The following is a 57,671-nucleotide window of genomic DNA, read 5'->3' as shown; positions in this document are numbered from 1 at the left end:
AGCTACAAGCGCTTTAGCCCCTGCCTCTAGAAGCTCTTTCTTTGTACGAAAACCCCATAACACACCTATACTTGGAAGCTCAGCACGTGCTGCCGTTTCTATATCTACATTCGAATCTCCTATGTAAACACACTGATTTTTGGGAATCTTTAAATATTCAATACAGTCTAAAACTCCTGTAGGATCTGGTTTAGTAGGAATGCCTTGTCTTTGACCATAGGTACAGGCTATAAGGTCACCAAATACATCGTTTACCAATTCCACAGCATAAGCATGAGGTTTATTGGTAATCACAGCACAACTCACCTCATTCTCCTTTAACTTCTTAAGAAGTGGTAGGATTCCTTCATAGGGCTTAGTCTTATCTTGACTATGTATACCATAATAAGCATCAAAGCTGGCCTTTACCTTTAAAATTATTTCTTCTTGTCTACTTTCTGGTGGCAAGGCTCTTTCGACGAGTTTATAGACTCCATTTCCCACATAAGTCTTATAGGCTTCTATAGGATGCTCCTTAAAGCCATGCTCTCTCAAAGCTACATTGGTAGCATCTGCTAAATCTTCTAATGTATTAAGAAGTGTACCATCTAAATCAAATAATGCTAATGTATACATATCCTTTCTCCTTTCCTTTAGCCTCACACATCGTCTAATATGACTTTTATCGGTTTCCCTAAACTAAGACTTGTAGGCTCTACTTTACAGTCATACGCAAGTATTTTTACCCCTAACGCCTCAGCCTCTTTTAAACAAGCTGCAAATTCAGGATGTCTTGCTGTATGAGGTGTAAAATAGGCTACCTCACTCATTTGAATAACAAATAGAATATAGCATTTATAACCTACCCTATAAGCATCCATAAGCTCACGTATATGTTTAACGCCTCTTTCAGTAGGTGCATCAGGAAACAGTACATGATTCTCTTCTTCTAGTGTGACACCCTTAACTTCTATAAAAGCCTTTTCACTTTGTGTCTCTAAATAAAAATCAAAGCGTGAGGTACCATAGACCTTCTCTCTTTTAATCACTTTTAAAATCTTCTCTAAATCAGGTAAATATACTCTTCCAGCATTTAATGCTTCATAAACAACTTGATTAGGGGCTTGTGAGTCCATATTAATAAGCCTTCTGCCTTTTTGTACAGCAATAAGGGTATACTTTGTTTTACGCTGAGGATTCATACTTTCCTCTAAATAAACTTTAGCTCCTGGAACTAATAATTCTTTACAGCGCCCAGTATTTTTGACATGAACCTTTTCTCTTTTACCCTCTATCTCGCAAAAGGCAATAAAACGATTGGGGCGCTCTAAAAAAATGGCTTCTCTCACCTTTTCATATTTCATGTCTTTTCCTCACCTTTAACTTACTCTTTTTAATGGCTGTATACTTCTCTTTTAAGAACCCCTACAAAAGGTAAATTTCTATACTTTTCTGCATAGTCAATGCCATATCCTACAATAAACTCATCGGGTACTTCAAAACCACAATAATCAATTTGTATGGATTGCTTACGTCCTGCTGGTTTATCTAGTAAGGTGCAAATTTTTACACTGGCTGGTTTACGACTTTGTAGTACATCCTTTAAGTAATTCAAGGTTAAACCGCTATCTACAATGTCTTCTACAATTAGAAGATGTTTCCCCTCTGCACTTTGCTCCAAATCTTTTAAAATACGCACAACACCTGATGAAGATGCTGCATTCCCATAACTTGATACCACCATGAAATCCATATTTAAAGGTAAATTAATCTTTCTCACAAGATCACTCGTGAAAATATTAGATCCCTTTAAAATCCCTATAACAAGGAGCTCTTTTCCTTGATAATCCTTTGTAATTTGTTGACCTAGCTCATTTAGTCTTGCTTCTAATTGTTCCTCTGAGAATAATATTTTTTCAATGTCACGTTTCATTTTTCTGCTCCTTTTCTTGATTTACTGCGTTTTTTTATAATAGTGAATAATGGCTTCTGCTACTTCAATACCATCTACAGCAGCAGATGTAATTCCTCCTGCATAACCTGCACCTTCTCCTGCTGGATACAGTCCTCTAATGTTACTTTGATAAAGTTTATCCCTTAAGAGACGTACTGGTGAGGAGCTACGGGTTTCAAAACCTGTAAGAACGGCATCAGGATGGTCAAAGTTTTTAATTTTCTTACCAAATTCTACAAGGGCTTCCTCAAGAGCTTCCCCCATAAAATCAGGTAGTTCACTTCTCAAATTGGTAAAGGCTACTCCCGGCTTATAACTTGGCTGCACCAAGCCAAACTCAGTTGTGGGACGTCCTTTTAAAAAATCACCTACACGCTGAACGGGTGCTTGATAATTTTTTCCTCCTAAACGATACGCTAGATTCTCAAAATAACGTTGCAACTTTATACCTGCCAGAGGATGGTCATCTTCGTAATCTTTAGGTACTACATTAACCAGAATACCACTATTCGCATTTATACCATCCCTTGCGTGTTCACTCATTCCATTCGTTACTACCCCACCTTCTTCAGAAGCTGATGCAATAACATACCCACCTGGACACATACAAAAACTATAAACTGTACGTCCATTTTCACAATGATGAACCAGTTTATATTCAGCTGCTCCTAACTTTGGATGCTCCTTTACCTTACCATATTGAGCTTCATTTATCCATTCTTGCAAATGCTCAATACGCATGCCTATGGAAAAGGGTTTTTGTTCCATGTATAAATGAGCATTATAAAGCATTTCAAAAGTATCCCTTGCACTATGCCCAATGGCTATCACACATACCTGTGTTTTCACTTCTTCATCATTTAAATAAATAGCCTCCAACTGATTGTCTTTTACCTTTACTCCAGTAAGCGTTGTTTCAAATCGAAACTCTCCCCCTAATTCAATAATACGCTCTCTGAGGTTTTTGACAACCCCTCTAAGTACATCTGTCCCTACATGAGGTTTACTTTTATAGAGAATATCTGATGGCGCACCACTTTCTACAAGTTCTTCTAATACTTTTCGACATCTTTTATTTTTAATTTGAGTAGTGAGCTTACCATCTGAAAAGGTACCTGCTCCTCCTTCTCCAAACTGGACATTGGAGTTAGGCTGAAGGATACCTTCTTGCCAAAAGTGGGCAATATCCTTTACTCTATCTTCTACCTTTTTACCTCTCTCAACAACAAGAGGTTTATAACCACATTGAGCAAGAAGTAATGCTGCAAATAAACCACAGGGACCACTTCCCACAACTACTGGCCGGTGCACTAACTCCTTTTCTCCACTTTCTGGATAAACATATCCCTCATAAGCAACTTGAATTTGTGGATATTTTTTTAAGAGCTGAGCCTCTCTAGGTGTTTCAATATCCACTGTATAAACAAGACGTATCTCTTCTTTCTTTCTTGCATCAATCGCTTCTTTAAAGAGGGTATAACTCTTAATATCACTTGGTTTTATTTTTAACTTTTTAGCTACTTTTAGAGAAATATCCTTGCTATCTTCCTCTAAGGTCAGTTTAATATCTTGTACACGTATCATGCCTTACTCCTCATTTTTTCTACTGGCACTTAATCCGGCTAGATAACCCGAAGACCATGCCCATTGTAAATTAAAACCACCACAATCTCCATCTATATCTAAAACCTCTCCTGCCAAATAAAGTCCTTTTGCTTTTTTAGAGGCCATGGTCTCAAGGTCAATTTCATCAATAGAAATACCTCCTGCTGTAGCTTGGGCATGCTTGAAACTACGCGTGCCTTGAATCTTAAAGCAAAATGCTTTCATTCCTTCTACCAAACGCATAATTTCCTCATATTCCAACCCCTCACAAGAACGATGTATGGAGGTTATCTCTGCATATTTCATTAAAGCTAATACCAAACGTTTATGCAGAAAACCAATAAAAAGCTCTTCTATAGAACGCTCCGGATGCCTAGCAATGCGTTCATAAATTTTACTTACTAAGTCCTCTAATGGTTCCTCTGGAAATAAGTCTAGTTTCACCTCGCAACTTTGCTTCTTAAGACTTGCTTCTCCTGCTAAACGACTCAGCTGAAAAATAGGTGGACCGGAAAGGCCATCTTCTGTGAAAAGTACTTCTCCATACTCCTTTCTTCTTTCTTTATCTGCTATCCAAATAGCTGCTTTTGCCTTAATTTTTGTTCCTTTTAACATTTTGCAATAAGGTGCATTAGAAACAAGATGAACAAGTGTAGGAAAAGGCTTAATCACACTATGCCCAACTGGTTTTAAAAGCATATAGCCTTCCTCACTACATCCAAAGCTTAACCCACCTGCTAAACCACCTGTTGCCCAAATGACTTTTGGTGCTTTATATGTAGCTCCATCTTCCGCCGTAAGTTCCCACACTTCCTCCTTTTGCTTTAAACGAATTACATGCGTATCTGTTTGCTCCTTCACACCCTGATGTTTCATCTCCATACGTAAAACATCTAATACACTGGAAGCTTGTTCAGAAAGAGGATATACCTTTTTTCCTTCTATAAGTGGGACAATACCAAGTTCTTCAAAAAAAATCCTTGTCCTAGTTGCATCTAAATCATTAAGAGGATAGGAAAAATCAGCTTTTCCACTGGTATGGTACCATCTTTTTTCAATTTCTATATTGGTTAAATTACAACGTCCATTACCCGTAACAAGTAACTTCTTACCCACACGATTTAAGCGTTCTAGAAGTAATACTTCAGCTCCTTGCCTAGCTGCTACAATGCTAGCAATCATGCCTGCTGCTCCACCACCTACTACAATAATATCTACCATCTTTTCATCCTTTCCATTTATTTCTACGGGAATAAGGCTGCCTTTTTAGGCAGCCTTATTCTCCTTCATAAGATTGTAAAATTGTTTCTATATAAGTTGCATTCTTAAGTAGCTTTTCTCTTTCTTGGGATGTGATATGAATTTCCTCTTTTAAGAGAGCACTATAGGTTTGCCTTGAAAATTGATTGACATCTATTCCTAATTTGATAAATTGATTGGCTTCTCCTCTTTCAATAATACAGAGTACACCATCTTGAATACCTAACGTATAATGAGGTTCTACACTAGAACCTTTTACTACTTTTTGAAGGACAACTTTTTCTTCTGTAAATTTTATAATCTCACAAGGATTAAACTTTTGCTTTAATGTTTTTTCATCATAGCTTATAAGTGTTAGTGGATCTAAACTTTGAGTTTCGACAAGTCTCCCCGTTTCATCTATAAGCATTAGCTCAATAGAAGTCATAGACTTAATGGTTATCTGTTTTATATCTGGCAATACAGCCTGTTCTTTTATCCCCTGTTCCTTAATGTTCTGACTTCCCACCTCTCTAGCTACTTGTCCTAGTCCTTGAGGTGCTCCATATTCTGGTTCAGGTGTTACTTTTCTCATTATAAAGTACGTCACAAAAAAGACGATAAAAAACACTCCTATGCCAATCCCTAACAGCATAAAGTACTCCTTTTTCTTAAACATAATTCACTTCCTTAAATGGAATATAATCTCTTTATTAGAATTATGTCTAAATGTTCAATTTTTTATACATTTTCACATATCTTTTTCTACTACTTTATTTATTCTTTATTTAAAAAATGAATAAGCTTCTTTCCTCCAGGTAAATAAAGTAAATCTTGTTTTGTAATAGTACCTGTCTTTAAACCTACAATAAAATACGTAAGCATTGCTACTGGAATAACAAAAAGCATGCTCCATTTAGAGCCATCTAAAATCTTCTCTACCAAGACGTAAACAAGCATTGAAATAATCCCCATCACTATACTGCTACCCAATGGCTTTAAAAGCAACTTTCTCCAATTGAAACGAAGGTGTAAAAGCTTACTTAAATAGCGTATGTTCAGAAGTGCATAAATAAAATAACAAAGTGCTGTACTATGAATAAAGCCGTAAATATTTAAAATAGGAATAGAAAGGGCTATGCTATTTAAAACTACCTTTATAAAACATGCAATTAATGCATTAAAAGTAGCCACTTGTGGCCTACCCATTCCTTGTAAAATCCCCGCACTTAATTGGGCTAAAGTGATGAAAATAAGTCCGATACCTCCTGCTGCTAATAGCTTTCCTCCTGTAGGATTGCTAAGAATAAGTGCAATAATCGGTTCTCCAAAAAGTAAGAAAGCAATGCTACAAGGAGTTGCTACTAATAAACCTATTTTAAAGATCAGTTTTGTCTTATGACGCACCTCTTTATAATTTCCCACCGACATAGCAGCTGCTATAGCAGGTACGGCAGCTGCCGCCAACTGTAAAACCAAGCTAATAGGAATATTGATAAAGGTCGTATATTGAAAGCCAAACTGTCCCAAAAGCTTTGCTACAATCTCATTTGTTTCTAGATTAGACGCCTGAGCTATAGGAATATAATCTGCCATACCCCTTGCTTTTAAGCTATCAATTGACTGAGGTAGGAATTTTGTGATCATACTTTGATCAATAGTGGTCATAACTGAAAATACCGATGTAGTTATGACCATAGGTACCATAATAACCATAAGCTTTTTTAAAATGATCCAGGTGCTTTCATAGGTAGTGTTCTGGCTACGACCTATTTGCTGTTTTAAAGCGGGTCTTTGCTTATAATAAATAAATAAAAGAACGATAAAACCAGCTAGCGCACCTATGCCTGTTCCCAAAGTACTCCCTGTAGCTCCTGCTGTTAAAGAAATACCTACCATCATGTATGCTAGAGCAACACTAAAAATAACATTAAAAATTTGTTCTATAACCTGTGAAATAGCTGTAGGCGTCATATGATTACGTCCCTGAAAGTACCCTCGCATAATAGCAATTACGGTGGCAATCACAACTGTTGGTGCAAGAGCTTGTATAGGCATCACTACATCTTGCTCTGGGAAAAAGGTACGTGCAATCCAAGGTGCTCCTACTGCCATTAAAAAGGCTAGTAAGCCTGCTAATAAAGTAAAATACCTTAGCGTAATCTGATAGACACGATGGGCATCACGATAAGCACCAATAGCTTCTCTTTCAGCTACTAACTTTGAAAGCGCTCCTGGCATAGCAATAGCTGTTAAAGCTAATATATTTGCATAAATAGAATAGGCTACATTATATAGGGCATTCCCTTCATCTCCAATGATGTTTGTAATGGGAATTCGATACAATAAACCTATGATTCGACTAACAAAAATACCTATACTTAAAATCATAGCACCTTTCATAAGGCTTTGTGAACTTTTTTTCTCTTCCATAACTTCCTCTATTTTTTTTATAATTATTAACAATTTTTATGTACTTAACACATTTTAGCACATTTCCTGTGGGAATACATCTTAATTTTTGTTAACAAAAAAAGAATAGCCAGGACTATTCTTTAAAGACGCTCATTTTCAGGAAGAGGTGGTAGGAGTTGATTTTTAATATTTTTTTTAAGAAGGATATGGTAACGCTCTGTAACCTCAGGATATTGACGGTTAAAAAGCATAAATTTTTCGATATTTTCTAACGTCTCATAAGATAAATATTGTTCCATGGCTTCTTTTTCTGTTTCTTTATTAATCTGAACTTGTAAGAAATCTAAAAATTCTTCAATTAATTGACCTCTTGCAATAAGATACTTAGCCATTTCTTTACCTTGATCTGTTATTTTAAGTGGTTGATAGGGAGAATAAACAATATATTTTTGGTAATGCATACGTTGCAAAGCTTGAATGGTTTTTTGAAGTGGCTGATTCATTTGCTTTGCAATATCTGTACTTTTTAATTCTTTATCCGCCTCCATCATTCTATAAAGGCACATGAGATATTTTTCTAAACTTGAAGATAGCATCTATGTTCCCCCTTCTAATCATCACTACAGTAAATATATGCAAAACAATTCTTCAAAAGAACTGCTTCTATTTGAAAATAAGTTTTATTTTATGAATTGACAGTCTCTAGTAATGCATATTAATATGGGGAGGAGGACAATTTAATAAAAGGAGGTGAATGTATGTCTGAAATTGTACTACTAAGTGATAGTTCCTGTGACCTTCCTGAGCTTCTCGTTAAGGAATATAATGTTCAAATTATTCCTTTTTATGTGTCTTTTGACCAGACGACTTATTATAAAGAAATAACAGAGTTAACTATACCTGATTTTTACGCCAAGCTTCGCAAAGAGAAAATCTTTCCTAAAACATCTCTACCTGCTATTAATGATTATGTAGAAACTTTTAAGCCTCTAGTAGCAGCTGGTAAAAGTATTATTTGTGTCAACTTATCTGCTCATTTTAGTGGTTCTCATAATGCCGCTTTAAATGCTCGTGAACTTATTTTAGAAAATTATCCCAATGCGCAAATTGCAATTATTAATTCATTAAATGCTACGGCAGGCCAAGGCTTATTGGTCCAAGAAATTGGACGGATGATTGCTGATGGCTTACCTTTTGACACAATTGTACAAACAGCTGAAAAACTTAGAGAAAGCGCACGTATTTTCTTCTTTGTTGAGTCACTGGATTATCTAGAACATGGTGGACGCATCGGCAAGGCTGCTGCACTACTTGGCAGCATGCTCAATGTTAAACCACTTATCTACTTACAAGATGGGCTTTTATTTCCAGGTGGCAAAGTACGCGGTATTAAAAAAGCCATGGCTAAACTCATCGAAGATACTGCTAAGTATATAGCAGGGCAACCTGAAGCCTTTCATATTGCTTTTGCTCATGCTGATAACCTGAAGTATGCAGAGCAACTTGCCAAAGACCTTTCTTCTGCTCTTGGTGTCACTTTTAACAATCCTTATACCTTAATCGGAACTACTATTGGGGTTAATACAGGACCAGATGTAGGAGGAATCTGCCTTATTAAAAAATATGAACAATATCTTTAAAAAATTTTATCTATTAACATAATAAAAATAAGTGTTACTCCATCTTAAAGGATAAGTAGCACTTATTTTTATGTTTTAAACAATCTAATGTCTTCCTAAATCTTTTCACTAAAACCACTAAATCCGTATAACACAGCTAAAAATCCTAAGACTTCACTGACTGTAAAAGGTGCAAAAGTATGTAATAGAGGTAAATAGTAAGTTAGCCCATCAAGTAGCAGGATTAACTGCGCTAAAATAAGTATAAAAAGCTTCACTCTTATTTCGATATGCTTATGCCTTAGCATCCCTAATACACATAGTAAAATAGCAACTCCAACAAAGATACTTTGAACACTAGCTAACCAAGCCTCATAAGGTGGCAAAAGTTGTAATATATATCCATAATATTTTCCTTGTATAATGCGTGTTGGTTGCTTTACAATAAGCCATAAATAAAATAGTATCCATGGAATAAAGAAGGCTAAGTACTTCCCGTAATGCCATCTTTCACGATAAAAAGGTGTCACATACCATATTGCTGAAGCTGTTGTCATTGTAAGTCCTATACTCGTAGCAAAATAAAATATTCTTAAATGAACAAGTTGTTCGTAGCTTGGACTATCTCCATAAACAATTAATGTAAAATAGCGTAGCAAGGAAAAGGTAAATAACCCAAAACATATGCTCCTTAAAAGCTTATATGGATTTTTAAGTATATTCTTCATATTGCAAAGCACCACACCTATTGCTAGGATACAAGTTCCAATTAACAAGACATACCCCTGCACCATTTCATCATCCCCTTTTTTATTAATTTATGGGGCATGCCTTCCTTTTAGAACATCTCTTCTCTTATTTTAAAAAATACCTTTGCAGAGCTGACAGGCTGTTGGCGTAGCAGCCACACCTCCCATAGCTGTCTCACGTAGTTCACTTGGCATACTTTTACCTACCTTGTACATAGCTTCTACTGTTTCATCAAAAGGAATCAGGTGACGAATACCACTTAAAGTCATTTCTGCACTAATTAAAGCATTAGACGCCCCCATGGCATTACGTTTTTGACAGGGTGCTTCTACAAGCCCAGCAATGGGATCACAAACTAAGCCTAAAATATTCGTAAGTGCTGTAGAAGCTGCATCTAAGCATTCCCTTGGACTACCTCCCATTAATTCACATAGAGCTGCTGCTGCCATAGCCGAAGCTGCACCTACCTCTGCCTGACACCCGCCTTCAGCTCCAGATACCGTAGCATTTAATGTAATCAAATACCCTACTGCTCCTGCATTAAAAAGTGCCTGAACCATAACCTCGTCTTCTAAGGCATATTCTTCTTGTATGGCCAAAAGTACACCTGGAATAACGCCAGAAGACCCAGCTGTTGGAGCTGCTACAATAAGTCCCATTGAACTATTCACTTCCAAAACGCCCACTGCATAGCTAATAGCTTTCGCCATTAAACTGCCGCATACAGTTTTACCCTCTTCATAGCGTTTATAGAGTCTTTTTGCTTCTCCTCCTAAAAGCCCCCCCATTGACTTTAAGTCTTTTTCAAGAGGTAAATGCGTTGCCCTTTTCATGATCGCATAGGCATGCTTCATCCTCTCCCATACCTTTTCTTGAGAGAGATGAAATAATGTCATCTCTCTTTCAAGCATTGCTTCAGATAAACTTTTATTTTTCACTTCACAGTATTCAAGCAATTCTACTGCATTTCTAAAGTCCATGTTGGTCTCCTTCTTAACTTTCGATCTTCTACAAATGAATAAGCTTCGCATTATATATAGCAGGGTTTGCTTCAATAGCTTTTAGTACTTCCTTTGTTAATGGTTCGTCTGCTTCAATAATAGTTGATGCTATCGTTCCTTTTTGCTCTCTATAAAGACGCATATAAGCAATATTAATCTCATATTTACTAAGACACTGGCTTATATGTGCTACCACCCCTGGTTTATCTTGATGTATGATAAAAAGTGTATAATATTCTCCTGTAAAGAAAACTTCTATGCCATTTACTTTATCTACACGAATGGCTCCTCCTCCAATTGAAGCTCCTGTTAAACTAATATGCTCTCCTTTACCTCCTTTTACAATAATTTCTACAGTATTAGGATGCTTATAGTGCTTACTGTCATTGATCTCAAAACGATAATAAAGTCCCGCCTCCCTTGCATAGTTAAAAGCTTCCTTGATTCGTTCATCTTCCTCTTCCATACCTAATAGCCCTGCAACTAAAGCTTTATCCGTTCCATGTCCTTTATATGTTTTAGCAAAAGATCCATAAAGTACAAAGGTGACTTCTTTAATAGGCTGTGGTGCCAGTTTATACATCACTCGAGCTAGTCTTAACGCACCTGCTGTATGAGAACTCGAGGGTCCTATCATATTAGGACCAATAATGTCAAATACACTCATTACTTTCATTGTCGTTCCTCATTCTTTTTTTAATCTATTTCTTTCTAGTATGCCCTATTCTAACTTGAAATCATTCATCAAAAAAAGGAGAAAGCACAAGGCTTCTCCCATCTTTTCTACTACTTTTCTTATTATTTTAATCCTTTAGCTCGCTTTAACTTCTCTGGCATTTGAGGCTCATAAGACCACCAAAAGGATTTAGAACCACTTGCCCCTTCTACTGCTTTATCTGCCATCTTTACAACACCTTTAAGAACTTTTTCTTTCCATGTATTCATCTAAATACCTCCTCTGTAAAAGTTCTATCACCATTAAAAGAGTGATAAAAAATAAAGTGTAGGCAATAGCAAAGTAATATACACCATAAGCTTCGCTATTACTTAAAATAAAAAGTCCTGCAAGCCCTGCATTAAAACTAATGAGTAAACGTACTTTCCTTTTACGTTTTTTCATTTCCTCTAATGTCTTAGGATTTTTAAAGCTATTAATAGAACCTACATAGCCTAATACCACTAAAGCTATTATCAAAAAGACAAGACTCGCCCCCAGTTTTAAAGCAACCTGCAATCTCATGCTTAGAACAATACCTACTAAACATCCTAAACTCGTCACCAGAAAACACCGATTATAGCTGTTGGCATGATAACCTCCAGAGTATCCGCGCACCGTTACCATGATGAGCATAAACAACAAGGTGAATGCTAGCTGATTAAAGATGATTCCTAGGAAAATAAGGAATAGTGTTGTTACTAAACCTGTAAGAAGGAGTTCTATGCCATAGATATAAACTTCTCGATCTTCTTCAGAAATCAAACGATTTCTTACTAAAATAAAAGAAAAATCTTCACTTATCATTTTTAGCATACCTCTCACCTCTTGAAAGTATTCTACATTATATTTTTACTCTTATGTGAAAATATGTACGAATGGTATGTTTTTATGTACGAATGGTTAAACATTTACAACTTTTAGCATCATAGAAAGATTAAAGTATTTATTTTCACAAGTATATTTTAAATACCCCTCATATTTTTCTACAACAGATTTCATACTGAGCATACCTATCCCATGTCTATTTTTATCTTCTTTAGAAGTTTTAAGATTTTTTACATTAACTTCCTCAGCTACTGCATTCCTCACTTGAATCATTAAGTAATCTTTATACGGTTTAATTTGTAAATAAATACTTCTGTCTTTTTCTTCCTCAATCTTTAAACTAGCTTCAATGGCATTATCTAATGCATTACTTAGTAAAGCGCATAAATCCACAGCTTCAATAGGTATTTTTTCATCTAAGCTTCCTTCTACCTGAAATGCAATGCCTTGTTTATGGGCTAATTGATATTTTTGATTCACCACTGCTTCTGCAATTTCATTTCCTAGTCGAATAAGCATTTTATTTTCATTCGTTGATACTAGCATATTTTGTATATACTTTCGTGCCTTTTCTATATTATTCATTTGCAGAAGCATATCAATACAACTAAGATGGTTATTAAAATCATGATGCATTTTACGTGCTTCTTTTTGATACTCTTCATTTTCTTTCACAGCACGCGTCAACATCTGATTCTGATACTCAACTAATTCATATTCCTTACTTTTAATAAAATAATCACATACTTCTTCAAAAGAAAAAAATACTACAATATTACAAATAAAAATGCTTAATGCAATAATAACTAAACTGAAATTCTCTTCTACATTTTTAGAAGCACACATAATAATTTCACTAATAACAAGCAAACTGATTATACCTGTTATAAATATAAAAAAAATTAATCGCCAAATATTTTGTGGAATAAGGGAAACTTTTTTCCCTTTAGGTCTATAAACACTTTTTATAAGAATAAACAAAACAAGCTTTGTTAAAATACATACAACTATACGATATGCCGTATCTTGCATTAAAACTTCCTTGTAATCTACCTTTAAAAAAATGGTAGTTAATTGAAATACAGTAATATCGATAATGGCTACGGAAAGTAAAAAGAGTACAGAATAAATAAACTTAATTTTCAATCCACCTTCATATAATAAATGACTGAAAATAATGTATACTAGAATAACTACTACAACTTTTAAAGAAAAAGCAGCTATACTATTAAATTTTAAATTTACTATTGCTATAAGAATAATTCCTAACCAATCCCAATAATTTGGTATTTTCTTTTTGTGGCTTAAAAAATTTTCTAAGAATACATTAAATAGATAAACTTCCATCAAAGTAATGGCTATTTCAAATAAACTCCAAATATACTCATTCCCCATCTTATCCCCTACCTTGCATAATTTGTAAATGCTTCAAATACTTCATTATATTTATGTCGGCTAATAGAAAGTCTTTGATTATTGTCTAACACAATGTACAACTTATTAATTGCCTTTATATGTCTTACATTCACCATACTACTCCTATGAATACACACAAAACCCTTGTTATTAAATTGTTCAATAACCTCCTTAAATACCATAGATACCGAATAGTAATGTGCATTTAAAGTATACACCTCTAAGCGACGGTTAAAGTAATAAAAATACATAATCTCCCCAATAGGTAGACGTATAGTCCCTTCTTGTGATTTAAAGGTAAATAAATCTTGATTTTCATTAAAGTAATTTATAGCACCTTCCAGACATTCCTTTAATTCCATACCTACAGTTTTTTTTCTTATAAACCGAAAAGGATAAACTCTAAATGTTTCATAGACTCTTTCCTCTATCCCTGATAAAAAAACAAGGAGTACCTTTTGATTTTGCTCTCTAATTTTTTGTGCAACTTGGAGACCATCTATACTTGGCATATCTATATCTAAAAAAATAAGATCCAGCTGAAATTTCTCCTTTCTTAAATCTTGCAATAATGCTTCTCCCTTTTCATAAGTAAATATTTCAGCCGAATGATTAATAGCTTTTAAATATTCCTTTATAAGCCTTTGTGTCTCATTTAAAAAAATACTACAATCATCACACATTCCTATTCGAAGCATCATCTACAGCCTCCCTTATGATACATATAAACTCATTATATTACATTTTTCCTAATATAATCCAGTATTTTGTGACATTATTTTAATTTTTTAAAATGTTTATATTATTTATTCTTGTTTTTACTTATTAGGACATGTTGACAAATGTCTGGCTCCATGCTATCATAATAAAGCATTAGAAAGTTAAGTATTTGCTGGCATAGCACAGTCGGTAGTGCGCAACATTGGTAGTGTTGAGGTCACGGGTTCGATTCCCGTTGCTAGCTGAACTAAAAGAGGCATAATCTCTTAAGAGATTATGCCTCTTTTAATTTTATTTCCTGTTGATTAAACTTCTTTTTCTTACTAACACTAATTCATTTTTACTGGAACAAGATCGGGTGTAATAGCATCTGATGTGTATTGATTTTCTTCCATCCATCTTAAAAATAATTTCATCGTTTGTATAACTTGTTTGATGTCATGGAAAAGAACAACCTTTGGTTCATGTTGGGTAGTTTTAATCATTTTAATGGTTGCGTAAAAAGTTCGCTCTGCATTACGGTAAGCCCAATCTCTTGAATCAATATTCCAATCCCAAATACGATAATCATGGCTGCAAAGAGCCATATATTGATTTTTAGTTAAATAGGGTGAACTTCCATACGGTGTCCTTACAATGCACGTCTTAAAACCTACAATACTCTCTAAAGTTTGATTTGCTTTTTCCATTTCTTTAAGGGGACCATTATTACCACAGTAAAAGATATCTTTTTCATGGCTGACGCCATGTAATCCTACACCATGCCCTTCTTCCACAATTCGTTTGACGATTGCTTCATTTTGTTTCATCTCTGCATCTAACATAAAAAATGTTGCTTTCATATTATATTCTTTCAATAAATCCAATAATTCTGCTGTATAAGGACTCGGTCCATCATCAAAAGTTAAGTACATAACTTTTTTGGGTATTTCCTTCTTGTGGGATGTTTCTTCTTGCTTTTTCTGATTTAAACTCAAATCTGGTACTTGCTTTAAAAGTTTTCCATCTATCATTGAAATAATGGGTCCTTTGGGCTCAAAGTTAATTTGATAACCTAAATATTCCCCTACAAGGCGCAAGGGTAGAAGGATGTCTGCTCGTTTATTAATAATAGCGTGACTCTGCGGTGTAACCCCATCTAAGGTTAGCGTATTCTGATTTAAATCTAAAAGTATTTGCTTTTCATTTTTTGTAAGCTTCACTTGTTGCAGATCTTCTTCCCATTCAATCTGCATCTGCAAGGCTGGCTTTAAAAAACGAAAGGAAATATAAGCTGTTCCATCAATTACTTCTACTTGTCCTTTCTCCCTTGAAATAGGCTCATTATCTATCTCTAACGTTATAAATGGGGTACTACTATAGGTTAATGTTTGACTTAAAACTAAACTCATTAAAATCACTATGCTAAACACCCTCATATGTTTCACTTGATCATCCCCTAAAGTTATTCTTTGTTCTTTTTATTATAAGCAAATTTTAAGTTCTCATACTTTATTTAAAACAAAAAAAGCGCATAATGCGCTGTTTTTAAAAACAAATTTGACATGCCTTTCGTTTTCCTACTTCTTTAATAGTTGCCTCTATAGGTGCTTTCATATTGGAACAGGTTGGTGTACTATGATATTTTTTGCTGGTTGAAGTAAAATATACCTTTCCTAAGGCTTCATTTTTTATAGTGGATTCGATTGGTGTAGGAGTCTCATTCATTTGTCCCTCTACTACACTCTGATTAGTTGAACCATTTAAATAACTATGTGGTTCTTGCAAAGCCTTTATCCCTTTACCTGTGGATTCAAAAACTAATGTACCACCTTCATCGGTACGATAAACAGGAATATTAAGTGTTTTAAGATGTTCCATTATTTCTTTATGAGGATGTCCATATTTATTACCACTCCCTACTGTTAAAACAGCTTTTTGAGGGGTAACTTGCTTTAAAAAAGCTAAACTACTTGAAGAAGAAGACCCATGATGCCCTAATTTGATCAAATCTACCGGTCCACACTCTAAATTCTTTTCAACTTCTGTCCCTGCATCCCCCATAAACAACATCTTATCTTTACCATAAGTATATAAAAGTACAATAGAGCGCTCATTAGGATCTTTTACATCTGCTGCACTTAATACTTTAAATTCCCCTTTACCAAAAGAAAATGTACTGCCTACAAGAGGAACACTGGGTGAAAGTCCTTTATCTATCAGTGCAGATATAAAATCTCTATAGGTTTTTGTATCCGCATCTCCATTACTTACTAATACACGTTCCACTTTTATATTCCTTACAACTCCATCCAACCCTCCAATGTGATCTGCATCAGGATGTGTTGCTATCACATAATTTAACTTTTCTATACCCTGAGCTTTTATATAATTAGGCACAAACTCTTCATCATCATTATCTCCTCCATCAATTAGTACACCTATCTTACCATCTTGTATAAGAATGGCATCTGAATTGCCTGTATCTATAAAATGAAGCTTGATAGTTTCTTGAATAGAAGGTGTAGTGATTTCTTTATTTGAATGACACCCTCCTAAGAAACTAATAAGAAGAATGAATACTCCTAGTATTGGTAGTGTATAAAAAGTTGTCTTTTTTTTTGTCCTCATGCTGTCCTAACTCCTTTATTTTCTAACATTGCATTTTAAAATTCTTATCTTTGAAGTTGCTTAATAAAGGCAAATAGAAGCATATGCATAGGATACACGCTATATAACCATTTATTAGCTGATTTAAAGTACGTATCTTCTACAAATAAAACAAGTAAAAAGCCTAAGACTCCACCACCTAATTGCATAGCAACAAGAAAACTTCCTCCTGTTGCAAAAAGCATTAACGTAGCTCCAAAAATGAGTACCAAAGTTAAAAGGATGTTTTTTTGGCATACATATCCTTCATAAAAAGCTACAACAAGTAAAATACCATAAGCTCCATAGTCACATTGGAATAGTTCCACAAAACCCACTAAAAGCATAATACTTATCAAATAACCACTGCTTTTTAAAAAATTTTCCTGTATCTTCCTCTTAGTATGCCAGAATGTCTTTAATCCTTTATAGCTACTTAACACTCCGAGTGCTGCCCAAAAGGTAAACCCTATATTAAATTTCCAAAAACTTTCTTGCGTCTGATAGACAGCTACGTTCATCAAACCATAAGGAATCTGTGATATAAAAGCAAACAAAAGAATTCTTTCCTTATATTTTTTTAAACTTCGCGTTTTTTGAAAACCCCTAGCAAGTCCATAGGCAAAAAGTGGCATTGAAAGCCTTCCAATCATCCGAAAGCCAATAACTTCTGGGAAGAAAACCATTCCAAAGTGATCAACAAGCATCAAGCATAGAGCAATTAACTTTAACATCTGTTTCTCCTTTATCTTTTTTCAATAAAAAAGCTATACCTTATCAGTATAGCATATTTTACCTTTTTCGTCCTAAATGCCTTTTTAAAGACGTTTTTTTATATAATTAAGAGTTTTTTTAAGCTGCTTATTTCCTTCAAAACTATCTAGCGCTCCCTTAGATGTAATAATTTCCATTAATTCGTTTCTAACTCTCTCATCTACATAATCTAAGTCTACTTGTATATCCCCTAATACAATATATAAAATTACCCGTTCATCTTGCTCTAGCATGTCTTCATATTGTGCTAAAATCTGAGTAGTGGCATCTTCAATGCTACACCCAGCTTCCATATAGCTATCCCACTCCTCCTCTATATATTCCAAAAACTCAAATTCTATACTACCTAACTCAACCATTTAAACTCCCCCTCATTTGCTTTATTTACCCTATATGTATTAATTAGTATTCAGAAATATAACAATAAATAAAAAATTAGTTACCCATTGCTTTTTGTTCCTTTCTATATTATAATTTAAATTATCTAAGAATAATTATCATCTGGAGGTGATTTATGTTAGAATTAACACAAATTCTCAAAGAGCATAAACTTAAAGTCACACCTCAACGTCTTTGTATCTTTAAAATTTTATGTGAAACCACTGAACATCCTACTGCAGAAGCCATTTATAATTCTTTAAAAAATGAATTTCCTACAATGAGTTTAGCAACTGTCTATAAAACTTTAGACACACTTGTTCAGCATGGACTTATTCAACAACTTAATGTTGGTGAAGATAGTTTTAGATACGATGCCACTGTCCTTTCACACCCTCATGTGAAATGCGTGAAGTGTGGCCAGGTCATGGATATTCATAATATGCAAACAATAAAAGGACTTCGTGAAGAAGTAAAAGCTCTCACGCATTTTGATTTAATGCATGAGCAGCTCTATTTCTTCGGCACTTGTCCTACTTGTCAAAAGAATTAATTTAAAAGGGATTGGAACATCTACTATGGTAGTTCCAATCCCTTTTATGCATTTAGCTTATCTTATAAACCTCTTTCTTTACTTAAAGCGCTCTATAAACTTCTCAATACGTTCTAAAGCTTCCTTTAGCTCCGCTATAGAATAAGCGTAGGAACATCTTACAAAACCTTCTCCTGAATCACCAAAGGCTGTTCCTGGCACTACTGCTACTTTTTGGTCTAAAAGAAGTTTTTCGCAAAATGTTTCACTTGTTAACCCTGTCATCTGAATAGAAGGAAATACATAAAAAGCTCCTTCAGGTTCAAAGCAAGATAACCCCATTTTTCTAAAGTTTTCTACCATAAAGCGTCGTCTTTGATTATATGCATCACGCATCATCACAATATCTTCATCTCCATTACGCATTGCCTCAATCGCTGCATATTGACTAGTAGTAGGCGCACACATAATGGTAAACTGATGCATTTTAGTCATCATTTGAATAATCGGAGCAGGTCCTAAAGCATAGCCCAATCGCCAACCTGTCATGGCATAAGCTTTAGAAAAACCACTTAGTAAAATCGTACGTTCATACATATTCCCAATACTTGCAATGGATACGTGCTCTTTACCATATGTAAGCTCAGCATAAATTTCATCTGAAATAACTAAGATATCTTTATCCTTTAATACTTCTACAATTTTCTCTAAGTCTTCTTTTTCCATAATAGCTCCTGTTGGATTATTAGGATAGGGAAGAACTAATGCTTTCGTACGAGGCGTAATAGCCTTTTCTAATTCCTCTGGCAAAAGCTTAAAGTTATCTTCTTCACGAGTTGGAATCGCTACTGGTACACCCCCTGCAAAAATAACACATGGTCTGTAAGAAACAAAACAAGGCTCTGGTATAAGCACTTCATCTCCTCTTTCAAGAATTGTTCGAAGAGCAATATCAATCCCTTCACTTCCACCTACTGTAACAAGTGCTTGCTTAGTGGGTGAATATTCAAGATTAAATCTCCTTTCCATATAACGACATATTTCTTGACGAAGTTCCAATAAACCTGCATTAGCACTATAGATCGTTTTCCCTTTTTCTAAAGAATAGATCCCTTCTTCACGGATATGCCAAGGTGTATCAAAGTCTGGCTCTCCTACTCCTAATGAAATGGCATCACCCATCTCATTGGCAATGTCAAAAAATTTACGAATTCCTGAAGGTGGTACTTCTCTTACATGTTTAGCTATCATATTTTCTATTATCATGGTGAAACAATCATCCTTTCATCCTTTTTGCTTTCCTCAAAGATAACGCCATGGTCTTTGTACTTTTTAAGTACGAAATGAGTTCCTGTACTAAGTACAGATTCAAGAGGTGCCAATTTCTGACCCACAAATAGGGCCACTTCCTTTAAGCTTTTCCCTTCGATAATTACAGTAAAATCAAATCCTCCTGACATTAAGTAAACAGCCTTTACTTCTTTGAACTTATAAATTCGTTCTGCTACACGGTCGAAACCTTCTCCACGTTGAGGAGTTACTTTTACTTCAATAAGAGCTGTTACCATATCCTTGCGGTCTGTTTTATCCCAGTTAATAAGGGTATTATACCCACAAATAATTTGGTCTTTTTCCATTTCCGCGACTGCTTTTTCTACTGCTTCTATTTCTAATCCTAACATAGTGGCTATGTCACTGGCCGTATATTTACTATTTTGTTGAAGTAACTTTAAAATTTCATTTTTCATACTATCCACTCCTTTTTACGATATAACTCTTATTATAAAGAACATTACTTTATTACGCTAGTAAATTTTATTAATAACTTAATATTTCATCTATTTCTACTCACTTATGTAAAAAATTGCTTAAATTGTCCTTTTTATTTTAGGAAATTGTATCCTTCTCATTTTAAAAGACTTATAAGCAATTTTTTTTATACATTCATCTATTTACTTAAATGTTTCCTAAAAACCTAATCCATTAAAATCTATTTTTTAAGATTTGCTTTTAGGATTAGAAAACATAGCTGCTAAATATCCAAAAACAATGGCTGCTGTGATACCTGCAGCTGTAGCTTTAATTCCACCTGTAAAAGCTCCCATAATCCCACTTGCTGCTACTTCATCCATTGCACCCTTGGCTAATGCATACCCAAAGCCAGAAATAGGAACTGTTGCTCCTGCTCCCGCAAACTCTACAAGTGGTTGATATAGGCCTATAGCTGTAAGTACTGCTCCAGCAATAAGAAAGGTCACCATAATAACACCATTTGTTAGCTTGACTCGATCTAACAAAATTTGTCCAACCACACAAATCAGCCCACCTACTACAAAAGCTTTCATATATTCCATTAACATTTCCATCTTGCTTCCTCCTATTTCATAACAATACTTACGGCGTGTGCAATACCTGGTATTGTATTTCCCTGAAAACCACTAGTTGGGCTCATAAGAGCTCCTGTAGGAACTAGCAAAATCCTTTTTAGCTTGCCCTCCAAAAGTTGTTTATACAAATATCCTGTAAAAACAGATGCACTACACCCACACCCACTCCCTCCGCTATGGGTATCTTGCTTTTCATTATCAAAAATCATTTTTCCACAATCATTTAAAATTCCCTTTAAATCATACCCTAATTTATGCGCTAGGGTTATTGCAATATCTACTCCACAATTTCCTAAGTCTCCCGTAATAATGGCATCAAAATCACAAGGACGCCTTCCTGTATCTTCTAAATGTGTCACAATTGTATCAATTGCAGCAGGTGCCATAGCTGCACCCATATTAAAAGTATCCGAAATGCCTAGGTCTACAATCTTACCTGGTGTAATAGCTTCAACCTGTGGCCCCTTTCCACCATGTGTTACTAAAACATACCCACTACCTGTAACAGTCCATTGTTGAGTAAGTGTCCGTTGGCCTGCATATTCTAGAGGATAACGGAATTGCTTTTCTGCTGCACAATAATGACTACTTGTTCCTGCAATAACTGTCTGTGCCATACCTCCACCTATTGCCATACTTGCTAGACATAAGGACTCTCCCATTGTTGAACACGCACCGTAAAGCCCAAAATAAGGAATATTAAAGCTACTTACGCCAAAGGTACTAGCTACAATCTGATTTTCCAGGTCCCCTGCAAAAATGAATTCAATATCTGTTGGATTTTTCCCCGAACGGGTAAGTAATCCTTGAATAGTGTTTTCAATCAGTTTACTTTCTGCTTTTTCCCATGTATCTTGCCCCAAAAGCTCATCTTCATAGGAGTGATCAAAATAAGTACTTAAAGGTCCTGCTGCTTCCTTAGGTCCTACACTAGAGTAAGCGCAACTTATCACTGGAGGATTTTTAAATACTATTGTTTGTTTGCCTACGCGTCCCATAAAATTGCCTCCTATACAAAGTAATAAATAATGCCTACAACAACACTGGCAATGGTTCCAAATACAATAACAGGACCTGCTATAGAAAAGAGTTTTGCCCCTAAACCATAAATATAACCTTCTTTTTTATATTCCATTGCAGAGCTTACCATGGAATTTGCAAAGCCCGTAATAGGAATGAGTGCCCCTGCTCCTCCGAATTTCCCTATATTATCATAGACATTAAAAGCTGTACAAACCATACTTGCTAAGATCAGTGTAATCGTAGAGAGCATACTTGACTCATCAAAAGATAGCCCCCAGTACATATAGAGATAGACTAATCCTTGTCCCAAGGTGCAGATAATACCACCTACTAAAAAGGCCTTCATGGAATTTGCCCATACTTTATTTTTAGGCGAATGGGCATCTACAATTTGCTGATACTCATTCTTAAACTGCTTCATATTTGCCATGTTTTTTACTCCTTTATATGATTTCTAAAAAGATAGGATAAAAATAATAACATAAGGAACCTACAAGTTTACCTAAAGCTATCGCAAATACAACAAAATAAATACCCTTTTTAAGTTGTATAATCCGATTAGTAATAGGAAATACATCTAAAACTTCTGCAAGTGCAATAATAAGAACACCTAAAAAAATACCATACCCAAAAGCCAAAATACTTATTATCATCTTTCCAAGAGGTACATAAGGTTCCCAGATTGCAAAAATACTTCCAAGTACTGCTCCTATCATAATAGCTGTTTCGTAATAAAACATATAGTGTTTTGTCCCTGTACGATGTGCCATGATAGGTACAATTCCAATAATTGAAATAAATGCTACAACTCCTCCCGAAATAAAGAGACCTGTTCCAAAACCTAATAGGATGCGAAGTATAAGTATAAAGCCTTCTTTCATTAAGGCTCCCCCCTCTTCTTATCTGTTAAACTGTCTATCACACTTTCTTCAACCTGTTTCTCATATTGATTCATCTCTACTTGCATTGGACTTGGATCATCTGAAAGCTTTTTTCTTCCTATATGATTAAAGAAAACAATAACTCCACAAGCAATGCCGAAGGAATAAGGAACAGTGATATATATTGGATTTTTTACTTCTTCTCCTGTAAACATACGGTTTAAAATAATAAAGGTTTCTGGTAAAGATGTATCTGTATTATAAGTCATAATCGCCACAGTTGCTCCTACAAATACAATAAGGCTAACCACACTTACCTTAAGCCATTCTAACAGAGGTTTTTGCTCTGTTACCTTAGGTGAATAGTCAATCATTGTATCCATTTCCCCAACACTTTGCAATATAATCTGTGGGTACTTAGCAGTAATAACTGCAATTATTTGAATGATAGATAGTACATAGTGCCCCTTTTTATCAACTTTGGGTATATTAAAAACAGATAAATTTTCTAATACCACTCTTAATTGAGGTGCTGCATAAATCTCTGATATATCCTTCATATATACTTGTTTTTTAGCCTCTAAGGTTACTTTTCTATAAAGGCGTATATAAGCTATTTCATTAGACATAACTTACATTCACTTCCCTTATCACAAATAAACCATTTTTGTAATGTTCTCCTACTTCATATCCCTTATATTTGTACGTTGTGATTAAACCTCCTACTAGTAACGCAAGTACAAAAACAAAGCCAAAAAGTATTTTTTTCATGTCCTGCTCTCCCCTTTATTTCTTTATTCTTTTTTAGTTTTACCTAATGCAACTAAATTATTCTTCAAACTATTTTTTGACTTTTATTATATTTCTGCTTAAAAATTTCTAATATCTAAGTTGTCACCACTTGTCTATTCTTTTAATATAATAAACTATTCATACTTATTTAAATCCTTTTAAGGAATGGGTGATTTTTATGAAATGTTGTTCTCCTAGTATAAAACAAGAAGTTTCTCTTCCCTATCCCCTCTATCAATCTGAAAAAGGAAACTATTTTATTGGCCAAACACCTCTTTTAACTGGACTTGTTCATGAACGTGCTTTAGTTACTCTTAAAAACCCCTGTAATTCCCATGTAAATATTTATCTAAATGCTATAACTGTTACTAATATTTCATCATCTCCTGTATCTGCCGAAATCTACCTTCATACTCCTTTTGTAAATAGTAAAAAAAGTCATTTAGTAAGCTGTACTAACACAGCTATCACGCCTACTCCAAAAGGCGAAATCCACTATGTAACAACTACATCACAGCCACCTACTTCTGGCATCCCTATTTTTAGTCGCATTGTGCCTTCCCTTACTACTCTTGTCATTGATGGCAGCCAAATTATTATTGCCCCCCACCAAGTACTTACTATCTATCTAGGTGGCTACCTTCCTCTTAAAACAGATAGCGCTATTGTTGCCTTAGGTTGGTGGGAAGAAGAAGGACTTTTCTCTTAATAACTATAAGAAAGCACCTTAATGGTCTTCATAAACCATCAAGGTGCTTTCTTACTTATTCTTTATCACAAAATCGCATGAAACCTTCTCGTTTTCTCTCAATCATTTCATCTATTCGTTCAATATAGTCTTCTAAATTTTTGACATTTGGCACACGATCTAAACGTTCACCCTTTTGATAGACTAATTTACTAATTGCACCGGCACCCAAAGCAATAATACTTTGCTTTTCTTCCATGATTTCAATATTATAAATACATTCTGTACCAGGCTTTGCATAACCTACATTTTCAAAATTACCAAGCATGTTTTTTTGACGATACATATAGTATGGCCTAAGTCCTATGTGATACATTTCTTTTTCACATAAGTTAAGCATTTTCTCTATTGTTTCAGTAGAAGTTAATACATAGTCCTCTTGTTCTTCTCTAAGACGTGATGCACGCTTAATAGCCATGGTGTGTATTGTAATATTTTCTGGATCAAGCTTCTTAAGCTCTTCTAAGGTATGCTTTACCTCCTCTATCCCTTCACCTGGTAAGCCTATAATCATATCCATGTTGATTGTATTATGCCCAAGTGCTCTGGCTTCTGCAAACACCTGTTTAATAGCTTCTACACTATGCTTTCTTCCTATAATATCTAATGTTTTTTGATTCATCGTTTGAGGATTAATAGAAATACGATTTACACCATATAACTTCATAATCTTCAATTTTTCTTTAGTAATAGTATCTGGTCTACCAGCTTCTATTGTATATTCTTCTAATTCACTAAGATTGAGACGGTTTGCTATATGACTAAGAAGCTTTTGGAGCTGAGAAGCTGTCAAGCTAGTAGGTGTTCCCCCACCTATATAAAGTGAGCGGATGCGATTAGTTTTTTTAGCTTCTGCTACAAAATCAATTTCCTTGCAAAGCGCCTCTAAATACCTATCTACAAGTCCTCCTTTTTTTTCTAAAGAAAAGGCTGTAAAGGAACAATAGACGCAACGTGTCGGACAAAAAGGAATACCTATATATAAACTCATCTCATCTTTTTGATTACTTTCAAGGATTGCTACTTCATGTCTTGCTACCTCTACAAGGAGCTTGGCTTTAGCTGGATTTAAATAATATTCCGCCTCAAAAAGACGCCTAATATTTTGGTCACTTCTACCTTCATGAATATATTCATGGGCAATCTTAGTGGGACGAATCCCTGTTAATATTCCCCAAGGCATTTGCTTCCCCGTAAGGTCTACTAACACATCATAGATTGCTTTCTTAAGGGCCTGCTTAGTATTTTTATGATCTCCATCTGTCTTGCCCGTTTCAATAAAAACATGTTCTTTGCTTATAAGACATGTATCCTCTTTATACAAACGGCCTATAACTTTACAAGGAGTATAGATAGCTTCTAATTTATACTCTTCTTTCACATAAGGCTCATACAAATTAATAATATTTTGAAGCTCATAGCTGATACTATGATCTATACATTTTAAATGAATCATTACTCTACTCCTTCAAGGGGAAGTTTAGTCAAAATTAAAAAAAGGATTGGTTTCTTTTTCCTTACCAATAGTTGTTGTATCACCATGACCTGGATAAACTACTGTGTTTTCTGGCAAAGTAAAAAGCTGGGCGCGGATGGCACTCATTAAGCGCTGCATATTGCCTCCTGGTAAATCACTACGACCAATAGCTCCCGCAAATAAAATATCTCCCACAAAAGCTACCCCTTCCTCTTCACAGTAAAAAGCAATCCCATCTAAAGTATGCCCTGGTGCATGAATCACACGAAGAGTCATTTTATCATTTGCCTCTAGCCTAATAAAATCACCATGCTTAACATAACTATCTGCCTCACAGATAAAATGTTCCCCTAAAGCTCCTGACATATTCCAGGCAGGGTCACTTAAATAAGCTTTTCCCTCTTCATGACATACGATTGGACAATGTAATTCTTGCTTTAAAAAGTCTGCTGCCCCCATATGATCAAAATGACCGTGGGTTAAAAGAATTTTTTCAATCACCCAACCTTTTTCCTTAATATAGTCTAAAAGACGTTTTCCTTCCGCCCCAGGATCTATAACAAAACCATGTTTTGTTTTTTCATCTATAAAGAAATATGTATGCTCTTGGAGCATACCTACTGTCACTCTTTGTATCATAATGACCTCCTAATAAACATATTTTATTTGCACTGCCTATTATAGACCTCCTCCTAAAAGATGTAAAGATAAGGTCTTTTTAAACAAATAAAAAGAGTAGTTGTGCCAGAAAAATTTGCACATACTCTACTCCTTCATCTTACCTTTAACTCTAAAATAATTTATCACTATCTATCACTAGAGTAATGGGACCATCATTCACGAGGCTCACCTGCATATTGGCTTGAAAAACACCTTGCTCAAAATTAATACCTGTCTGAGTTAACTTTTCAATAAAGCAATCATATTTTTTTCTTGCCTCTTGTACACTTCCTGAAGCAATAAAGCTTGGACGCATTCCCTTGATAACACTCCCATAAACAGTAAAATTAGGTACAATTAAAAGCTGTCCACCTACTTCACTAAAGGATAGATTCATCTTGCCCTCTGTATCTTCAAAAACCCTCAGTCCAATCAGTTTATTAATGAGATAATCTATATCCTTTTCTGTATCTTCGGCTCTTACTGCAACAAGGGCTAAAAGACCTTTTTGAATCTTCCCTACAACTTGATTTTCAATAGCTACAGAAGCCTCACTTACTCTTTGTACAACTGCTCGCATAACTTCTCCTCTTTGTTTTCATATGAGCTCTATGAAGAAACACGTATAATTTCTTCCACATCTTTTACTTGTTCTAGCTTACGTGTTAATTCTTCTAATTGATAAATGTTTGTAATTTCAATTTTTACATTAAATACCGCATGACTTTTAGTTGTTTTTGCATTAAAAGATTTAACAGGTAATTTCATATCCGTCAAAATCTTAGAAATATCTACAATAATACCTAAGCGATCAAAGCAAGTGATTTGAATTTCTGTTACATAGGTACGTTTTACAATCTCTTGTTCCATCCAGGTTGCTTCAATCAAACGATCCTTTTCATCATCTGGTAAATGCTGCATATTAACACAGTCCTTACGATGAATAGATACACCACGTCCTCTTGTTATATACCCTACAATATCATCACCAGGAAGTGGTCCACAACACTTAGAAAAACGTACTGCAATATCACCTACGCCTTTTACCACGATACCGCTAGAGTGTTTCTTTACCTTATGAGGTGTGGTTATATTTTCAGGTGTATTATGAGCTTGTAATATCTGCTCAGGTGTTACCAGTTCTTTCTTCACTTTAAGGGTTTCATCAATTAATTTTTGAATAATTTGACGTTCTTTCATGCTTCCATAACCAATAGCTGCGTAAATCGAGTTCCAATCCTTCATGCCATAGCGTTTATAAATCGCCTCTACTACTGCACTATCTGTTAAATAGGATAAGTTATAACCTCTTTGCTTCGCTGCTATTTCAAGAAGTTCCTTCCCCTTTAGGATATCCTCTTCTTTAAATTGTTTACGGAACCATTGATTAATCTTTGTACGTGCCTGAGTACTCTTAACAATATTAAGCCAGTCTCGACTAGGGCCTTTCGCCCCTTGGGAAGTAAGAATTTCTATACGATCTCCATTTTTAATAACATAATCAAAAGTTACAATTTTGCCATTTACTTTTGCACCTATCATCTTATTGCCTACACCGCTATGGATGCTATAAGCAAAATCAATAGGCGTAGAACCTTTAGGAAGTGTTAAAAGTTCTCCCTTAGGTGTAAAGACATATACTTGGTCACCATATACATCTAAGTCACCTTTAAGAGCCGACATAAACTCCCTATTGTCACTCATATCCCTTTGCCATTCTAGAATTTGTCTTAGCCAAGTTAACTTTTCTTCTGATTGGTCACGTATCGTTCCATCAATTTTACCTTCTTTATACTTCCAGTGAGCTGCAATCCCATACTCTGCTGTACGATGCATCTCTTCCGTACGAATTTGGAGTTCAAAGGGTGTCCCTTCAGATCCCATTAGTGTTGTATGCAAGGATTGGTACATATTCGTCTTTGGCATAGCAATATAGTCCTTAAAACGACCTGGAATCGGCGTATAAAGTTCATGTACAATTCCTAAAACACCATAGCAATCCTTTACACTTTTCACAATAGCACGCAGAGCAAAAAGATCATAAATCTGGTCAAGCGTCTTATTTTTATTGACTATCTTTTTATAAATACTAAAAAAATGTTTAGGACGACCTTCGATGACAGCATCAATACCCGCCTCCTCTACTTTTTCTTTGATTTGGGCTACAATCTGTTCAATGTACTGGGTGCGTTCTACCCTTTTCTTAGCTATCTTATGGGCAAGATCATAGTAAACTTCTGGTTCAATATAGCGAAGTGATAAATCCTCAAGATCTGCTTTGATTTTACAAATTCCCAAACGATGGGCAATAGGTGCATAAATACTGAGAGTTTCTTCTGCTTTCTCCCGTTGCTTTCCTGATGGCATATATTTAAGTGTTTGCATATTATGCAGCCTATCTGCTAGCTTAATAAGTACGACCCGAATATCTTGTGCCATTGCCAAAAACATCTTACGGTAATTTTCCGCTTGTATCTCTTCTTTTTGAAGCTGTCTATTCTGAGAAGAAAACTGGATTTTACCTAATTTTGTTACGCCATCTACAAGTAAAGCAACTTCTTTATTAAAGAGTTGCTCAATATCTTCTAACGTGTAGTCTGTATCCTCTACAACATCGTGCAAAAGGCCTGCCACAATGGATTCAATATCCAGTTCTAAATCTGCAAGAATACATGCTACCTCCAAAGGATGGATAATATAAGGCTCACCTGATTTCCTAAATTGCCCTTCATGGGCCTTTTTTGCTATCTGATAAGCCTTTTCTACCATCATCAAGTTATCTGAAGGGTGATAGGAACGTATTCTTTTTATTAGTTTGTCATAAATTTCATCCGACATCGTTTACCCCCTTGTGTAGTCCACTCTTGCTCCTCTAACTTCATACTTACTTTATAAGTTATCTTATATTATAGACCAAATCCTTATTAAAATTCAATGCTATTATACATAATCTTATTATATGCGCTCTTTTTTCACATTTTTTTAACCTAAAGTTTCTTTTTTATCTTTAACTTTCATAAAATTAAACCAACTTTTAATGAAGCACAAAAAACCTTAGGCTAAAAACCTAAGGTTCACTTAATAAACAAAAATAATTTTCGATACTAGTAGTGCAATAAAGATTCTACTTCATATCCTTCAAGTACAGATCGGCCATTTAAACTGTCAAGTTCAATCACAAATACAATTTTAGCCACCTCTCCACCTACTTTTTCAATAAGGTTAACCATTGCACGAGTTGTTCCACCTGTTGCTAAAAGATCATCTACAATAACTACCTTTTGGCCAGGCTTAATCGCATCAATATGCATTTCAATTGTGGAAGTGCCATACTCTAATGCATAGGTTTCAGAAATATGCTCATAAGGTAATTTCCCTGGTTTACGAACAGGTACAAAACCTTTTCCTAATTTGTAAGCTGTCGGCACTCCAAATATAAAACCTCTTGATTCAGGTCCTACCACAAGGTCAAACTCTACCCCCTCTAATTTTTCTGCAATTTGATCAATAGAAGCTCTTAAACCTTCTCTGTCTTGAAGAAGAGGTGTAATATCTTTAAATAGGATGCCTTCTGTTGGAAAATCTTTTACATCACGAATGAGAGAATATAAATTCATCACAATTCCTCCTTAGAAATGAGTTTCTTTAAGTTGTAAAATGGTACTCGAAAATTTGTGCATCGTTCGATAGAGAGTAGAATGTTCTAAATTAGTTTTTGCTGTAGAAATAACTTGATAGTCTATCTTTTCATTTTTTATTTCATATACTAATAAACCAAGTTCTTTAAAAATCATTAAAATATGAAATAATTTATATTCTGTCATGTTGCTCGCCTGCAGACTAGTGATAAGTTTATGACAAACAATAGTACCTGAACTATTGTTTTTAAGAACTCTATAAACTGCTAGGCAATCTTCACGACTTGGAATCATCTTAACTAATTGCTTTTTATGAAAAACTAAATGCGGATTACATACTTCATAGCTATCTAATTGAGACTTAAAGTCCCATTCATAATCCACACTTCCACTCACTCTTTTTAGTGGGTTGACACAAATAAGTATTACTGCATTTTTTGAACAGACTTCATTATAACATACTTTAAAATCGAAGTTAACAGCTTTTCCTTTATTTCTAAGTTTTTTATAAACCTCTAATAAGCCTTCTTCTGTATAGACATGCACAACTCCTTTATTTTCTAAAGTTAACGAAGACTGCTTGAAAAAAATAGTGTTTTTTTCCAGTGGTGCAGGTCTCTCTAGATAATTCATTAAAGAACGATAATAAAAACTTCTGAGTCTCTCCTCTTCAGGTGATTGAATATCCTTGATTCGTAATTGTATACTTACTCGATTATTCCATGTGTTTTTAAGAATCTCACAAGCAACTAATATTTCTTCTCCTTCACTTAGATAATCGACAAGTTCACCTTTATCAAAACCGATACCCGAAAAAAGTTGCTCACCTACTCGTAAAGTCAGACGTAAATGTCTTTCATTTTGTCCTATTTTTTGAGCATATTGTACCTTTCCTCTTACACAAAAGATAGGAGAGGGATTTGCTGCTCCAAAAGGTTCTAACTGCTCAATTTCTTCACATGCATGAAGATTAATTGTTTTCTCATCTAGTGTTAAATCAATATTTAAAGTAGGAATCAGCAGCTCCTCATCAATAAATTGTTCACTATAAGCCTCTAGTTTCTGTTTAAAAGCTTCTAATCGCCCGACCTCTAGCGAAAGTCCTGCTGCCATTTCATGTCCACCAAAACGAAGAAGCTCTTCTTTTGCACTATTAACAGCCTCAAAAATATTAAAACCCTCTATACTTCTAGCTGAACCAGAAAGAATTCCTTCTTCTTCTGTTAAAACAATAGTAGGACGATAATATTTCGTCATTAATTTAGATGCCACTATACCTATAACACCATGATGCCAGCCTTTTCCTACTACAATAATAAACTTCTCTTTATCAGCATGAATATATTGCGCCATGTATTCTTCAGCTTGTAAAAGGATTTCTGCTTCCATTTCTTGACGTCTACGATTTTCTTCATCTAAGGTTTTCGCTAATATCTGAGCTCTTTCTTTATCAGTAGTGGTTAATAGTTCTACCCCTATTTTAGCATCACTTAATCTTCCTGCTGCATTAATCCTTGGACCAATTTGATAAGCAACCTTATTAGAAGTCATTTTCTCTTCTTTGTTTCCATCCCCTACTAGTGTTAAAAGTGCCTCTAAACCAACATGCGTTGTTCCTTGCATTTGCTTAAAACCCAAAGAAGTAATAATACGATTTTCTCCTACTAAAGGCACTACATCAGCTACTGTCCCTAATGCAACAATATCTATGTATTTCCAGGCTAACTCTTCTCTTTCAATTTTCATGCCTAAAGCTTGAATAAGCTTAAAGGTTACTCCTACACCTGCTAAGGCATCAAAAGGATAGTTACTATCTTTTCTTTTAGGATTAATAATACAATAGGCGTCTGGCAGAACCTCTTGACATTCATGATGGTCTGTAATGATTAGATCCATTCCTATCGATTTAGCAAAATCTGCTTCCCTATTAGCAGCAATACCTGTATCAACAGTAATAACTAGCTGGGCATAAGTATTAATCTTTGCCAAGGCTTCTTTATTTAAACCATATCCTTCCACCTGACGGTTTGGGATATAATAGGAAACCTTATAACCTATTTCCTTTAAAAATAAATATAAAATAGAAGTGCTTGTGATGCCATCTACATCATAATCACCATATACAACAACTTGCTCTTTTTTTTCTTTGGCATGTATCAGCCTTTCTACAGCCTTTTCCATGTCCTTTAAAAGATAAGGGGAATATAAGCTTTCTTTGGTAGGAGCTAAAAAGTTGGCAATCTCCTCCTTATCTTGTAATCCTCTTCTATAGAGAATCTCTTCAACTAATGACCCTTTTGGGTCTGATATTTTATATTGCCATTTATAACGACTTGGTAGCATACATTCCACCTCCTTCATTCTGCTTTCACGTCAACCTTCATTATAGCATATTTTTTATTTCTATTATTAATGAATTATTTTTCAAATTACTATACATGTTAGGAAAAACTATGGTATACTATAGGCGTTATCTATTATAATAGGAGTGTTGTCATGTCGGAAAAATTTCAAGTAGGCCAAATCATTGAAGGGACTGTAACAGGCATCAAACCATTCGGAGCATTTATTTCACTGGATGGCACAACTCAAGGTCTTGTTCATATCTCACACATTACTCAAGGTTATCTAAGCAATATTAATGATGCTATTAAAGTGGGGGATCAGGTAAAAGTAAAAATCTTATCTATTGACAGTGAGAAAGGTAAAATTTCTCTTTCTATTAAAGAAGCCAATAGAGAAAATAGACCGACTTCAAAGCCACAAAAAAAAGAAAGCCCACAAGAAAGTTTTGAAAATCTAATGAAAGATTTCCTAAAACTCTCTAATGACCGTCAAACTGATCTTAATAAACGTTTAAATCGATAGTTTAAAAGGCACCTTGCGTAGGGTGCCTTTTTATTATTTAGTGGTATAACCAATAAGATCCTTAATGACTTCACCTGCAATAATAAGTCCCGCTACAGATGGTACAAAAGAGATAGAACCTGGTGTCTGCCTTTTCTCAACCTTAGCTACACCTTTACCTTCACAACTACAATTTTCTGGACAGCTTCCTTCTAAATGTAAAGGCTTAAGAGGCTGTTCGGTAGAGTAAACTACCTTTAACTTTTTTATGCCTCTTTTTTTTAATTCACTACGCATTACTTTAGCCAATGGACACATACTTGTTTTATAAATATCCGTTACCTTTAAGACTGTAGGATCTAGTTTATTAGCTGCTCCCATAGCGCTTATAATAGGCACGCCTAGTGCTTTACAACGTTCTACTAAATGCAATTTAGAAGATACCATATCAATAGCATCTACAACATAATCATATTCTGCCTTTAACTGCTCCTCAGCTGTTTCAGGCGTATAAAATGCCTTGAAGATTGTCACCTCACACGCTGGGTTAATCACTTTTATACGTTCTTTCATTAACTCAACTTTTGCCTTACCAATGGTTTCATAGGTTGCATGAAGCTGACGATTAATGTTTGTTAGACAAACCTCATCATAATCAATTAAAACCAATTTCCCTATACCACTTCGCGCTAATGCTTCAACGGTATAAGAACCTACACCCCCTACACCAAATATGGCTATTGTACTTTTCTTTAGTTTTTCTAAAGCTTCTGTACCAATTAACATTTCTGTTCGTGAAAAAGCATGTAACATAATAAACTCCTTTATCTGTGTTTATAACCTTAGTATTTATCTTTAAGCCTTATTCTAAACCATTTTTTAAAAGCTTTCTTTTCTATCTTACAGGAAGCCTACCTAAGCCGCAATCCTTCCTTTACAAAAAAATGAAATAAACATATTTTCTACATGTGTTTTTTCTATAATAAACACATGAAGAAGACATAATATTCTTCTTTTCTCCCCATTTTATATATTATATTGCAAGAAAAAAGACTACTCTCCCCAGTGGTCTTTTTTCTTGTTTCCTTTAAAAATTTGTAGAAATACATTTTATTTAGTTGACAAAAAGCAATTCTGTGTTATAATATTTTTTGTGAAAAAGAATTATTTTCCTTTATTTAGTAAATGGGTCATTAGCTTAGTTGGTAGAGCATCAGACTCTTAATCTGAGGGTCCTGGGTTCGAGTCCCAGATGGCTCACTTTAAAAATAAGGTATAGGTTTTTATATTTAAAACCTATACCTTATTTTTATATTTCTTACTAAATTCTTCTCCTTATACCTAGTTTCTAAAAATACTACAGGTTCAAAGTAATTTGTTACTTGAGCCTGTAGTTTACTCTTCATTTTCAGGGTATACAGTAATACTTACCTCCAGCACCCGTCTCTCTTCCATTTTCAAAACAACTACCTTAAGATTTTTGTACTGAAAGCTATCACCTTCTTCAGGTATAGCTGAAAATTCATTAAATACCCACCCATTTATAGACATAGCATCCATTTCTTCATCCCTATTAAGCTCTCTAAACACCTTCTCTACATTGGCAGAACCTAATACTTTATATTCATTTTCAGAAACTTGAATGATTTCACTTACTACCTCATCATGTTCATCCCAAATTTCTCCCACTAATTCTTCAATAATATCCTCTAATGTTACAATCCCCTTTGTTCCCCCATATTCATCCACAATGATAGCAATGTGGGACTGTTTTTGTTGTAAAAGCTTCATAAGATGAGAAATCTTAATAGTTGGTGCAACAAAAATAGGTGGTGCAATAATACTATCTAATACTTCATTTAAGTCAACTACTTTATTATAAAAATCTTTCTCATTAATAATGCCTATAATATTATCAATATCCCCTCTATAGACAGGCAATCTCGAATAACCACTTTCCATAAAAGCTTTTTTTACTTCTTCTCGTGTGGCTGTTTCTTCTACGGCTACTACATCTACTCTAGGTGTAAATACGTCAACTGCATCTAAATCATTAAACTCAATAGCGCTTCTAATAAGCTCGCCTTCTTCTTTATTAATGCCACCATCACTTTGTGCCTCTTCTACCAAAGTAAGTATTTCTTCCTCAGTAATCCCTCTATCCTCTTTGGAGTTAAGCAACTTATTTATAAGCTTTTTAAGTCCTTTAAATAAAAAGTTTAGAGGAGTAAGGAGGTAGCAAATCACATTCAAAATAGGTGCAGATAAAATCGCAAAGCGCTCTGGCATATCTTTTGCAATACTTTTAGGACAAATCTCACCAAAAATAAGAACTACAACGGTTGTAATAATGGTGGATAAAGTAACAGCTGCATCCCCCCAAGTCTTCGTAAAAAATACTGTTGCAATAGAGGCTGAAGCAATATTTACAATATTATTTCCAATCAAAATACTAGAAAGTACTTGATCATAATCTTCTGAAAGCTTTAATGCAAGAGCTGCACGCTTATTACCTTTGCCAGCCATGTTCTTAAGCCTAATTCTATTTAAAGATGAAAAAGCTGTTTCTGTTGCCGAAAAATATGCAGACATTAAAATTAATATACTTAATAATCCCAACGTTCCTATATCACTACTACTCATATATTTATCCCTTCTTAATACATCCTATACTATTATATATACCCTATTTTTATATTCTCTATCTATACTTTATACACAAAACGCTCTTTCTCCCCCTCTCTTAATATCCTAAAAATAAGCAAAAAAACATAACCTACATTTTTAGCATCTTAATTTATATGCACATGAAGGCTATGTTCATTCTCTCTTTTTATATTCTATTTTCATTTTTTTATATGTATCTAAAGTTACGCAAAATAAGGCTCTGTAGCTACAGAAACATTCCGCCTCGTCACCTTCATCGCTAGATTCCATAAATTGAATACTCTCCTTTTTAACTCATTTATTTAAATTAAAATCTATTTTACACTAAGAACGGTTGCCTGTCAATTCATCCTTCTTTATGAACAATCCGATAAGAATAAAAAAGCATACTTCAGACTGAAGATGCTTTTTCTATTCTTATCGCTTATACTTAGCTAATTTTTTATCAATAGTTAGAACTTGCTCATTGAGCTCATTGGCAGAGGTCTTTAATTCTTCCATAACTGTCATTTGAGTTTGAGCTGTACTTGCTACTTCTTCTGTATAAGCTGCTGTGGTTTGTGTAACAGCTGAAATAGCTTCTATAGCAGAAACAACTCCTTCTTTATCATGATTAACTTTTGTAATAGAGACTGCTGCTGTATCAATTTTTTCAATGATAAACTGAATACCTGTAGTAATTTCTTTAAATGCTGTATCTGTTTGAGCAACAGCCCTTTCTTCTTCTTCTGTCGCACGATTCACCAGTTGCATTACACGAGTTGCTTCATCTGCTTCTGCATAAATGCCTTCCACAAGATTCTTAATTTCATCTGTAGATTGTCTACTTTGGTCTGCTAATGTTCGAATTTCTTCTGCCACTACTCCAAAGCCCCTTCCCGCTTCTCCTGCACGAGCAGCTTCTATTGCTGCATTTAGAGCAAGAAGATTCGTTTGAGAAGCGATATTCTCAATAGAGTCTACGAAAGTCGCAATATGCTTAAGTTTTTCATTTAAATTTTTAATAGCTACAGAAATACTTTCTATGGAATCAGCTGTTTCACCTGTTTTATTACGAAGGACAGAGAGAGACTGACTTCCTTCATCACTTAAAACTGTAATTCTTTGAGTGGCTTCTAACATGCTTTTACAGCTTTTATTAGTGCTTTCAATCTCTGTTGATAAAGCTTCCATCATAGCTTGGCAACTTTGACTTTGTGAAGCTTGCTTAGTTGCACCTACTGCAATGTCTTGTAAGGTGTCACATATCGCTTCCATAGCTGTTACTGTTTCATCTGCTACCTTATGCACCTTTTTACTAGAACCAACAATAGATTGCATCATATAAAAGGTTGAATCAATAAGTCCCTTAAACTCACCTAAAACTTCACCTAAAACTTCCGTTAAAGCCGCAAATGCCTTATTCGATTTATATTGCTCTAATTCCTCTAGGAGTGTAAAATCCCCCTCTTTAATACGTGCTACTTCTCTTCCATATTTTTTTATTAATTTCTTAATAGGCAAAGCAATAATCATTCCACTTATAATCATAATAATGGTTACTAATACTGTAAGCAGAATACTTCTTACCCAGTTATGTACAATAGCTTCAGTAATCAATAAAAAGATGATAACTGGGACTATTAAAATCCCTACTACTAAAGATTTTAAACGCTCTTTTAAGCTTTTTTTGTCTGAAGATACATTATCCATCATCTCGCCTCTTTCTTCTTTTAAAATGACTTTGTCCTTATTCTTTACTATTATTATACCAAAGCAACATGTAATTACTATGTATTTAGAATAATTTTATTAAAAAAGAAGATAAGTAATAGTTTGAAACTTACTATTACTTATCTTCTTTTAATAAAAATAATAACTCATTTATCTCTTTAAGCAGTTTTAGGTTTACCATTCTTTTTCTTATTTTTTTTACTTTTACTCATTATATACCAAAGTGGGCTAGCAATAAAAATAGAAGAATAGGTTCCTGCAACAATCCCAATAATCAGTGGAAAAGCAAATTGTTTTACAGAATCAGCACCTAATATAAAGAGAAGAACAATCATAATAAGTGTTGTAAGAGAAGTATAAATAGAACGTGATAACGTTTGATTGATACTTGTATTAATAATGTCTATATGATCTGTTATCATCTTACCTTTATTTTCACGAATACGGTCAAAAATAATAATCGTATCATTGATAGAATAACCTACAATAGTTAACATAGCTGCAATAAAGGAATTATTAAGTGGTATACGGAAAACGGAATATACTGCTAACATAATTAAAACATCATGCATAAGAGCAATTACTGCACTGGCACCAAACTTAAAGTCTTTAAAACGAAAAGAAATATAAATAAGAATTAAAACAGCACCTAAAACAACTGCTTTTAAAGCACCTAATTTAATTTCTCCACTAATAGAAGGTGACACGTCAGAGTCTGCACGTGCTTGATCATCTTTTAAATTATACTTTTCTTTAATTGCTTCAAATAACTTGATACGAGAGTCTGCATCTGCACGTGTCATCGTAATAATAACATCCGTATTATCTGCTGCTGTAATACGAGGATTCGCATCTCCTGTGATTTCCTTGGTAAGTTCCACTAACTCTTCTTTAATTGTCCCAGTTAATTTTTGCTCAATATTCACTTGAATAAGTGAACCTCCCTTAAACTCAATATCTTGTTCAAAGGCTCCTTTTCCTGTAAAGCCATTAAAGCACATGGTAAGTAGCCCAATCGCTATAACAACTAATGATGCGATAAAAAACTTATTTTTATTCTCAATAAACTTCATTGTTTAGGCCTCCTTACTTTGCTTTTTAACTATTGCATAAAAAGCTGGTTTTCTAATGTCCATATTTACAAATGCTTTGAGTAAAATACGTGTCACTACTAGAGCTGTAAACATAGATATGACAATACCAATACCCAGTGTTGTTGCAAAGCTCTTAATAAGACCTGTACCAAATATATAAAGTACCACAGCAGCAATAAGGGTTGTTACATTACCATCTAAAATAGCACTGAAGGCCTTTTGGAACCCTGCATCTACTGCTGAACGTACTGAACGTCCTAAGTTTAACTCCTCTTTAATACGTACAAAGATAATAATATTTGCATCTACTGCCATACCTATTGAAAGCAAAATACCTGCAATACCAGGTAAAGTAAGTGTGGCTTCCATCGCTGTTAAAACAAGAATAAGAAGTGCTATATAGAGTGTAAGAGCGATATCTGCAGCTAGTCCACATCCTCTATACATCACACCCATAAAGATTAAAATAAGGATAAATCCGATAAGACCTGCTATTAAACTTGAGTTTAGAGAGTCTAGACCAAGCTTTGCCCCAATCCCCATTGAGTTTACTGGCTCTAAAGCAAAAGGAAGGGCTCCAGCATTAATACCATCTGCTAGCTCCTGAGCACTTTCAATTGTAAAACTACCACTAATTTGCCCTTTTCCATCTTGAATATGTGCTTGAATGGTAGGTGCAGATAAGAAGGTCTCATCCAATAAGATAAAAATTTGTTCCCCTATATGGTCTTTTGTGAAGTCAGAAAAAAGTTTTGTTCCTTCACTATCCATCTCTACGCTTACCACTATTTCTGTACCAGCATTACCATTATAGGCTTGTGGTGTAGCTTTTTGTACATTTTTACCCGTTACAATCTCATTCCCTTGCATATCCACAAAACGCAAAAGCCCTGCTGCCCCAATTTCTTCAATAGCTTTTTGTGGGTCATCTACTCCTGGGATATCCACACGAATACGTTTGTTCCCTTCTTGTGAAACTTCTGCCTCCGTATACCCCTTTGCATCCAGTCTCTTTTGAATCATGAGACGGGCTGCTGACATTTCTTCTGCAGTAGGAGCTCTATCTAACTTAGGCTCATACACAATATTTACTCCACCTTGAAGGTCAAGTCCGAGTCTAATTTTCTTTTGAGCAATTTGTGGAAGCTTTGTTTCTTCTGTAGTCTCTTCTTTTGCTTCTTCATCCTTTACTTCTTTAGCTTGCTCAGTTTCCGCCTTTGTTTCTTGTGTCACTTCTACTTTTGCTACTTGCTCTTTGCCAACTCCCATACATGCTAGAACAGCTAAGCCACTTATAGCGGCTACAAGTATGAGCATGCCTAGAAAGACAAAAATACTTTTCGCTTTCGTATTCTTTCCCTTCATTATACTTCCTCCTTAAGATCCCTCTTAAAAAATAATATGTCCTATTGATTATATAATTTGTGAAAAATATAGTCAATTAAAAAGGTGTATTCTGTAAAATTTTATTACTTTTTACTTCTTATTCGCTTTCAAGTAACTCTGCCTTTATTCCAACCGCACATTCAATACGCTTCTTTTGAAGGGCACAGCCTATTTCATAAACAGAGTTTATCGTACCATGAAAATTATAAGAATTAGCTGCACAGCCTCCACTACATTGGAATTTCGCCCAACAGGATTTACACATCTCTTTGCTATAAACATTACACTTTTCAAACTCAGCACGTTTTTCTAGGTTCGTTATACCTTGTTTCACATCTCCCATTTTAAATTCTGGAAGACCCACAAATTGATGACAGGGATAAAGATCACCATCAGGTGTTACAGCCAAATACTCTGTACCTGACCCACAGCCTGCTAAACGCTTATGTACACAAGGTCCTCCTTCTAAATCAATCATAAAATGGAAAAAGTTAAATCCTTTTCCTTGTTTAGTTAGCTTCACCATATGTTTAGCAAGCGTTTCATATTCTTTACAAAGCTGGCTCACATCTTCTTGCTGAAGTGCATAGTTCATTGTTGTTGGTGCCACTACTGGTTCAACTGAAACTTCATCAAAGCCTGCTTCATGGATATGCTTTACATCTTCAGCAAAATCAAGGTTATGACGGGTAAAGGTACCTCTTACGTAATATTGCTTGCCTTGCCTTTTTTCTACTAATTTTTTAAATTTAGGTAAAATCACCTCATAGCTTCCTTTACCATTACAAGTGGGTCGCATACGGTCATTAACTTCTGGACGACCATCTAAACTTAAAACCACGTTATACATATTTGCATTAAGATAATCAATTATTTCATCATTTAGTAAAACACCATTCGTTGTCATAGTAAAACGGAAAGTTTTACCTGATTCTGCCTCTCTAGAACGTGCATACTCTACAATTTGTTTCACTACTTCAAAATTCATTAAGGGTTCGCCACCAAAAAAATCAATTTCAATATTCTTACGATGTTTAGAATTTTGAATAATAAAGTCAATAGCATTTTTCCCTACTTCAAAACTCATCATACCACGTTCACCATGATATTCCCCTTCACCAGCAAAACAATATTGACAAGCAAGATTACAATCATGGGCTACATGAAGGCAAAGTGCTTTTACAACTGGTTCTCTTTCCAAGAAAGCAGGTACAAATTCTTCATATAGATCAGGGGTATATAACATTTGTTGCTCTTTTAAACTCATGAGTTCTTCATAAGCTTCTTCAATTTGCTCTTTTTCAAATTGTCCCGCATACTTAAGCATCAACTCCTCTTTGGATAAAGTCTCTGCTTCTTCTACTAAGGTATAAGCTACATCATCTAATAGATGAATGCTTCCACTGTGTATATCCATGACAATGTTACTGTTTTCAAATTTAAACTTGTGAATCATTTATTTTCCCTTCCTCTATCTTTTATGAAATACGCTCAAAAATAAAAGCAGCGACATAACGTCACTGCTGCATGCAAAATTATTTTTCGCAAGCTTGGTTTCCTACAGTACAAGATGTTTTACATGCTGATTGACATGAAGTTTGGCATTCACCACAACCACCTTTTTTAGCACTGCATGGTAAGTTTTTAGTGTTTAATGTTTTAATATGCTTCATACTAACATTCTCCCTCCTCATTACAAACCAGACTTATTATACCATATCTTGACAAGCTTGCATAGCTTACAGTTCTATTTTTGACAGTTTACTGAAACCATTCCAGCTACGGCACTACTTAGTACTATCACAACTACAACAAGAAATAAACTACTAGGTGCAACAGCTTTGAGACTACCTGTTAAAGTTCCTAATATTAAAAATAGAACAAAATACAACGCACCTCCTATCGTTCCCCACTTATAGCCATTTCTAGACTCCACCTTAGCTGTATCAAAACCAGCTAAAAATGCGGAGAGCATAATACCGAGCATAACAATCCAGTTTTCCACAGCTGGTGATGCATTGGTGTATGTAAGTAGGATAGAACCAAGTAAGATAAAAATAGCAGTTACAACGTAGGCCATTACATTTGCTTTAATAAGGGTCATAAAAACAGTGGGCATATCAAGAGGTTCTTTACTTTTATGTTTGGGCATATTCCTTCCTCCTTCTTATTCTACTCTTATTATTTTACGTACATTTAACCCCAAGTATGATAAAATAATAAATGAAGGAGGCATTACTTATGAAACAAATTGATTTGCATGTTCATTCCACCATTTCAGACGGGACACTTACCCCTACAGAGTTAGCTATTTATGCTAAAGAAAAAGGACTAAGTGCCATTGCATTAACAGACCATGATACAATAGATGGTATTGCTGAGTGTCAGCAAAAAGGTGAAGAACTCGGCCTTGAGGTCATACCAGGTATTGAATTTGCTGCCGAATACCAAAATAGAGAAATCCATATTCTTGGCTATTTTATTGACCCTAAAAATGTATTTCTTAAAAACAAACTAAAAAGTATTTTAGCAAGGCGTCATGCCCGTAATCTCCAAATGCTCACACAATGTGAGAGTTTGGGCTTCATCTTTAATGAAGAAGATAAGCTACTTCTGAGTGACCCTTATGTGGTTGCCACAAGAGCTCATTTTGCTAATGCATTTTTTCATAAAGGCTATGTAGAAACGCGTTTGGAAGCTTTTGAAAAATATTTGAATCGTGGAAAACCTTGTTATGTATCACGTAAACGCTTTACCCCTGAAGAATGTATTGCTACTATTCATGCAGCAGGAGGCCTAGCTGTTCTTGCTCATCCCCTACTCTATCATTTTGAAAATGAGCAATTTGAAGTGCTTTTATCTACTTTAAAAGCGGATGGCTTAGATGGACTTGAAACACTTTATTGCACTCATGAGCATACTGATGTCCTTAGCTTATTAGAATGTTGCTTAAAATACAAACTTTTACCCACAGGTGGTAGCGACTTCCATGGCGAAAATAAACCTGGGCTTGACCTTGGTACGGGCTATGGCAAGCTTGCCATTCCTTATGATATTTTAGAAAGTCTTAAACACAAACATAGCTAAAAAAAGATGACTTCTGTAGCATACAGAAATCATCTTTTAAGTGTTGCCTAGTCTCTTTTTTAGTACTCTACTTTATAGGGTACATTTTCTTTTTTATACTTTATTTGTTGATATAAAAACCATAACCATTCATATTTATTTCATAAGCAAGAGTATAGCCCTTTTCTTTATACTCTTCTTCATGTTTTTCTGTAAAAAGCGTATCAATGACCTTCTTTGAAAACTTTTGTCCTAATACCTCTCTAATCATTTGATAACTCATTTCTTTGTCTAATGATTTATAATCTGAAAAATCAAATCCCATAAACACTTCATAGTAACCTAAGTCATTAAAGTTATCATCATATTTAGGAATAGTTGTAGAACCAAATACAGATACTCCAAAAGGCTGTTCAATAATAATACCTGTTGCTTGTGTTAAGTCATCTTTGATGACAGTTCCCTCATAAAGAGGAATGTCAAAGCCACAAAGTGAGTAGGTGCCTGTTACAACATATTTATTTTGTTCTTGTTCTACTTGTGTATGGTTAGTAATGATTTCAGTTAATGTTTCCCCTTCTGCTGAGGTTACTTCTCCTACTGTCGGAACTTCCACTACACTTTCAGAAGCCGTATCAATAGATACTGTAAATGTCTTAGGATCCCAATTTACTTTACCGTCTAAGCTTTCGCTTACAAAACGCGCTGGAACATAGGTTGTCCCCTCTTTTACAAAAGGTGCCGTTTCAAAAACCCCAGCTTTATTGTCTACTAAGTAATCTTTTTTATCAATAAAAAGCTTAATAAGCTTATTCCCCTTTGTAAGAAGGGCTGATTTTTCTTCTCCATTCCACTCTACTTTTGCCCCCAAGGCTTCACTTACAAAACGTAAAGGCACGTAAGTTCTTTCTTCAAGAAGTAATGGTTTTGCCAATGTAGCAGCTTCTCCATTAATAACAATTTTTAAATCTGCTGCTTGTAGGCTATTTGTTAACATTAAAGAAGAGAGAAGTATAGCTGATAATTTTTTTCTATTCATCATTAAAGTCCTTTCACAGGTTAAATTTTAGATTATCTTCTTAAGTTACTATACTTAATATTTAATGATTTTTCAATCATTTTTATTGATAAATTCATATTTTTTCGACAAAAAGCTACATTTCTCTCTTCTTCCTTAAACTTTGGCATATAGCATTACTTTTTCTTTATAAAAATCATAGAAAATTCCAGCAACAATTTCTGTATACTTTCCATTATCATTAATCCATGCACGTGCCTCCTCTATACAGCACACCCTTTCAAAAATCTCCCTTACATTTTGTCTACGCGTTTCATCTACCATTTCTTTAAGTCTTTTATAATGCACCACTACATTAAGCTTACATTCTTTAGTAGCTCTGTGTATAAAACGCTCTTCATATCCATCTTTTATTGTATCTAAAAGCAAACTAAATAATTGGTCATCATTGTATTCCTTTATAAAACCCTCTCTCAGTACTGTCGCTATTTTTATGTCATTTTCTCTTCCAGTCATTTCTAGTTCTCCTTATAAAATAAAAATGTTACCTATCTATTCTACTCTAAATTCCCTTTTTTGTGTAGGTAAAATAATTTACAATAAGGAAACACTATACTTTTTTTATTTTTTCTATTATCATAAAAAGGATGTATTTTATAATTTATAAGGAGAAAGAAGATGAGTATACTAAACGTAAAAAATGTCACTCATGGCTTTGGAGCCCGTGGAATTTTAGAAGATGTCTCTTTTCGGCTCTTAAAAGGTGAGCATGTTGCCTTAGTTGGTGCTAACGGAGAGGGAAAATCGACTTTTTTAAATATTATTACTGGAAAATTAATGCCTGATGAAGGAACTATTGAATGGTCTAACCGTGTAACTGTCGGCTACCTGGATCAACATTCTGCCTTAGAACCTGGAAGTACTATAAGAGACAATCTGCGCCTTGCCTTTAATCATCTTTTTGAACTTGAAACTGAAATGCTTGGTTTATATGAAAGCATGGGCGAAGCAGATGATAATCAAGTAGCTAAGATGATGGAGGATGCTGCTGAAATCCAAAATATATTAGATACAAGTGGTTTTTATTCTCTTGACGCTAAAATTGAAGAGGTAGCTCAAGGTCTTGGCTTAGGTGATATTGGTCTTGACCGTCAAGTAGATGAATTAAGTGGGGGACAACGTACGAAGGTTCTTTTAACGAAACTCCTTCTCGAAAATCCCACTATTCTTATATTAGATGAACCCACAAACTATTTAGATGAAAATCATATTGAATGGTTAACACGCTACTTACAAAACTATGAAAATGCCTTTATCCTTGTTTCTCATGATATCCCCTTTATTAATGCTGTATGCAATCTCATTTATCATGTAGAAAACTGCGAACTCACACGCTATGTAGGTAATTATGATGATTTTAAACGTCTCTATGAACTCAAAAAACGTCAACAAGAGCAAGCCTATGAACGTCAACAAAAAGAAATCGATAAACTCGAGGACTTTATTGCTCGTAACAAAGCGCGTGTAGCAACCACTGGTATGGCAAAAAGCCGTCAAAAACAGCTTGATAAAATGGATATTATCGAAAAAGTACATGAGAAACCAAAACCTATTTTCAATTTTAAACCTTACAAAGCGCCTAGTCGTTTCCTCATTGAAGCAGATGATTTAGTACTTGGCTATGATACCCCTCTTACAAGTCCACTTACTTTTAAATTAGAGCGTGGGCAAAAAGTGGCTATTTGTGGAGTGAATGGATTAGGTAAATCGACTCTTTTAAAAACTCTACTTGGCATTATTAAACCTATCTCTGGGAAAGTAGAATTTGGTGAAAATGTGAAGTATGGCTATTTCGAACAAGAAGATACACGTAACAATACCCATACAGCACTTGAAGAAATTTGGAACCTCTACCCTTCTATGAGTAATCACGAGGTACGTACAGCGCTTGCTAAATGTGGTCTTACCACTGACCATATTACAAGCCCAATGAAAGTTCTCTCTGGTGGAGAAAATGCAAAGGTACGCCTTTGCAAACTCCTTATGGAAGAACTTAATTTACTTGTTTTAGACGAACCAACTAATCACCTTGACCCAGAAGCTAAAGATGAGCTAGAAAAGGCTATTCGTGAATTTAAAGGAACCGTTCTTCTTGTTTGCCACGAACCTTATTTTTATCAAAGCTTCGTAACAGATGTTTGGAATGTAGAAAACTGGACAACTAAAATCATTTAATTACCCTACTTTTATAAAAAGAGCCATAAAACTAGAAAAATAGTTTTATGGCTTTAATTATTAACTATCAATTATCCAATAACCTTTTAAGAAACTGCAAACTGGCTATTATAGAGACTTGCATAAAAATCACCTTTCGCAAGAAGTTCTTCATGCGTTCCTTGCTCAATAATATCTCCGTCTTTCATCACTAAAATAAGATCTGCATCTCTAATTGTAGATAAGCGATGTGCAATAACAAAACTTGTTCTACCCTTCATCAAGGTTTCCATTGCTTTTTGAATGAGTACTTCTGTACGCGTATCAACTGAGCTTGTTGCTTCATCTAAAATAAGGATTTTAGGGTCTGCTAATAGGGCCCTAGCTATCGTTAGAAGTTGCTTTTGACCTTGTGAAACATTACTAGCTTCTTCATTAAGTACCATTTGATACCCTGCAGGTAAAGTACGTATAAAACTATCTACATGGGCTGCTTTAGCTGCCTTAATAACTTCTTGGTCAGTAGCATTCATTTTACTATAACGAATGTTTTCCATGATAGTAGCATTATAGAGCCATGTATCTTGAAGTACCATACCAAATAAAGCTCTTAAATCTTGCCTTGTAAAGTCGCAAATAGAGTGCCCATCAATTTTAATTTGACCTGCATTAATATCATAAAAACGCATAAGTAATTTAACAACCGTGGTTTTACCTGCTCCTGTAGGCCCTACAATAGCCACCTTTTTGCCTTGCGAAATATCTGCCGTGAAATTTTTGATAATTATTTTATCTGGGCTATAGCCAAAGCATACATTTTCAAAACTCACATGTCCCTCTACTTCTTGAAGCTTAAGTGGTGTTTTGCTTTCTTCCCTTTCCTCTTCTTCATCTAAAAATTCGAAGACACGTTCAGCTGCAGCTGCTGTAGACTGTAAAACATTTGAAATATTAGCTAATTGAGATATTGGTTGTGTAAACGAACGCATATATTGAATAAAAGCTTGAATATCTCCCACTTCAATCCTATTTTTAATAGCTAAATAGCCCCCTAAAATACAAACCAATACATACCCTAGGTTGCCTACAAACCCCATAACTGGCATCATTAAACCTGATAAAAATTGGGATTTCCATGCTGAATCATAAAGCTTATTATTATATTTTTGAAATTTTTCTAGAGATGCCTTTTCACCATTAAATGCTTTTACCACTACATGTCCTGAATACATTTCTTCTATATGCCCATTAATATGTCCTAAATAAGCTTGTTGCTCTTTAAAGTATTTTTGAGAGCTTTTTACAATAAGCATTACAAACCCTAGTGATAGTGGGATAACAATAAGGGCAGCTAATGTCATAGATGGACTAATACGTAGCATCATTACAAGTACACCAATAACTGTAGCTATTGAAGTAATAATTTGCGTCATACTTTGATTTAAAGTCTGACTTACCGTATCCACATCATTCGTAATGCGAGATAAAACTTCTCCATGGGTACGTCGATCAAAATACTTAAGAGGTAGACGGTTTATTTTCTCAGAAATATCCCGTCGCATTTCATAAGTCACTTTATTTGAAATACCTATCATCATCCAGTTCTGTATATAACTAAAGGCAGCTGAAATACTATAAAGTACCAGTAAGAAAATAAGGTATCTGCCAATAAATCTAAAGTCAACTTGCATTACGCCTGTTTGCATATATCGCATCATAGCTTCAAACAATTTCGTTGTTGCCTTCCCTAATAGAGAGGGGCCTACAATAGTAAATAGAGTGGATGCAATAGCAAAAATAACAACAGCTATAACACCTAATTTATAAGTGCTTAAATAAGTTATCAGCTTTTTCATAGTTCCTTTAAAGTCTTGTGCTTTCTCACCTGCACCCATACTTCTCATTCCCATATGGCCTCCCATTGGTCCTCTTGGACGTTTGGGCTGCTGTCTCATTTTATCTTGTTCATTCATTATGCTAGCTCCTCCTTGGATAATTGTGAGGAAGCAATCTCTCTGTAAACCTCACAAGATTTCATCAGCTCTTTATGAGTCCCTTTACCCACAATATGCCCTTCATCTAATACAATAATCTGCTCTGCATGACGAATGGTACTAATGCGCTGTGCTACAATAAATACCGTACTATCAGCAGTTGTTTTTTTAAGTGCTGCTCTTAGTAGGGCATCTGTCTTGAAATCAAGGGCTGAAAAACTATCATCAAAAATATACACTGGTGATTGTTTAGCCAATGCTCTCGCAATACAAAGACGCTGTTTTTGTCCTCCTGAAACATTGGTTCCACCTTGAGCGATCTGTTTCTCAAATCCTACATCTGCTCGATCAATAAACTCCTTGACTTGTGCTGTTTCTACTATTTCTTCTAGCACCTCTTTTGAAAGACTTTCTTTTCCATAGGCTAAATTACTTCTAATTGTTCCGGAAAAAAGCACTGCCTTTTGAGGTACATAGCCAATTTGTTCTCGGAGATCTTGCTGTGTCACTTGTCTAATATCGATACCATCTAATAAAATTTCTCCCTGTGTCACATCATAAAAACGTGGTATTAGATTAACAAGTGTCGATTTTCCACTTCCTGTTGAACCAATAAAAGCTGTTGTCTGTCCTGGTTTTGCTATAAAATTAATAGCGTGTAAAATATCCTCTTGTGCATCTGGATATCTAAAATATACATTTTTAAATTCTATCTCTCCTCTTACCTTTTCAGGCAAAGCAAGGAGTTTTTTAGGTTCTTTTATCGTTAACTCTGTTTCTAGCACTTCTGCTATCCTTATGGCAGAAACAGATGCTCGTGGCACCATAATAAACATCATTGAAATCATTAAGAAAGACATAATGATTTGCATAGCATATTGCATAAAAGCCATCATATCCCCTACTTGTATTTGTAAAGCAGCTACCCTTTGGGAACCTATCCATATGATAAGAATACTTACTAAATTCATAAGAAGCATCATAGCTGGCATCAGTAGTCCCATCGTACGGTTAACAAATAATTGTGTTCCTGCTAAATCTTTATTTACAGTATCAAAACGTTTTTCTTCAAATCTTTCTTTATTAAAAGCACGTATAACAAGCATTCCTGATAACTCTTCACGGGTTACCAAATTTAAACGGTCAATAAGCTTTTGTACTTTCTTAAACCTAGGCATCGCTAAGGAAAAGATAATACTAATTAGTCCTATTAAAATAATTACAGCAAGTGCAATAATCCAAGACATAGAAACATCTTTGGATAACGCTCTCAAAATCCCTCCAATACCCATGATAGGTGCATAACACATCATACGAATCATCATAAAAATAAGCATTTGTACTTGTGTAATATCATTGGTCGTACGTGTGATAAGAGACGCTGTAGAAAACTTTTCAAATTCTGCCTGTGAAAAGCTTTCTACCTTCTCAAATAAATCTTGCCTTAAGCTCTTGGCTACAGCTGCTGCCACACGTGCTGCAATAAAACCTACTGCCACAGCACAAAGTACACTTCCTAAAGAAACAACCAACATCCATGCACCTATCTTCAAAATATACCCTGTATCTCCACTTACAATTCCATTGTTTACAATATTAGACATATAATCAGGTAGTGCCAGTTCACACATAGCTTGCCCAAAAAGCAATAAAACTGCTAATAAAATAAAACCTAAGTAAGGCTTTAAATAATTAAATAATCGTGTCATTCATCTTCCTCCATTCATTTTACGTAAAGTCTATCCATTGTTTTTAAGTCCTCTTTTTATTATGCGTATTTGAAAACAAAATGTTTCCATACACTGCTCTTTTGTAGCCAATCCATTTAGATAAGGAGTTGCATTATGAAATATTGTATGCTTAAGGAGTTTAAATAAAAAAACTTTTTCTTTATCTTGTAAATGAAAAGAACTATAATCTACTCTTTGCTGCATAGCCTCATAATAGTGATAAAAACGATGTTTGTGAGAATGTGGTGCTACTTCATCCTTTAATTTTTCATTCATACTGAGCCAAATATTGCGAATGAAGCGCCTATTCTCCGGATGATTCCCCAGTTCTAATAAGTACTTAAAAAAATATTCAGCAGCCATAAACAAGTCACCCTGTGTGTCTTCTAAATAACCAATAAAGCATGTAAACATTTGCTTACCCATCTCACCTATTAAATAGACAAATAAGTCCTTCTTATCCTCAAAATATTGATAAAAGCTTCCTCTTGGAATTTCTGCCTTTTTAATAATATTAGCTATGGACGCTTCTTCAAAAAGAACTCTTGAAAATTCTTCTTTAGCCGCCTCTATAATCATCTTTCTTTTAGTTTCCGGTAAATTAAAAAAAGTTATCTTCGGCAAAATATTACTCCTTTCTCACAACATGACACTACGTCATATTCCTTATTTAGTATATATGACACAATGTCATATATCAATCTTTTTTATCTACATGCTAAAATTTTACTTTTAATCTTTCCCTAAACCCTATTATTTATTTAAAAAACAGCCTATCACCTTATGATTTTCATCATCAAGTGTTAGACTGTCTTCTTAATTAGAAATCTCTATTCATTTGGTTAGACTATACCGTTTTAAAGTTGATTTAAGCTCTGAGTTAAATCTTCTAAAATATCATCAATACTTTCCAAACCAACAGATACACGAATAAGTCCTGGATTAACACCAGCTGCTACTAGTTGTTCATCTGTTAATTGACGATGTGTTGCACTTGCTGGATGTAGTACACATGTACGAATATCTGCTACATGGACTTCATTAGATGCCAGTTTAAGTCCATCCATAAAACGTACTGCTGCTTCTTTTCCGCCCTTGATAACAATAGATATAACACCACAAGCCCCTTGTGGTAAATATTTTTGTCCTAATGCATAATACGGATCTTCTTTTAGACCTGCATAACGTACACTTTCAATTTTATCACTATCCTTAAAGAATTTGGCCACAGCTAGAGCATTTTCACAGTATTGCTTCATACGTATAGGTAAGGTTTCTAAACCAAGATTAAGCAAAAAGGCTGAATGAGCAGCTGGATAAGCCCCAAAATCTCTCATTAACTGCATTCTAGCTTTAATAATATAAGCCATATTCCCAAAATCTCTTGTATAAACTACACCATGATAAGATTCATCTGGTTCTGTAAACTCTGGGAATTTACCATTTGTCCAATCAAAGTTCCCACTGTCAACAATAACTCCCCCTACTTGCAGTGCATGCCCATCCATATACTTAGAAGTTGAATGTACCACAATATCTGCCCCAAACTCAAATGGTTTGCATAAAATTGGGGTAGCGAAGGTATTATCTATTATAAGAGGAACACCATTTTTGTGTGCTATTTTTGCAAATTTTTCAATATCTAACACAGCTAATGCCGGGTTAGCTAAAGTTTCTCCAAATACAGCTTTTGTATTGGGCTTAAAAGCCTTTTGGATCGTTTCTTCATCTGCATGGGCATCTACAAAAATACATTCAATGCCTAATTTCTTTAAACTTACAGCAAATAAATTAACCGTTCCTCCATAGATTGTTGAAGTACTGATGAAACTGTCTCCACTATTACATACATTTAATATAGAAAAAAGAGAAGCAGCTTGACCAGATGATGTACACATTGCTCCTACACCACCCTCTAGGTCAGCAATTTTCTTTTCTACTACTTCCACTGTAGGATTTGAAAAACGTGAATACATATGAGCAGTAGGCATATCAAAGAGTTCTCCTATACGCTCTGTTGAATCAAAAACATAGGTTGTACTTTGTACAATAGGCATAACACGTGGTGCCCCATTGGCAGGAGTATACCCAGAGTGTAGACATTTTGTTTCATCTTTCATGACTTATTCTCCTTTAATTTCAAATATTTTATACGTGTTTATTATTGTACCATAAAATAGCAATAAATCAATTTATATTAATTAATGAATAATTATTAAAAATGTATTCTATTTTCTCCCAAAAAAAGACATGCATCACCTCTGCATGTCTTTTTTAACATCTATAAAGGTTTAATCATCATTAAACCTTGGTTTTCACTTACTTCCAATTGTTCATCAATTAAATAAGATTCCATATAAAATACACCTTTGCCATCTGGTACATAACCCCTTTTAGCATATAGGTTTTGAGCTGCTTCATATTCTTCCGCTAACCCTACACCTGCGCTACTAAAAGTAGCTTTTTCTGCAATACGTACCTCTGCCTCATCCATTAATTTTGTAGCAATACCTGTCCTTCGGTAGTGCTCCACAACGCGAATGTCTTTAATCTCTGGTATCCCTTGCTCTCTGAAATCTTCATAATTACTTTCCCAAATTATGGTGACATACCCTACGATCTCGTTGCGTGAACAAGCAATAATCACATCTCTTTTACCACTTTCTTGTTCTTCATAGTAAGATGTATAGAGCCTTATACTATGTTCTGGTGAAAAAATAGCTAGAAGCTTATCGCAATCTTCCTTTTCCATCCTTCTCAGTACAATATCCCCATCCGTATCCATCAGTTCCCTCCTAAATTTGCCTTATATACCCTAGCATGTAGCCTTTACTCTCTATTATAAACACTTTCCTATATTGTTCAAGTCTTAATCATTTTTCATTATCTAAAAATAGCTTAGACAATAACTACACTGCTAGTATAAACTTTTCAATAACATGGGCCACCCCATCTTCATCATTACATGCTGTCACGAAGTCTGCAGCTTCCTTCACCTCTTCAAAAGCATTTCCCATGGCTACACCTAAACCAGCAAATTGGATCATGTCAAGATCGTTTCCTGCATCACCAATACAAATAATCTCCTCTTGTTTTATGCCAAGATACTCTGCTAAAGCTCTTACACCTGCTCCTTTTCCAGCCTTTTTATTTATAAATTCTAGAAAATAAGGTGCACTTTTTACAATCGTATATTTATCATAAATGTCAGTTGGTAGTTTTTTCATACCTTCCTCTAAAACGGAGGGTTCATCAATCATCATTACCTTAATGATATCTTCCTCCTGACTAATTAAGCTATAATCTACTTCTAAAACAGGAATACCATTAATTGTACCCTCTAACTCGGAGTATTTACTCATCTTAGGCGTAATACATCCTGCATTTGAAAAGGCATGAATATTGAGCCCTATTTGCTGTGAAAGAGCATATAATTCATGTAAATCTTTTCCTGTTAATATGTTTTTCTTAATAACTTCTCTTGTTGCTGTGTTTTGTATAATACTTCCATTAAAGCTTAATACATAATCTTGCTCTGAAACAAGGTTTAACTCTTCTAAATATTTTTGAAGACCTTCAATGGGTCTTCCTGATGCAAGTACTACTCTTACACCCTTATGACGTGCCTTACAAATAGCTTTTTGAGTAAAGCTTGAAATGGTTTTATCTTTTCTTAATAAGGTGCCATCCATATCTACTGCTATTAATTTATACATAAGCTCAACTCCTGTAACTTTCTATTCAAGATTTGATTCATGTTTATTATAACAGTTTCTTCTTTGGCAATATATCTTCTTTTATACTAAATTTAGGCTACTATTCCTTGTTTTTTTTAGCATATGTGACAATAATCAACATCTTACAAAGTGACACTTACATATTTTTCTAATATTTCTTGGATAACCTGTTTTTCATAGCTTGTAACTTGCCACACACTCCTTCTAATGACTAAACCTTTTCCTTTATATCTTAATTTAAGAATATCTTTACCTTTTCTCTCCTCAAACGTATAATCTAATATATTTTGCCATTCAATCGGTTCATTACATCTTCTTCCCATTAGTCCTTCCGTATAAAAAACCCATTCACTTTGTATCAGTCCTTCTTGCATATAATAGATTCCTAAGTAAATCACTGCTACGCCTAATAAAAGAGCTTCATTAAACGTTTTTGTCCATATGCTGATACAAACCATTCCTGAAAAAAGAAGAAGCAGTATAGCATTTCCTAGCATGAATATCTTTTCAACTTCAGATAGTTGTTGTTTGCTTTTTATAAGCTGTTTTTCAAGACATGCTTTGTAGCGTCTCTTCGCCCTAGGATAAACCTGTAAGATACTGAAAGTGCACAAAATAATAATACTACTTAAAATAATTTCTATCATGTCATTACTCCTTGCTATTACATCAAATTATTAATTTTTTAACTATTATTAGTATAGCATATTTATACTTCAATGTAATTAAGACTCTAAAAATAGTAAAAGGGACGGCTCATAAATACTTGAACCGTCCCTTTTAATCCCTTCAGCTCTCTATTTTATTGTTTGATGTACCTACCCTAAAATACTAACCTAATGTAACTTCTACTTTATGTGTACCTTCTGTAAAGTTTGGAATAGTATTACCTTCTATCTTTTTACCATCTACAAGCATTTCCTTTACCCCTCTACATACATGATGAGGATTACTAATAGTAATCTCATAAAGGGCTCCTTTAAATTCTCTTGTTACAGTGTAACCTTTCCAGTCAGCTGGAATACATGGGTCGACTTTAAGTCCTTTATAATCTGGTTTAATCCCTAGAATCCATTGAGAAATCGTAATAAAATTCCATGCAGCTGTACCTGTTAACCAAGAGTTCTTTGCTTCACCATGTCTCACTGCATCCTTACCAGCAATCATTTGTGAATAAACATAGGGTTCTGTCTTATGAATATCACTGATATCTTCAAGATAAGCTGGTGCAATTTTCTTATACACTTCAAAAGCTCTATCCCCACGACCAATTACTGTTTCTGCACAAGCAATCCATGGATTATTATGACAGAAGATACCTGCATTTTCTTTGTAACCTTGTGGATAAGTAGAGATTTCACCCATTTCTACATAATACTTTGTAAAGGCTGGGTTATTGAGTACAATACCATATGCCGTATCAAGCCTTTCTGCTACAGAATGAAGGGCTTTTTCAGCTAAGCCTTCTTCCACACCGATACCACCCATAATACAAAAACCTTGTGGCTCAATAAAGATTTTTCCTTCCTCATTCTCATTACTTCCAATTTTGTTGCCATAGAAATCATAAGCACGTAGGAACCATTCTCCATCATAACCATGTTCAATAACGGCTTTTTTCATTTTATCAACTTCTACCTGTGCACGATTGGCTTCTTCTTCATAGCCGATTTCTTTGCATAAGGTAATATATTCGTTACCAATATAAACAAACATACCTGCAATGAAAACAGATTCAGCTACGCCACCTGCTTGATTCTCTGTTGTTTGGAAAGATTCTCCTGGGGTCGTTGAAAAACAGTTCAAATTCAAACAATCATTCCAGTCAGCACGTCCAATAAGAGGTAGTCCATGTGGTCCTAAATGATTAATAACATGATTAAAAGAAACTTTTAAATGCTCAAACAAAGAGGCTGTATTCTTTTCATCATTATCAAAAGGTACTTTCTCCTCTAATATGCCAAAGTCACCTGTTTCTTTAATATAAGCCGTTGTCCCTAAAATAAGCCATAGTGGGTCGTCATTAAAACCACTGCCAATATCATTATTTCCCTTTTTAGTAAGAGGTTGATATTGGTGGTAGCAACTACCATCTTCAAATTGTGTAGCTGCGATATCAAGGATTCTTTCGCGTGCTCTTTCTGGAATTTGATGGACAAAACCAAGAAGGTCTTGATTGGAATCTCTAAAGCCCATACCCCGGCCAATGCCTGATTCAAAGTAGGAAGCACTACGTGACATATTAAAGGTAACCATACATTGATAAGGATTCCAAATATTTACCATACGATTCAATTTTTCATCATCACTTTGAAGAGTATAGTGTGAAAGTAAACTTGACCAATTCGCCTTAAGCTCTTTAAAAGCTTCCTCTACTCCCTCATTGGTTTCAAAACGTTCCATAATAGCTTGAGCTGGTGCTTTATTAATAACGCCTTTTGACTCCCATTTTTCTTCGTCTGGATTTTCTACATAGCCTAAAATAAAGATAAGTATTTTTTCTTCACCTGGAGCAAGTTCTATGTTTACTTGATGAGCAGCAATAGGTGACCAACCACTTGCTACAGAGTTTTTACAAGCTCCTTCTCTCACACTATCAGGCGCTTCAAAACCATTATAAAGCCCAATGAAAGCATCACGATCTGTGTCATATGCTGCAACAGGTGCATTGACTGAGTAGAAAGCATAATGATTTCTTCTTTCTTTATATTCCGTTTTATGATAAATAGCACTCCCTTGAATTTCTACTTCTCCTGTACTAAAGTTTCTTTGGAAATTAGTCGCATCATCTTGTGCATCCCATAAACAAAATTCAATAAAGGAAAAAAGTTTAATCGATTTATTGGTATTAGATGTATTTTTTACTTTTAAACGATGAACTTCTGCGTTCACTCCCTTTGGTACAAAGGCAAGTTGCTCCACACGTACACCATTTCTTTCTCCTATAAAGGTGGAATAACCAAGACCATGACGACATTCGTAAAAGGTAAGGTCTTTTTTTACTGGTTTCCATGTATGCGACCATACATCTCCTCCATCATTAATATAAAAATATCTTCCTCCATTATCAATAGGCACACTATTGTACCTAAAGCGTGTTATTCTCCTTAATCTTGCATCCTTATAGAAGGCATAACCACCACTTGTATTTGAAATCAAACCAAAAAACTCTTCACTCCCTAAATAATTAATCCATGGATAGGGTGTTTGAGGTGTGGTAATGACATACTCACGGTTTGCATCATCAAAATAACCAAATCTCATTGTCTTATCTCCCCTTACGCGTTGTATTTTTACTATTTTAATTCTATTTTTAATACTCTTTAAAGTAAATAGAGGATATTGTTATACCCTTTAAAATCTTGCACTTTTAAAATAGCTTCCCCATTACTTTTTTACCTCATTATTTTCACAAGAAAATCTTCTCTACTGTCAATTTTTTACTAATTAATCCCTGTAAAAGCTATGCTCTTCTACACTTACCTTCTTTCACTCACTCATCATAGAAAATTTTAAAAAAGTGCTATAAAACGATTTCATCTGTTCGCTTTATAGCACTTTATGCTGTCTATTCAGTTATAAATTTTCTAATTATTTTCTCGTGCTACATAATAAGGAATATGAATCACTACCTGTGTTCCAACACCTTCTACACTATCTATTGTTAAGTTCCCTTTAGCTCCATAAATCTGTTGAATACGCTGTCTTACATTAGCTACTCCAATGCTTCTCATTTCCCCTTTGATCTCTTGATCATTTTGTAGCAAATCTTGTATACGTTCTTTTGACATGCCTATTCCACTATCTGCTACACTTAATCTTAGCTGCTCCTCTACTTGAGTAATAGTTATTACAAGAGAACCTTTTTCAAGCTTAGCTGCCAAACCATGGAAAATCGCATTTTCTACTAGAGGCTGCAACAATATGTTGGGTATTTCACACTTTAGTAATTTCTCATCATAACTATAAGTTATCTCAAATCTATCCGGATAACGGTACTGCTGTAAGATAAGATAATTTTTAATGTTTTTTATCTCCTGATCTAA

The 57,671-nt window shown here is 34.7% G+C and carries 58 protein-coding genes and 2 tRNA genes (2 of these 60 running past the window's edge); 8 read left to right on the top strand and 52 right to left on the bottom strand.

What is annotated here, in order from left to right; translation table 11 throughout:
* The 8 genes from CS063_RS03720 to CS063_RS03685 form a co-directional block, all read right to left on the bottom strand.
* On the bottom strand, positions 1 to 615 hold the 5' portion of the coding sequence (locus CS063_RS03720) for an HAD family hydrolase (RefSeq protein WP_099448341.1). 36 nt of this gene lie to the left of the window's left edge; only the first 615 of its 651 coding nucleotides appear in the window; it begins with the start codon at positions 613 to 615; its stop codon lies beyond the left edge, outside the window.
* 23 nt (positions 616 to 638) lie between these two features.
* Positions 639 to 1,343, bottom strand: coding sequence for a DNA/RNA nuclease SfsA (gene sfsA / locus CS063_RS03715; RefSeq protein WP_099448340.1), 705 nt, complete (start codon positions 1,341 to 1,343; stop codon positions 639 to 641).
* Positions 1,344 to 1,372: 29 nt separating this feature from the next.
* Complete coding sequence (gene hpt, locus CS063_RS03710) at positions 1,373 to 1,912, bottom strand: hypoxanthine phosphoribosyltransferase (RefSeq protein ID WP_099448339.1); 540 nt, start codon at positions 1,910 to 1,912, stop codon at positions 1,373 to 1,375.
* A gap of 21 nt (positions 1,913 to 1,933) precedes the next feature.
* Positions 1,934 to 3,517, bottom strand: coding sequence for an NAD(P)/FAD-dependent oxidoreductase (locus tag CS063_RS03705; protein ID WP_099448338.1), 1,584 nt, complete (start codon positions 3,515 to 3,517; stop codon positions 1,934 to 1,936).
* Between the two features lie 3 nt (positions 3,518 to 3,520).
* The gene (locus CS063_RS03700; RefSeq protein ID WP_099448337.1) at positions 3,521 to 4,759 is read right to left on the bottom strand and encodes a BaiN/RdsA family NAD(P)/FAD-dependent oxidoreductase; all 1,239 of its coding nucleotides are present in this window, start codon (positions 4,757 to 4,759) and stop codon (positions 3,521 to 3,523) included.
* A gap of 55 nt (positions 4,760 to 4,814) precedes the next feature.
* The gene (locus CS063_RS03695; RefSeq protein ID WP_099448336.1) at positions 4,815 to 5,456 is read right to left on the bottom strand and encodes a hypothetical protein; all 642 of its coding nucleotides are present in this window, start codon (positions 5,454 to 5,456) and stop codon (positions 4,815 to 4,817) included.
* A gap of 98 nt (positions 5,457 to 5,554) precedes the next feature.
* Positions 5,555 to 7,210 (bottom strand): putative polysaccharide biosynthesis protein, encoded by a 1,656-nt coding sequence (locus CS063_RS03690; RefSeq protein WP_099448335.1) that lies wholly within the window; start codon positions 7,208 to 7,210, stop codon positions 5,555 to 5,557.
* A 122-nt stretch (positions 7,211 to 7,332) separates the two neighbouring features.
* Entirely contained in the window at positions 7,333 to 7,788 is a 456-nt protein-coding gene (locus CS063_RS03685; protein WP_099448334.1) for a metal-dependent transcriptional regulator, read from the bottom strand.
* Positions 7,789 to 7,950: 162 nt separating this feature from the next.
* On the opposite strand from CS063_RS03685, the gene CS063_RS03680 reads away from it, so the two are divergent.
* Positions 7,951 to 8,832, top strand: coding sequence for a DegV family protein (locus CS063_RS03680; RefSeq protein ID WP_099448333.1), 882 nt, complete (start codon positions 7,951 to 7,953; stop codon positions 8,830 to 8,832).
* A gap of 95 nt (positions 8,833 to 8,927) precedes the next feature.
* Here CS063_RS03680 and CS063_RS03675 read toward each other — a convergent pair whose 3' ends face one another.
* The 7 genes from CS063_RS03675 to CS063_RS03645 all read right to left on the bottom strand — a co-directional run bounded on the left by CS063_RS03675 (position 8,928) and on the right by CS063_RS03645 (position 14,222).
* Positions 8,928 to 9,605: a hypothetical protein gene (locus tag CS063_RS03675; protein WP_099448332.1), complete on the bottom strand. Its 678-nt coding sequence runs from the start codon at positions 9,603 to 9,605 to the stop codon at positions 8,928 to 8,930.
* 66 nt (positions 9,606 to 9,671) lie between these two features.
* A complete protein-coding gene (gene sdaAA / locus CS063_RS03670; RefSeq protein ID WP_099448331.1) occupies positions 9,672 to 10,541 on the bottom strand; it encodes an L-serine ammonia-lyase, iron-sulfur-dependent, subunit alpha in 870 nt (289 codons plus the stop codon).
* Between the two features lie 28 nt (positions 10,542 to 10,569).
* Entirely contained in the window at positions 10,570 to 11,238 is a 669-nt protein-coding gene (gene sdaAB, locus CS063_RS03665; RefSeq protein WP_099448330.1) for an L-serine ammonia-lyase, iron-sulfur-dependent subunit beta, read from the bottom strand.
* Positions 11,239 to 11,360: 122 nt separating this feature from the next.
* The gene (locus CS063_RS03660; protein WP_099448329.1) at positions 11,361 to 11,507 is read right to left on the bottom strand and encodes a cyclic lactone autoinducer peptide; all 147 of its coding nucleotides are present in this window, start codon (positions 11,505 to 11,507) and stop codon (positions 11,361 to 11,363) included.
* On the bottom strand, positions 11,479 to 12,093 hold the full coding sequence (locus CS063_RS03655) for an accessory gene regulator B family protein (RefSeq protein WP_099448328.1): 615 nt from the start codon (positions 12,091 to 12,093) through the stop codon (positions 11,479 to 11,481). Before CS063_RS03655 ends, CS063_RS03660 begins: the two co-directional genes overlap by 29 nt.
* A gap of 87 nt (positions 12,094 to 12,180) precedes the next feature.
* Positions 12,181 to 13,500 carry a sensor histidine kinase gene (locus CS063_RS03650; RefSeq protein WP_099448327.1) on the bottom strand — a complete coding sequence of 440 codons (1,320 nt, stop codon included), beginning with the start codon at positions 13,498 to 13,500 and terminating at the stop codon, positions 12,181 to 12,183.
* Positions 13,501 to 13,508: 8 nt separating this feature from the next.
* Positions 13,509 to 14,222 (bottom strand): LytR/AlgR family response regulator transcription factor, encoded by a 714-nt coding sequence (locus tag CS063_RS03645; RefSeq protein WP_099448326.1) that lies wholly within the window; start codon positions 14,220 to 14,222, stop codon positions 13,509 to 13,511.
* A 190-nt stretch (positions 14,223 to 14,412) separates the two neighbouring features.
* Here CS063_RS03645 and CS063_RS03640 point away from each other — a divergent pair.
* Positions 14,413 to 14,485: transfer RNA gene (locus CS063_RS03640), tRNA-Thr, on the top strand.
* Positions 14,486 to 14,570: 85 nt separating this feature from the next.
* On the opposite strand, the gene CS063_RS03635 is transcribed toward CS063_RS03640, so the two are convergent.
* The 4 genes from CS063_RS03635 to CS063_RS03620 all read right to left on the bottom strand — a co-directional run bounded on the left by CS063_RS03635 (position 14,571) and on the right by CS063_RS03620 (position 18,002).
* Entirely contained in the window at positions 14,571 to 15,659 is a 1,089-nt protein-coding gene (locus tag CS063_RS03635) for a polysaccharide deacetylase family protein (protein WP_308415428.1), read from the bottom strand.
* 109 nt (positions 15,660 to 15,768) lie between these two features.
* Positions 15,769 to 16,851, bottom strand: coding sequence for a ComEC/Rec2 family competence protein (locus tag CS063_RS03630; RefSeq protein ID WP_099448324.1), 1,083 nt, complete (start codon positions 16,849 to 16,851; stop codon positions 15,769 to 15,771).
* A 44-nt stretch (positions 16,852 to 16,895) separates the two neighbouring features.
* On the bottom strand, positions 16,896 to 17,603 hold the full coding sequence (locus tag CS063_RS03625) for a TraX family protein (RefSeq protein WP_099448323.1): 708 nt from the start codon (positions 17,601 to 17,603) through the stop codon (positions 16,896 to 16,898).
* Positions 17,604 to 17,687: 84 nt separating this feature from the next.
* Complete coding sequence (locus CS063_RS03620; protein ID WP_099448322.1) at positions 17,688 to 18,002, bottom strand: hypothetical protein; 315 nt, start codon at positions 18,000 to 18,002, stop codon at positions 17,688 to 17,690.
* A gap of 155 nt (positions 18,003 to 18,157) precedes the next feature.
* On the opposite strand from CS063_RS03620, the gene CS063_RS03615 reads away from it, so the two are divergent.
* Positions 18,158 to 18,574 (top strand): transcriptional regulator PerR, encoded by a 417-nt coding sequence (locus CS063_RS03615; RefSeq protein ID WP_099448321.1) that lies wholly within the window; start codon positions 18,158 to 18,160, stop codon positions 18,572 to 18,574.
* A gap of 78 nt (positions 18,575 to 18,652) precedes the next feature.
* Here the strand turns inward: CS063_RS03615 and CS063_RS03610 are convergent, their stop codons facing one another.
* From CS063_RS03610 to CS063_RS17570, 8 genes are all read right to left on the bottom strand, one after another.
* Entirely contained in the window at positions 18,653 to 19,813 is a 1,161-nt protein-coding gene (locus CS063_RS03610; protein WP_099448550.1) for an aminotransferase class I/II-fold pyridoxal phosphate-dependent enzyme, read from the bottom strand.
* Between the two features lie 2 nt (positions 19,814 to 19,815).
* Positions 19,816 to 20,301 (bottom strand): Lrp/AsnC family transcriptional regulator, encoded by a 486-nt coding sequence (locus tag CS063_RS03605; RefSeq protein WP_099448320.1) that lies wholly within the window; start codon positions 20,299 to 20,301, stop codon positions 19,816 to 19,818.
* 249 nt (positions 20,302 to 20,550) lie between these two features.
* Positions 20,551 to 20,907 carry a stage V sporulation protein AE gene (spoVAE, locus tag CS063_RS03600; protein WP_099448549.1) on the bottom strand — a complete coding sequence of 119 codons (357 nt, stop codon included), beginning with the start codon at positions 20,905 to 20,907 and terminating at the stop codon, positions 20,551 to 20,553.
* A 23-nt stretch (positions 20,908 to 20,930) separates the two neighbouring features.
* Positions 20,931 to 21,938, bottom strand: coding sequence for a stage V sporulation protein AD (gene spoVAD / locus CS063_RS03595; protein ID WP_099448319.1), 1,008 nt, complete (start codon positions 21,936 to 21,938; stop codon positions 20,931 to 20,933).
* Between the two features lie 11 nt (positions 21,939 to 21,949).
* Positions 21,950 to 22,393, bottom strand: coding sequence for a stage V sporulation protein AC (gene spoVAC / locus CS063_RS03590; RefSeq protein ID WP_308415417.1), 444 nt, complete (start codon positions 22,391 to 22,393; stop codon positions 21,950 to 21,952).
* Between the two features lie 13 nt (positions 22,394 to 22,406).
* Positions 22,407 to 22,844 carry a stage V sporulation protein AB gene (locus tag CS063_RS03585; RefSeq protein WP_099448318.1) on the bottom strand — a complete coding sequence of 146 codons (438 nt, stop codon included), beginning with the start codon at positions 22,842 to 22,844 and terminating at the stop codon, positions 22,407 to 22,409.
* Positions 22,844 to 23,473: a stage V sporulation protein AA gene (locus tag CS063_RS03580; protein WP_099448317.1), complete on the bottom strand. Its 630-nt coding sequence runs from the start codon at positions 23,471 to 23,473 to the stop codon at positions 22,844 to 22,846. The genes CS063_RS03585 and CS063_RS03580 overlap by 1 nt, the downstream gene beginning before the upstream one ends.
* Complete coding sequence (locus CS063_RS17570; RefSeq protein WP_180270664.1) at positions 23,466 to 23,615, bottom strand: hypothetical protein; 150 nt, start codon at positions 23,613 to 23,615, stop codon at positions 23,466 to 23,468. Before CS063_RS17570 ends, CS063_RS03580 begins: the two co-directional genes overlap by 8 nt.
* Before the next feature lie 199 nt (positions 23,616 to 23,814).
* Between CS063_RS17570 and CS063_RS03575 the strand changes: the two genes are divergently transcribed.
* Positions 23,815 to 24,345, top strand: coding sequence for a DUF6143 family protein (locus CS063_RS03575; protein WP_099448316.1), 531 nt, complete (start codon positions 23,815 to 23,817; stop codon positions 24,343 to 24,345).
* A gap of 55 nt (positions 24,346 to 24,400) precedes the next feature.
* On the opposite strand, the gene hemZ is transcribed toward CS063_RS03575, so the two are convergent.
* The 6 genes from hemZ to recJ all read right to left on the bottom strand — a co-directional run bounded on the left by hemZ (position 24,401) and on the right by recJ (position 32,502).
* The gene (gene hemZ, locus CS063_RS03570) at positions 24,401 to 25,840 is read right to left on the bottom strand and encodes a coproporphyrinogen dehydrogenase HemZ (protein ID WP_099448315.1); all 1,440 of its coding nucleotides are present in this window, start codon (positions 25,838 to 25,840) and stop codon (positions 24,401 to 24,403) included.
* 24 nt (positions 25,841 to 25,864) lie between these two features.
* Complete coding sequence (locus CS063_RS03565) at positions 25,865 to 26,500, bottom strand: MBL fold metallo-hydrolase (RefSeq protein ID WP_099448314.1); 636 nt, start codon at positions 26,498 to 26,500, stop codon at positions 25,865 to 25,867.
* A gap of 151 nt (positions 26,501 to 26,651) precedes the next feature.
* On the bottom strand, positions 26,652 to 27,101 hold the full coding sequence (dtd, locus tag CS063_RS03560) for a D-aminoacyl-tRNA deacylase (RefSeq protein ID WP_099448313.1): 450 nt from the start codon (positions 27,099 to 27,101) through the stop codon (positions 26,652 to 26,654).
* Positions 27,102 to 27,130: 29 nt separating this feature from the next.
* Positions 27,131 to 29,359, bottom strand: coding sequence for a RelA/SpoT family protein (locus CS063_RS03555; protein WP_099448312.1), 2,229 nt, complete (start codon positions 29,357 to 29,359; stop codon positions 27,131 to 27,133).
* Between the two features lie 266 nt (positions 29,360 to 29,625).
* Positions 29,626 to 30,138, bottom strand: a complete 513-nt coding sequence (locus CS063_RS03550; RefSeq protein WP_099448311.1) for an adenine phosphoribosyltransferase — start codon at positions 30,136 to 30,138, stop codon at positions 29,626 to 29,628.
* A gap of 12 nt (positions 30,139 to 30,150) precedes the next feature.
* Complete coding sequence (gene recJ / locus CS063_RS03545) at positions 30,151 to 32,502, bottom strand: single-stranded-DNA-specific exonuclease RecJ (RefSeq protein WP_180270663.1); 2,352 nt, start codon at positions 32,500 to 32,502, stop codon at positions 30,151 to 30,153.
* Between the two features lie 153 nt (positions 32,503 to 32,655).
* Here recJ and CS063_RS03540 point away from each other — a divergent pair, with 153 nt between their 5' ends.
* Complete coding sequence (locus CS063_RS03540) at positions 32,656 to 33,027, top strand: CvfD/Ygs/GSP13 family RNA-binding post-transcriptional regulator (protein ID WP_099448309.1); 372 nt, start codon at positions 32,656 to 32,658, stop codon at positions 33,025 to 33,027.
* Positions 33,028 to 33,060: 33 nt separating this feature from the next.
* On the opposite strand, the gene CS063_RS03535 is transcribed toward CS063_RS03540, so the two are convergent.
* On the bottom strand, positions 33,061 to 33,819 hold the full coding sequence (locus CS063_RS03535; RefSeq protein ID WP_099448308.1) for a tRNA threonylcarbamoyladenosine dehydratase: 759 nt from the start codon (positions 33,817 to 33,819) through the stop codon (positions 33,061 to 33,063).
* A gap of 374 nt (positions 33,820 to 34,193) precedes the next feature.
* On the opposite strand from CS063_RS03535, the gene CS063_RS03530 reads away from it, so the two are divergent.
* A tRNA-Lys gene (locus CS063_RS03530) sits at positions 34,194 to 34,266 on the top strand.
* 135 nt (positions 34,267 to 34,401) lie between these two features.
* Here CS063_RS03530 and CS063_RS03525 read toward each other — a convergent pair.
* The 7 genes from CS063_RS03525 to CS063_RS03495 all read right to left on the bottom strand — a co-directional run bounded on the left by CS063_RS03525 (position 34,402) and on the right by CS063_RS03495 (position 42,018).
* Entirely contained in the window at positions 34,402 to 35,649 is a 1,248-nt protein-coding gene (locus CS063_RS03525) for an HlyC/CorC family transporter (RefSeq protein WP_099448307.1), read from the bottom strand.
* Between the two features lie 441 nt (positions 35,650 to 36,090).
* On the bottom strand, positions 36,091 to 37,368 hold the full coding sequence (locus CS063_RS03520; protein WP_099448306.1) for a methyl-accepting chemotaxis protein: 1,278 nt from the start codon (positions 37,366 to 37,368) through the stop codon (positions 36,091 to 36,093).
* Between the two features lie 176 nt (positions 37,369 to 37,544).
* On the bottom strand, positions 37,545 to 38,459 hold the full coding sequence (secF, locus tag CS063_RS03515) for a protein translocase subunit SecF (RefSeq protein ID WP_099448305.1): 915 nt from the start codon (positions 38,457 to 38,459) through the stop codon (positions 37,545 to 37,547).
* A 3-nt stretch (positions 38,460 to 38,462) separates the two neighbouring features.
* Positions 38,463 to 39,845 carry a protein translocase subunit SecD gene (gene secD / locus CS063_RS03510; RefSeq protein ID WP_099448304.1) on the bottom strand — a complete coding sequence of 461 codons (1,383 nt, stop codon included), beginning with the start codon at positions 39,843 to 39,845 and terminating at the stop codon, positions 38,463 to 38,465.
* Between the two features lie 118 nt (positions 39,846 to 39,963).
* Entirely contained in the window at positions 39,964 to 41,322 is a 1,359-nt protein-coding gene (gene scfB, locus CS063_RS03505; protein ID WP_099448303.1) for a thioether cross-link-forming SCIFF peptide maturase, read from the bottom strand.
* Between the two features lie 79 nt (positions 41,323 to 41,401).
* Positions 41,402 to 41,539, bottom strand: coding sequence for a six-cysteine ranthipeptide SCIFF (gene scfA, locus CS063_RS03500; protein ID WP_069997359.1), 138 nt, complete (start codon positions 41,537 to 41,539; stop codon positions 41,402 to 41,404).
* A 74-nt stretch (positions 41,540 to 41,613) separates the two neighbouring features.
* The gene (locus CS063_RS03495; RefSeq protein ID WP_099448302.1) at positions 41,614 to 42,018 is read right to left on the bottom strand and encodes a TIGR04086 family membrane protein; all 405 of its coding nucleotides are present in this window, start codon (positions 42,016 to 42,018) and stop codon (positions 41,614 to 41,616) included.
* An 89-nt stretch (positions 42,019 to 42,107) separates the two neighbouring features.
* On the opposite strand from CS063_RS03495, the gene CS063_RS03490 reads away from it, so the two are divergent.
* A complete protein-coding gene (locus CS063_RS03490; RefSeq protein WP_180270662.1) occupies positions 42,108 to 42,953 on the top strand; it encodes a PHP domain-containing protein in 846 nt (281 codons plus the stop codon).
* Between the two features lie 100 nt (positions 42,954 to 43,053).
* Here CS063_RS03490 and CS063_RS03485 read toward each other — a convergent pair whose 3' ends face one another.
* Entirely contained in the window at positions 43,054 to 43,971 is a 918-nt protein-coding gene (locus tag CS063_RS03485; RefSeq protein WP_180270661.1) for a copper amine oxidase N-terminal domain-containing protein, read from the bottom strand.
* 135 nt (positions 43,972 to 44,106) lie between these two features.
* On the bottom strand, positions 44,107 to 44,466 hold the full coding sequence (locus tag CS063_RS03480) for a hypothetical protein (protein ID WP_099448299.1): 360 nt from the start codon (positions 44,464 to 44,466) through the stop codon (positions 44,107 to 44,109).
* A gap of 162 nt (positions 44,467 to 44,628) precedes the next feature.
* Between CS063_RS03480 and abc-f the strand changes: the two genes are divergently transcribed.
* Positions 44,629 to 46,185 (top strand): ribosomal protection-like ABC-F family protein, encoded by a 1,557-nt coding sequence (abc-f, locus tag CS063_RS03475; protein ID WP_099448298.1) that lies wholly within the window; start codon positions 44,629 to 44,631, stop codon positions 46,183 to 46,185.
* 86 nt (positions 46,186 to 46,271) lie between these two features.
* Here abc-f and CS063_RS03470 read toward each other — a convergent pair whose 3' ends face one another.
* The 9 genes from CS063_RS03470 to CS063_RS03430 all read right to left on the bottom strand — a co-directional run.
* Positions 46,272 to 48,137, bottom strand: coding sequence for an ABC transporter ATP-binding protein (locus CS063_RS03470; RefSeq protein ID WP_099448297.1), 1,866 nt, complete (start codon positions 48,135 to 48,137; stop codon positions 46,272 to 46,274).
* The gene (locus CS063_RS03465; protein WP_099448296.1) at positions 48,137 to 49,867 is read right to left on the bottom strand and encodes an ABC transporter ATP-binding protein; all 1,731 of its coding nucleotides are present in this window, start codon (positions 49,865 to 49,867) and stop codon (positions 48,137 to 48,139) included. Before CS063_RS03465 ends, CS063_RS03470 begins: the two co-directional genes overlap by 1 nt.
* Positions 49,868 to 49,897: 30 nt before the next feature.
* Positions 49,898 to 50,512, bottom strand: a complete 615-nt coding sequence (locus CS063_RS03460; protein ID WP_099448295.1) for a TetR/AcrR family transcriptional regulator — start codon at positions 50,510 to 50,512, stop codon at positions 49,898 to 49,900.
* A gap of 233 nt (positions 50,513 to 50,745) precedes the next feature.
* The gene (locus tag CS063_RS03455) at positions 50,746 to 52,008 is read right to left on the bottom strand and encodes an O-acetylhomoserine aminocarboxypropyltransferase/cysteine synthase family protein (protein WP_099448294.1); all 1,263 of its coding nucleotides are present in this window, start codon (positions 52,006 to 52,008) and stop codon (positions 50,746 to 50,748) included.
* Positions 52,009 to 52,169: 161 nt separating this feature from the next.
* Positions 52,170 to 52,673: a GNAT family N-acetyltransferase gene (locus CS063_RS03450; protein ID WP_099448293.1), complete on the bottom strand. Its 504-nt coding sequence runs from the start codon at positions 52,671 to 52,673 to the stop codon at positions 52,170 to 52,172.
* A 124-nt stretch (positions 52,674 to 52,797) separates the two neighbouring features.
* A complete protein-coding gene (gene yidA, locus CS063_RS03445; RefSeq protein ID WP_099448292.1) occupies positions 52,798 to 53,604 on the bottom strand; it encodes a sugar-phosphatase in 807 nt (268 codons plus the stop codon).
* 143 nt (positions 53,605 to 53,747) lie between these two features.
* Positions 53,748 to 54,272, bottom strand: coding sequence for a hypothetical protein (locus CS063_RS03440; protein WP_099448291.1), 525 nt, complete (start codon positions 54,270 to 54,272; stop codon positions 53,748 to 53,750).
* 184 nt (positions 54,273 to 54,456) lie between these two features.
* The gene (locus CS063_RS03435) at positions 54,457 to 56,889 is read right to left on the bottom strand and encodes a GH36-type glycosyl hydrolase domain-containing protein (RefSeq protein WP_099448290.1); all 2,433 of its coding nucleotides are present in this window, start codon (positions 56,887 to 56,889) and stop codon (positions 54,457 to 54,459) included.
* A gap of 323 nt (positions 56,890 to 57,212) precedes the next feature.
* Positions 57,213 to 57,671, bottom strand: partial view of a sensor histidine kinase gene (locus tag CS063_RS03430; RefSeq protein ID WP_099448289.1) — the final stretch only. Its footprint extends 1,311 nt past the window's final position; only the last 459 of its 1,770 coding nucleotides appear in the window; its start codon lies off the right edge, out of view; it ends in the stop codon at positions 57,213 to 57,215.

Origin of the sequence: Sporanaerobium hydrogeniformans (assembly GCF_002735925.1) — a bacterium.
Lineage (GTDB): Bacteria > Bacillota > Clostridia > Lachnospirales > Cellulosilyticaceae > Sporanaerobium > Sporanaerobium hydrogeniformans.
This window is presented reverse-complemented; position numbering and strand designations above follow the sequence as displayed.

Bases quoted from the DNA above. Each gene is read 5' to 3' on its own strand.
- CS063_RS03480 (WP_099448299.1), bottom strand. From the start codon at position 44,466: ATGACTGGAAGAGAAAATGACATAAAAATAGCGACAGTACTGAGAGAG.
- CS063_RS03490 (WP_180270662.1), top strand. From the start codon at position 42,108: ATGAAACAAATTGATTTGCATGTTCATTCCACCATTTCAGACGGGACA.
- CS063_RS03440 (WP_099448291.1), bottom strand. From the start codon at position 54,272: ATGATAGAAATTATTTTAAGTAGTATTATTATTTTGTGCACTTTCAGT.
- CS063_RS03580 (WP_099448317.1), bottom strand. From the start codon at position 23,473: ATGTCTAATGAAATAGCTTATATACGCCTTTATAGAAAAGTAACCTTA.
- CS063_RS03700 (WP_099448337.1), bottom strand. From the start codon at position 4,759: ATGGTAGATATTATTGTAGTAGGTGGTGGAGCAGCAGGCATGATTGCT.
- spoVAC (WP_308415417.1), bottom strand. From the start codon at position 22,393: ATGGCAAATATGAAGCAGTTTAAGAATGAGTATCAGCAAATTGTAGAT.
- sdaAB (WP_099448330.1), bottom strand. From the start codon at position 11,238: ATGAAAGTAATGAGTGTATTTGACATTATTGGTCCTAATATGATAGGA.
- yidA (WP_099448292.1), bottom strand. From the start codon at position 53,604: ATGTATAAATTAATAGCAGTAGATATGGATGGCACCTTATTAAGAAAA.
- CS063_RS03540 (WP_099448309.1), top strand. From the start codon at position 32,656: ATGTCGGAAAAATTTCAAGTAGGCCAAATCATTGAAGGGACTGTAACA.
- CS063_RS03455 (WP_099448294.1), bottom strand. From the start codon at position 52,008: ATGAAAGATGAAACAAAATGTCTACACTCTGGGTATACTCCTGCCAAT.
- CS063_RS03485 (WP_180270661.1), bottom strand. From the start codon at position 43,971: ATGAATAGAAAAAAATTATCAGCTATACTTCTCTCTTCTTTAATGTTA.
- CS063_RS03635 (WP_308415428.1), bottom strand. From the start codon at position 15,659: ATGAGGGTGTTTAGCATAGTGATTTTAATGAGTTTAGTTTTAAGTCAA.
- CS063_RS03605 (WP_099448320.1), bottom strand. From the start codon at position 20,301: ATGAAAAATGAAATTTTAAAGTTACTTCAACAAAATAGTAAATATACG.
- CS063_RS03655 (WP_099448328.1), bottom strand. From the start codon at position 12,093: ATGCTAAAAATGATAAGTGAAGATTTTTCTTTTATTTTAGTAAGAAAT.
- CS063_RS03680 (WP_099448333.1), top strand. From the start codon at position 7,951: ATGTCTGAAATTGTACTACTAAGTGATAGTTCCTGTGACCTTCCTGAG.
- hpt (WP_099448339.1), bottom strand. From the start codon at position 1,912: ATGAAACGTGACATTGAAAAAATATTATTCTCAGAGGAACAATTAGAA.
- sfsA (WP_099448340.1), bottom strand. From the start codon at position 1,343: ATGAAATATGAAAAGGTGAGAGAAGCCATTTTTTTAGAGCGCCCCAAT.
- CS063_RS03690 (WP_099448335.1), bottom strand. From the start codon at position 7,210: ATGGAAGAGAAAAAAAGTTCACAAAGCCTTATGAAAGGTGCTATGATT.
- CS063_RS03465 (WP_099448296.1), bottom strand. From the start codon at position 49,867: ATGACACGATTATTTAATTATTTAAAGCCTTACTTAGGTTTTATTTTA.
- CS063_RS03645 (WP_099448326.1), bottom strand. From the start codon at position 14,222: ATGATGCTTCGAATAGGAATGTGTGATGATTGTAGTATTTTTTTAAAT.
- recJ (WP_180270663.1), bottom strand. From the start codon at position 32,502: ATGCTACCAAGTCGTTATAAATGGCAATATAAAATATCAGACCCAAAA.
- secF (WP_099448305.1), bottom strand. From the start codon at position 38,459: ATGAAGTTTATTGAGAATAAAAATAAGTTTTTTATCGCATCATTAGTT.
- CS063_RS03705 (WP_099448338.1), bottom strand. From the start codon at position 3,517: ATGATACGTGTACAAGATATTAAACTGACCTTAGAGGAAGATAGCAAG.
- CS063_RS03695 (WP_099448336.1), bottom strand. From the start codon at position 5,456: ATGTTTAAGAAAAAGGAGTACTTTATGCTGTTAGGGATTGGCATAGGA.
- CS063_RS03520 (WP_099448306.1), bottom strand. From the start codon at position 37,368: ATGATGGATAATGTATCTTCAGACAAAAAAAGCTTAAAAGAGCGTTTA.
- hemZ (WP_099448315.1), bottom strand. From the start codon at position 25,840: ATGATTCATTTAAAATGTATAGATCATAGTATCAGCTATGAGCTTCAA.
- CS063_RS03495 (WP_099448302.1), bottom strand. From the start codon at position 42,018: ATGCCCAAACATAAAAGTAAAGAACCTCTTGATATGCCCACTGTTTTT.
- CS063_RS03550 (WP_099448311.1), bottom strand. From the start codon at position 30,138: ATGAATTTATATTCTCTCATTCGTGATGTAAAAGATTTTCCAACAGAA.
- CS063_RS03565 (WP_099448314.1), bottom strand. From the start codon at position 26,500: ATGATACAAAGAGTGACAGTAGGTATGCTCCAAGAGCATACATATTTC.
- CS063_RS03585 (WP_099448318.1), bottom strand. From the start codon at position 22,844: ATGAAAGAAGGCTTTATACTTATACTTCGCATCCTATTAGGTTTTGGA.
- spoVAD (WP_099448319.1), bottom strand. From the start codon at position 21,938: ATGGGACGCGTAGGCAAACAAACAATAGTATTTAAAAATCCTCCAGTG.
- scfB (WP_099448303.1), bottom strand. From the start codon at position 41,322: ATGATTCACAAGTTTAAATTTGAAAACAGTAACATTGTCATGGATATA.
- spoVAE (WP_099448549.1), bottom strand. From the start codon at position 20,907: ATGGAATATATGAAAGCTTTTGTAGTAGGTGGGCTGATTTGTGTGGTT.
- CS063_RS03535 (WP_099448308.1), bottom strand. From the start codon at position 33,819: ATGTTACATGCTTTTTCACGAACAGAAATGTTAATTGGTACAGAAGCT.
- CS063_RS03685 (WP_099448334.1), bottom strand. From the start codon at position 7,788: ATGCTATCTTCAAGTTTAGAAAAATATCTCATGTGCCTTTATAGAATG.
- CS063_RS03625 (WP_099448323.1), bottom strand. From the start codon at position 17,603: ATGTTAAAGTTAATTGCTCTATGCTTGATGCTTGTTGATCACTTTGGA.
- CS063_RS03630 (WP_099448324.1), bottom strand. From the start codon at position 16,851: ATGAGGACAAAAAAAAAGACAACTTTTTATACACTACCAATACTAGGA.
- sdaAA (WP_099448331.1), bottom strand. From the start codon at position 10,541: ATGGACTTTAGAAATGCAGTAGAATTGCTTGAATACTGTGAAGTGAAA.
- dtd (WP_099448313.1), bottom strand. From the start codon at position 27,101: ATGCGAGCAGTTGTACAAAGAGTAAGTGAGGCTTCTGTAGCTATTGAA.
- CS063_RS03650 (WP_099448327.1), bottom strand. From the start codon at position 13,500: ATGGGGAATGAGTATATTTGGAGTTTATTTGAAATAGCCATTACTTTG.
- abc-f (WP_099448298.1), top strand. From the start codon at position 44,629: ATGAGTATACTAAACGTAAAAAATGTCACTCATGGCTTTGGAGCCCGT.
- CS063_RS03435 (WP_099448290.1), bottom strand. From the start codon at position 56,889: ATGAGATTTGGTTATTTTGATGATGCAAACCGTGAGTATGTCATTACC.
- CS063_RS03615 (WP_099448321.1), top strand. From the start codon at position 18,158: ATGTTAGAATTAACACAAATTCTCAAAGAGCATAAACTTAAAGTCACA.
- CS063_RS03575 (WP_099448316.1), top strand. From the start codon at position 23,815: ATGAAATGTTGTTCTCCTAGTATAAAACAAGAAGTTTCTCTTCCCTAT.
- CS063_RS03525 (WP_099448307.1), bottom strand. From the start codon at position 35,649: ATGAGTAGTAGTGATATAGGAACGTTGGGATTATTAAGTATATTAATT.
- secD (WP_099448304.1), bottom strand. From the start codon at position 39,845: ATGAAGGGAAAGAATACGAAAGCGAAAAGTATTTTTGTCTTTCTAGGC.
- CS063_RS03450 (WP_099448293.1), bottom strand. From the start codon at position 52,673: ATGGATACGGATGGGGATATTGTACTGAGAAGGATGGAAAAGGAAGAT.
- CS063_RS03675 (WP_099448332.1), bottom strand. From the start codon at position 9,605: ATGGTGCAGGGGTATGTCTTGTTAATTGGAACTTGTATCCTAGCAATA.
- CS063_RS03555 (WP_099448312.1), bottom strand. From the start codon at position 29,359: ATGTCGGATGAAATTTATGACAAACTAATAAAAAGAATACGTTCCTAT.
- scfA (WP_069997359.1), bottom strand. From the start codon at position 41,539: ATGAAGCATATTAAAACATTAAACACTAAAAACTTACCATGCAGTGCT.
- CS063_RS17570 (WP_180270664.1), bottom strand. From the start codon at position 23,615: ATGAAAAAAATACTTTTTGGCTTTGTTTTTGTACTTGCGTTACTAGTA.
- CS063_RS03470 (WP_099448297.1), bottom strand. From the start codon at position 48,137: ATGAATGAACAAGATAAAATGAGACAGCAGCCCAAACGTCCAAGAGGA.
- CS063_RS03660 (WP_099448329.1), bottom strand. From the start codon at position 11,507: ATGAATACATGGAAAGAAAAAGTTCTTAAAGGTGTTGTAAAGATGGCA.
- CS063_RS03620 (WP_099448322.1), bottom strand. From the start codon at position 18,002: ATGGTTGAGTTAGGTAGTATAGAATTTGAGTTTTTGGAATATATAGAG.